At 33.9% G+C, this 57,671-nt stretch carries 48 protein-coding genes and 1 tRNA gene (1 of these 49 running past the window's edge); 21 read left to right on the top strand and 28 right to left on the bottom strand.

The window, feature by feature from the left end:
* The 3 genes from BU804_RS06775 to rsmA form a co-directional block, all read left to right on the top strand.
* Positions 1 to 374: the end of an RsmB/NOP family class I SAM-dependent RNA methyltransferase gene (locus BU804_RS06775; protein WP_075883490.1), read on the top strand. It extends 760 nt beyond the left edge of the window; 374 of the gene's 1,134 nt are visible here — the last part of the coding sequence; its start codon lies off the left edge, out of view; its stop codon occupies positions 372 to 374.
* 65 nt (positions 375 to 439) lie between these two features.
* Positions 440 to 1,513, top strand: a complete 1,074-nt coding sequence (locus BU804_RS06770) for a peptidylprolyl isomerase (RefSeq protein ID WP_075883489.1) — start codon at positions 440 to 442, stop codon at positions 1,511 to 1,513.
* Between the two features lie 8 nt (positions 1,514 to 1,521).
* Entirely contained in the window at positions 1,522 to 2,376 is an 855-nt protein-coding gene (gene rsmA, locus BU804_RS06765; RefSeq protein ID WP_075883488.1) for a 16S rRNA (adenine(1518)-N(6)/adenine(1519)-N(6))-dimethyltransferase RsmA, read from the top strand.
* Positions 2,377 to 3,012: 636 nt separating this feature from the next.
* On the opposite strand, the gene BU804_RS06760 is transcribed toward rsmA, so the two are convergent.
* Complete coding sequence (locus BU804_RS06760) at positions 3,013 to 4,287, bottom strand: D-alanyl-D-alanine carboxypeptidase family protein (protein WP_075883487.1); 1,275 nt, start codon at positions 4,285 to 4,287, stop codon at positions 3,013 to 3,015.
* A gap of 224 nt (positions 4,288 to 4,511) precedes the next feature.
* Between BU804_RS06760 and BU804_RS06755 the strand changes: the two genes are divergently transcribed.
* Entirely contained in the window at positions 4,512 to 4,952 is a 441-nt protein-coding gene (locus tag BU804_RS06755) for a hypothetical protein (protein ID WP_075883486.1), read from the top strand.
* A gap of 28 nt (positions 4,953 to 4,980) precedes the next feature.
* Here BU804_RS06755 and BU804_RS06750 read toward each other — a convergent pair whose 3' ends face one another.
* The 6 genes from BU804_RS06750 to pgtP all read right to left on the bottom strand — a co-directional run bounded on the left by BU804_RS06750 (position 4,981) and on the right by pgtP (position 14,700).
* Positions 4,981 to 5,403: an ATP-binding protein gene (locus BU804_RS06750; RefSeq protein WP_075883485.1), complete on the bottom strand. Its 423-nt coding sequence runs from the start codon at positions 5,401 to 5,403 to the stop codon at positions 4,981 to 4,983.
* Positions 5,404 to 5,418: 15 nt separating this feature from the next.
* Entirely contained in the window at positions 5,419 to 5,976 is a 558-nt protein-coding gene (locus BU804_RS06745) for a hypothetical protein (RefSeq protein WP_075883484.1), read from the bottom strand.
* A 5-nt stretch (positions 5,977 to 5,981) separates the two neighbouring features.
* Positions 5,982 to 7,424 (bottom strand): tetratricopeptide repeat protein, encoded by a 1,443-nt coding sequence (locus BU804_RS06740; RefSeq protein WP_075883483.1) that lies wholly within the window; start codon positions 7,422 to 7,424, stop codon positions 5,982 to 5,984.
* A 98-nt stretch (positions 7,425 to 7,522) separates the two neighbouring features.
* Positions 7,523 to 11,281 (bottom strand): DNA polymerase III subunit alpha, encoded by a 3,759-nt coding sequence (gene dnaE, locus BU804_RS06735; protein ID WP_075883482.1) that lies wholly within the window; start codon positions 11,279 to 11,281, stop codon positions 7,523 to 7,525.
* A gap of 335 nt (positions 11,282 to 11,616) precedes the next feature.
* Positions 11,617 to 12,099: a hypothetical protein gene (locus tag BU804_RS06730; protein ID WP_075883481.1), complete on the bottom strand. Its 483-nt coding sequence runs from the start codon at positions 12,097 to 12,099 to the stop codon at positions 11,617 to 11,619.
* A gap of 1,218 nt (positions 12,100 to 13,317) precedes the next feature.
* Positions 13,318 to 14,700 (bottom strand): MFS transporter, encoded by a 1,383-nt coding sequence (pgtP, locus tag BU804_RS06725; RefSeq protein WP_075883480.1) that lies wholly within the window; start codon positions 14,698 to 14,700, stop codon positions 13,318 to 13,320.
* 858 nt (positions 14,701 to 15,558) lie between these two features.
* Here pgtP and BU804_RS06720 point away from each other — a divergent pair.
* The 6 genes from BU804_RS06720 (at position 15,559) to BU804_RS06700 (ending at position 22,980) form a co-directional block, all read left to right on the top strand.
* Positions 15,559 to 18,030 carry an FHA domain-containing protein gene (locus BU804_RS06720; RefSeq protein ID WP_075883479.1) on the top strand — a complete coding sequence of 824 codons (2,472 nt, stop codon included), beginning with the start codon at positions 15,559 to 15,561 and terminating at the stop codon, positions 18,028 to 18,030.
* Positions 18,031 to 18,288: 258 nt separating this feature from the next.
* Positions 18,289 to 19,563, top strand: a complete 1,275-nt coding sequence (gene hisS / locus BU804_RS06715) for a histidine--tRNA ligase (RefSeq protein WP_075883478.1) — start codon at positions 18,289 to 18,291, stop codon at positions 19,561 to 19,563.
* 19 nt (positions 19,564 to 19,582) lie between these two features.
* Positions 19,583 to 19,735: a hypothetical protein gene (locus tag BU804_RS13370; RefSeq protein WP_158025036.1), complete on the top strand. Its 153-nt coding sequence runs from the start codon at positions 19,583 to 19,585 to the stop codon at positions 19,733 to 19,735.
* The gene (aspS, locus tag BU804_RS06710; RefSeq protein ID WP_079988646.1) at positions 19,732 to 21,531 is read left to right on the top strand and encodes an aspartate--tRNA ligase; all 1,800 of its coding nucleotides are present in this window, start codon (positions 19,732 to 19,734) and stop codon (positions 21,529 to 21,531) included. Before BU804_RS13370 ends, aspS begins: the two co-directional genes overlap by 4 nt.
* Positions 21,532 to 21,580: 49 nt before the next feature.
* Positions 21,581 to 22,453, top strand: a complete 873-nt coding sequence (locus BU804_RS06705; RefSeq protein ID WP_075883477.1) for an FKBP-type peptidyl-prolyl cis-trans isomerase — start codon at positions 21,581 to 21,583, stop codon at positions 22,451 to 22,453.
* 80 nt (positions 22,454 to 22,533) lie between these two features.
* Positions 22,534 to 22,980, top strand: coding sequence for a tRNA (cytidine(34)-2'-O)-methyltransferase (locus BU804_RS06700; RefSeq protein WP_039356681.1), 447 nt, complete (start codon positions 22,534 to 22,536; stop codon positions 22,978 to 22,980).
* A gap of 30 nt (positions 22,981 to 23,010) precedes the next feature.
* Here BU804_RS06700 and BU804_RS06695 read toward each other — a convergent pair whose 3' ends face one another.
* Together BU804_RS06695 and trxA are read right to left on the bottom strand one after the other, a co-directional pair.
* Positions 23,011 to 24,678, bottom strand: coding sequence for a cation:proton antiporter (locus BU804_RS06695; RefSeq protein ID WP_075883476.1), 1,668 nt, complete (start codon positions 24,676 to 24,678; stop codon positions 23,011 to 23,013).
* 464 nt (positions 24,679 to 25,142) lie between these two features.
* Entirely contained in the window at positions 25,143 to 25,463 is a 321-nt protein-coding gene (gene trxA, locus BU804_RS06690; RefSeq protein ID WP_011174929.1) for a thioredoxin, read from the bottom strand.
* Positions 25,464 to 25,787: 324 nt separating this feature from the next.
* On the opposite strand from trxA, the gene trhO reads away from it, so the two are divergent.
* Positions 25,788 to 26,750 carry an oxygen-dependent tRNA uridine(34) hydroxylase TrhO gene (trhO, locus tag BU804_RS06685; RefSeq protein WP_075883475.1) on the top strand — a complete coding sequence of 321 codons (963 nt, stop codon included), beginning with the start codon at positions 25,788 to 25,790 and terminating at the stop codon, positions 26,748 to 26,750.
* A 431-nt stretch (positions 26,751 to 27,181) separates the two neighbouring features.
* Here trhO and BU804_RS06680 read toward each other — a convergent pair whose 3' ends face one another.
* On the bottom strand, positions 27,182 to 28,000 hold the full coding sequence (locus BU804_RS06680) for a hypothetical protein (protein ID WP_075883474.1): 819 nt from the start codon (positions 27,998 to 28,000) through the stop codon (positions 27,182 to 27,184).
* A 99-nt stretch (positions 28,001 to 28,099) separates the two neighbouring features.
* Between BU804_RS06680 and BU804_RS06675 the strand changes: the two genes are divergently transcribed.
* Complete coding sequence (locus BU804_RS06675) at positions 28,100 to 30,835, top strand: DEAD/DEAH box helicase (RefSeq protein ID WP_226996155.1); 2,736 nt, start codon at positions 28,100 to 28,102, stop codon at positions 30,833 to 30,835.
* A gap of 30 nt (positions 30,836 to 30,865) precedes the next feature.
* Here BU804_RS06675 and BU804_RS06670 read toward each other — a convergent pair whose 3' ends face one another.
* Entirely contained in the window at positions 30,866 to 31,057 is a 192-nt protein-coding gene (locus BU804_RS06670) for a hypothetical protein (protein WP_039356673.1), read from the bottom strand.
* 605 nt (positions 31,058 to 31,662) lie between these two features.
* On the bottom strand, positions 31,663 to 31,857 hold the full coding sequence (locus BU804_RS06665; RefSeq protein ID WP_042281110.1) for a hypothetical protein: 195 nt from the start codon (positions 31,855 to 31,857) through the stop codon (positions 31,663 to 31,665).
* A gap of 272 nt (positions 31,858 to 32,129) precedes the next feature.
* Here BU804_RS06665 and BU804_RS06660 point away from each other — a divergent pair, with 272 nt between their 5' ends.
* Together BU804_RS06660 and BU804_RS06655 are read left to right on the top strand one after the other, a co-directional pair.
* A complete protein-coding gene (locus BU804_RS06660; protein ID WP_143298948.1) occupies positions 32,130 to 32,693 on the top strand; it encodes a hypothetical protein in 564 nt (187 codons plus the stop codon).
* Positions 32,681 to 32,956, top strand: a complete 276-nt coding sequence (locus BU804_RS06655) for a 2Fe-2S iron-sulfur cluster-binding protein (RefSeq protein ID WP_011174921.1) — start codon at positions 32,681 to 32,683, stop codon at positions 32,954 to 32,956. The genes BU804_RS06660 and BU804_RS06655 overlap by 13 nt, the downstream gene beginning before the upstream one ends.
* Positions 32,957 to 32,976: 20 nt before the next feature.
* On the opposite strand, the gene BU804_RS06650 is transcribed toward BU804_RS06655, so the two are convergent.
* Positions 32,977 to 33,930 (bottom strand): toxin-antitoxin system YwqK family antitoxin, encoded by a 954-nt coding sequence (locus BU804_RS06650; RefSeq protein WP_075883472.1) that lies wholly within the window; start codon positions 33,928 to 33,930, stop codon positions 32,977 to 32,979.
* A 33-nt stretch (positions 33,931 to 33,963) separates the two neighbouring features.
* The gene (pheT, locus tag BU804_RS06645) at positions 33,964 to 36,363 is read right to left on the bottom strand and encodes a phenylalanine--tRNA ligase subunit beta (RefSeq protein ID WP_075883471.1); all 2,400 of its coding nucleotides are present in this window, start codon (positions 36,361 to 36,363) and stop codon (positions 33,964 to 33,966) included.
* A 759-nt stretch (positions 36,364 to 37,122) separates the two neighbouring features.
* On the opposite strand from pheT, the gene ndk (BU804_RS06640) reads away from it, so the two are divergent.
* From ndk (BU804_RS06640) to ndk (BU804_RS06630), 3 genes are all read left to right on the top strand, one after another.
* The gene (gene ndk, locus BU804_RS06640; RefSeq protein ID WP_011174918.1) at positions 37,123 to 37,554 is read left to right on the top strand and encodes a nucleoside-diphosphate kinase; all 432 of its coding nucleotides are present in this window, start codon (positions 37,123 to 37,125) and stop codon (positions 37,552 to 37,554) included.
* Positions 37,555 to 37,566: 12 nt separating this feature from the next.
* Positions 37,567 to 38,145, top strand: coding sequence for an anthranilate synthase component II (locus tag BU804_RS06635; RefSeq protein WP_075883470.1), 579 nt, complete (start codon positions 37,567 to 37,569; stop codon positions 38,143 to 38,145).
* A 287-nt stretch (positions 38,146 to 38,432) separates the two neighbouring features.
* Entirely contained in the window at positions 38,433 to 38,903 is a 471-nt protein-coding gene (gene ndk, locus BU804_RS06630; RefSeq protein WP_075883519.1) for a nucleoside-diphosphate kinase, read from the top strand.
* Between the two features lie 71 nt (positions 38,904 to 38,974).
* Here the strand turns inward: ndk (BU804_RS06630) and lptB are convergent, their stop codons facing one another.
* Genes lptB through folK form a run of 5 tightly spaced genes read right to left on the bottom strand, consistent with a single transcriptional unit; the run spans position 38,975 to position 43,249 of the window.
* Positions 38,975 to 39,715: an LPS export ABC transporter ATP-binding protein gene (lptB, locus tag BU804_RS06625; RefSeq protein ID WP_011174915.1), complete on the bottom strand. Its 741-nt coding sequence runs from the start codon at positions 39,713 to 39,715 to the stop codon at positions 38,975 to 38,977.
* Complete coding sequence (locus BU804_RS06620) at positions 39,715 to 41,238, bottom strand: hypothetical protein (protein ID WP_075883469.1); 1,524 nt, start codon at positions 41,236 to 41,238, stop codon at positions 39,715 to 39,717. The genes lptB and BU804_RS06620 overlap by 1 nt, the downstream gene beginning before the upstream one ends.
* Positions 41,235 to 41,867: a hypothetical protein gene (locus BU804_RS06615; protein WP_075883468.1), complete on the bottom strand. Its 633-nt coding sequence runs from the start codon at positions 41,865 to 41,867 to the stop codon at positions 41,235 to 41,237. Before BU804_RS06615 ends, BU804_RS06620 begins: the two co-directional genes overlap by 4 nt.
* 9 nt (positions 41,868 to 41,876) lie before the next feature.
* A complete protein-coding gene (gene kdsA / locus BU804_RS06610; RefSeq protein WP_075883467.1) occupies positions 41,877 to 42,704 on the bottom strand; it encodes a 3-deoxy-8-phosphooctulonate synthase in 828 nt (275 codons plus the stop codon).
* A 29-nt stretch (positions 42,705 to 42,733) separates the two neighbouring features.
* Entirely contained in the window at positions 42,734 to 43,249 is a 516-nt protein-coding gene (folK, locus tag BU804_RS06605) for a 2-amino-4-hydroxy-6-hydroxymethyldihydropteridine diphosphokinase (protein WP_075883466.1), read from the bottom strand.
* Between the two features lie 447 nt (positions 43,250 to 43,696).
* Between folK and BU804_RS06600 the strand changes: the two genes are divergently transcribed.
* The 3 genes from BU804_RS06600 to BU804_RS06590 all read left to right on the top strand — a co-directional run bounded on the left by BU804_RS06600 (position 43,697) and on the right by BU804_RS06590 (position 46,990).
* Positions 43,697 to 44,095: a hypothetical protein gene (locus BU804_RS06600; RefSeq protein WP_075883465.1), complete on the top strand. Its 399-nt coding sequence runs from the start codon at positions 43,697 to 43,699 to the stop codon at positions 44,093 to 44,095.
* Positions 44,096 to 44,236: 141 nt separating this feature from the next.
* Positions 44,237 to 44,309, top strand: a tRNA-Arg gene (locus tag BU804_RS06595).
* A 23-nt stretch (positions 44,310 to 44,332) separates the two neighbouring features.
* A complete protein-coding gene (locus BU804_RS06590) occupies positions 44,333 to 46,990 on the top strand; it encodes a hypothetical protein (protein WP_075883464.1) in 2,658 nt (885 codons plus the stop codon).
* 290 nt (positions 46,991 to 47,280) lie between these two features.
* Here BU804_RS06590 and BU804_RS06585 read toward each other — a convergent pair whose 3' ends face one another.
* The 8 genes from BU804_RS06585 to BU804_RS06550 form a co-directional block, all read right to left on the bottom strand.
* Positions 47,281 to 47,529 carry a KH domain-containing protein gene (locus BU804_RS06585; protein WP_011174907.1) on the bottom strand — a complete coding sequence of 83 codons (249 nt, stop codon included), beginning with the start codon at positions 47,527 to 47,529 and terminating at the stop codon, positions 47,281 to 47,283.
* A 223-nt stretch (positions 47,530 to 47,752) separates the two neighbouring features.
* Positions 47,753 to 48,208: a D-aminoacyl-tRNA deacylase gene (gene dtd, locus BU804_RS06580; protein ID WP_039356640.1), complete on the bottom strand. Its 456-nt coding sequence runs from the start codon at positions 48,206 to 48,208 to the stop codon at positions 47,753 to 47,755.
* A gap of 16 nt (positions 48,209 to 48,224) precedes the next feature.
* A complete protein-coding gene (locus BU804_RS06575; RefSeq protein WP_075883463.1) occupies positions 48,225 to 49,181 on the bottom strand; it encodes an RluA family pseudouridine synthase in 957 nt (318 codons plus the stop codon).
* A 15-nt stretch (positions 49,182 to 49,196) separates the two neighbouring features.
* The gene (locus BU804_RS06570) at positions 49,197 to 49,502 is read right to left on the bottom strand and encodes a hypothetical protein (RefSeq protein WP_075883462.1); all 306 of its coding nucleotides are present in this window, start codon (positions 49,500 to 49,502) and stop codon (positions 49,197 to 49,199) included.
* A 257-nt stretch (positions 49,503 to 49,759) separates the two neighbouring features.
* Positions 49,760 to 50,026, bottom strand: a complete 267-nt coding sequence (locus tag BU804_RS06565; protein ID WP_075883461.1) for a hypothetical protein — start codon at positions 50,024 to 50,026, stop codon at positions 49,760 to 49,762.
* Between the two features lie 107 nt (positions 50,027 to 50,133).
* Positions 50,134 to 50,757, bottom strand: coding sequence for a regulatory protein RecX (locus BU804_RS06560; protein WP_075883460.1), 624 nt, complete (start codon positions 50,755 to 50,757; stop codon positions 50,134 to 50,136).
* 113 nt (positions 50,758 to 50,870) lie between these two features.
* Entirely contained in the window at positions 50,871 to 52,772 is a 1,902-nt protein-coding gene (locus BU804_RS06555; RefSeq protein ID WP_075883459.1) for a DNA topoisomerase IV subunit A, read from the bottom strand.
* 80 nt (positions 52,773 to 52,852) lie between these two features.
* On the bottom strand, positions 52,853 to 54,673 hold the full coding sequence (locus BU804_RS06550) for a DNA topoisomerase IV subunit B (protein WP_075883458.1): 1,821 nt from the start codon (positions 54,671 to 54,673) through the stop codon (positions 52,853 to 52,855).
* 222 nt (positions 54,674 to 54,895) lie between these two features.
* Between BU804_RS06550 and pseB the strand changes: the two genes are divergently transcribed.
* Complete coding sequence (gene pseB / locus BU804_RS06545; protein ID WP_011174899.1) at positions 54,896 to 55,924, top strand: UDP-N-acetylglucosamine 4,6-dehydratase (inverting); 1,029 nt, start codon at positions 54,896 to 54,898, stop codon at positions 55,922 to 55,924.
* A gap of 91 nt (positions 55,925 to 56,015) precedes the next feature.
* Here pseB and BU804_RS06540 read toward each other — a convergent pair.
* Positions 56,016 to 57,671, bottom strand: a 1,656-nt coding sequence (locus tag BU804_RS06540; RefSeq protein WP_226996153.1) for a hypothetical protein, incomplete at its 5' end; no start/stop codon positions are given.

Below are 57,671 nucleotides of genomic sequence, written 5' to 3'. Positions count from 1 at the left end.
GTCAAATTCTTTTACCAAATAGCCCTCAATTATCAAAATTAAAAAAAAAGATGAATTGGATTTTAGTAGACGCTCCTTGCACAGGGACGGGTACATTACGCCGTAATCCTGACATGAAATGGAAATTTGATGAAACCGTTCTCCCTCGCTTGATTGGTCAACAAAGAACAATTTTTGAAAAAGCTTTAAGTTTTTTACACCCTGAAGGGCGCATTGTATATGGGACCTGTAGCATGTTAAATGCTGAAAATCAGAACCAATTAGAACATTTTATTAAAACATATTCTCTTGAAATGGAAGGAGAAATATTCCAAACAATCCCAGCTCAGGGGGAAATGGACGGTTTTTTTGGAGTTGTTCTTAAAAGAGCATAACTTTATCATGTAATGGCAGTTTCCATAAATATATACCTTTAACATATAAAATTTTATTTCTTGTTATGAAAAAAACTATCTTTATTGCTTCTCTTTCTTTCTTTTTAACTTTTTACGCGCTAGAAGCAATTAAATCGGACGACTTCCTTTCTTCTTCTCGTACTGAAGAACCTAAAATTTTTATTAACAATCGAATTCTAGCAAGAATTAATGGTAAACCTATTTCTGCCTATGACCTTGTCAAAAAAATGGATGTCACCTTCTATAAACAATTTCCCCAATATCTTTCTTCTACCGAAGCTCGCTACCAATATTATCAATTTAGTTGGAAATATGCTTTAGAAGATTTAATCAATAAAGAACTTATTTTAGCTGATGCCCAAGAAAGTAAAGTTGAGGTAACTAGTGGAGATGTTCGACAAGAAATGGAACTCATGTTTGGCCCTAACATTATTGCGAGTTTAGATAAAATTGGTTTATCTTTTGAGGAAGCTTCAAAAATTGTTCAAGGTGATATTCTTTTAAAGCGTATGATCGGTGCCAGGGTCAATGGTAAAGCTATTCGTCAAGTCACACCCTCCAGGGTCCGTAAAAGCTATGAAGACTTTATTAAAGATCCAGCAAATATCCGATTGACTATCTGGAACTATAAAGTTTTGACAATTAAAGATCGTAATCTCAAAAAATCTGAAGAAATCGCCCAGGCTGCTTATCAACTTCTTAAGAAGGGGTTTTCAATTGAAGAAGTTCCTGCTAAATTAAAAGAAGGGAAATTGCTTGGTCGCAAAGGAAAAGTAACTGTTTCAAAGGTAATCCATAACAATGAAAAAGAACTTTCTAAGTCCTATCAACAAATTTTAAATCCTTTAGATACAGGAATGTATAGCCTACCTTTCGAAAATAAAAGTCGCGTTGAGCATACCACTGTCTATCGAATTTTATTTGTTCAAGAAAAAATTCCTGGTGGTTACCCTTCCTTTAAAGAAATGGAACCTGTTTTAAAGGAACGACTTTTAAATCAAGTGGCTGATGAAGAGACTGACTTATACCTCAAAAAATTACGAGAACATTTTTACGTCAGAGATAAAGACTTAGAAGCAATGGTTCCTGCTGACTATCAACCTTTTGTTTTAAAATAAGCAAATTTATGCCTATTTATAAACCCAGCGAATTACGCCTTTTTTTAAATCAACTTGGAATTTTCCCCAAAAAAGGGCTCTCTCAAAATTTTTTGATTGATGGAAATATCATTCGTAAAATCGTTAGAGCTTCGGACGTACAGCCAGGAAATCTTGTCTTAGAAATTGGCCCAGGGCCAGGCTCATTAACACAAGCTATGCTAGAAGCAGAAGCCCATGTAGTGGCTGTTGAAAAAGACTCTGTACTAGCCCGCGAATTAAAAAGATTTCAAACACCATCAAAGCAACTTGAAATATTTTGTGAAGATATTTTAATGTTCTCAGTTGAAGAAGAGCTTCAAAGTCGATTAAGAGATGATCAGAAAGCAAAAGTGATTGCTAATCTTCCTTATCATTTGACAACTCCAATTCTCGCAGAAATGGTTGTTCGACGAAAACTTTTTTCTTCGTTAACTGTTATGGTACAAGAAGAAGTCGCTAGGCGTATGACAGCTTTACCTGGCCAATCTGATTATAGCTCTTTTACAATCTTTCTGAATTTTTATTCTAAGCCCCGCTATGGTTTTACGGTCAGCCGAAATTGCTTTTACCCTGCCCCAAAAGTTGATTCTGCTATCGTTGTTTTAGAATTAAAAGAGCCCCCTCCTAATATTGATGCACAAGTCTTTTTTAAAATCACTCGTACAGCCTTTGAACAGCGTCGTAAAATGCTTCGTGCCTCACTCAAATCTCTTTTTGACCCAACTAAAATATCAAACGCTTTAGAAATAATTGGGCAAAATCCTCAAGCTAGACCGGAAGTTTTATCTTTAGAAGATTTTATTAAACTATATCACGAACTATATAGCTCTGAAAGGCATTAATGCCATTCAGCATCGATAAACTCAAAATTTTCTTTTTTTAATAATCTCATTCATCATATTTTTGCATTTAAAATAAATAAGGACATTTTTTAACCCGAGAGAATTTTTTCCTCGATTTTATCTGATGCTAGTTTTGCCGCTCTTCTATTTGAATTTAATTTAACTAAGCCATGCTTCAGGATGATCAAGTTATTTTTCAAATTTTATTTCCACTAATCTCATTGCATACTAAAAATATTTTAAACCAATATTTACTTTTAAGTTTTTAAGGCTATTTCTAGAAATTTTATAGGCTAAACCAAAATGACACTTTTTGCTTGACTCTACGCTTTTTTTATAACAAATTAAAAGTTAAATTGTTTAAAAAAATTAATTTATCAATAATTTCAAATTAATAAGTAATTAACTTATTCAAGATTATTTTAATTTATGAATTTTAGGCCAAAATTTTCTATTTTGTATTAACAATTAAACTGCGTCAATTTAGTTAGAATAAGGGGAATTTTTATCATTAAAAAATTTTAATGGTGAAACTTTATAATTGAAATTTATTTTCACCAATGCTTTCTTGCTTTAATGACAATCCATTTTAAAAGACATTTTATGTCCAATTAAGATTTGAGAGTTGAGTATATTTTAGAGTTCTTTTGGACGAGATTTCCAAATGAAAAACAATAACCCTAACATAAATAGGCTAATCAAACTTACCCACAGCCAAGAAAGTTGACCGAAAAAACCCTCGATATTAGCAATCCAGCTATAGGGCCATGCGTAAGAAACATCTCCTAATGCTAAAAGAGAGGCCTTTTTAATTAAGCTACCATTCTTAGCAATGAGATGTAACTCTCCCACTTGTTGATCTTTTTGGATAGGTAAAGATGGAATCATCCAATATAAAAGACATTTAGCTTCGGGATCTTCTGCCAGATAATAGTCTAACTTCACTGGTTCTTTTAAATGCGTTTGTAGCGGGCAAGCAGCTTTAGGAAGATTCTGAGCAAATGATTGTCTTCCTTCTTTCAAAAATGTACGTTGAATTTTAGGTTGATTGAAAGCAGCATCAAACAATTTAATAGCATCTTGAAAAATGGTATTTCTCTCTTGATAACCCAACAAAACCACTATCAAAGTCCTTTCTTCCGATCGAGCGACTCCAATATATGTTTTTTTAGCTTTTGCATGATAACCAGTTTTTCCTCCAATCGCTTTAGAATAATAAAAGCTTCCGGGGCGAATTAACCGATTTGTCTGTAATAAAGTCGTTGCCGCTTGTTTATTCGTTTTTGGTCTTAAATATTTTTTTTGTGCAATCAATTCGCAAAAAACAGGTTGTTTCAAAGCTTCTTTGGTTATTAGAGCTAAATCGTAAGCCGTTGTTTGATGTTGAGGATGATGCAGACCATGAGGATTATAAAAAGTTGTTTTCTCACAGCCAATTTTTTTTAAGTAAACGTTCAACTCTGCCATAAAAACTGGAATTGTAGGGCCTAGGGCATTAGCAATTACGTTTGCGGCATCATTTCCAGAAGGAATTAACATCCCTCCTAAAAGATCGTGCAATGACATCATTTCTCCTTTTTTCAGACCTATGTGACTGCCATCAGGTTCTAGTCGATAAGGAGGATCATAATTAGTTTTCTTCTTAGCTTCTTGCGAAAGTGTTGTCAGCGAGTCTTGCTCAGCGGTCATCATTTGGTTAAGATCTTGCTTTTTACTTAACGCATATAAAGCTGTGGCTACTTTTGTTGTACTGGCTGGAAATTGGCAAGTGTAGGCTTCTTGTTCAAATAGAATTGCTCCACTTTCAGCATTAAGTAAAATAGCCGCTTCCCCAGCAATTTTAAAATCAAGGGGGGCTGATCGTAAGGAAAAAGAAATTATTGTCACAAAAAAAATGTACCAGACTCTCATTTTAAACCCATGTTCAACTTAACGCTTACTTACTAAAATATTACGAATAAAATCCAAGAAATTATAAAAAAAAACAACTAGAAAATTGAAAATCAATTAAAAAATAAATTAAAATTATTATATAAGATTAGTATTTTCAGACCTCTAGAAGTGAATGAATTTACTAATTGAATGAAATTAGCCAATACGTTTTTATTCCATAGAAAGAGATAAGAGAGCTATATATGCACAATTTAGCAATAATTGAAGAATATTATAAAAAATTTAGTAAGAATCTTTCTTATTGGATTCCTGATGGGATTTTTTACGTTAACCTTGATCTCCTTCATCATTTTGATTTATTACATTTTCAGCCCTTGACAAAAAAGAAAGCTCAATTGATCCCTCGTTATTTTCATATCATTGAATCGACAGATAAAATTACCTTAGTTAATGATGATTATATCGTATGGATTGTTCCCGATCAGCTAGATGATTTACCTGTCACTTATACATTAATTGCTTTAAATAAGCCTGAAGAAGATGTTCACTTAGAAGCTACTTTTATAGCGTCCGGAATTTATAACAATTCTAAAATTGTTTTAAAAATATTGGAAAGTTTTTTGGCAGAAATTCAAGACAATGAACAGCAACTATCTCAACTGAAAGACTCTTACAATCTATGATTTTAAATGCATTCTCTAAGTTTTAAACCTATTGTTCAGGATCCATAATGTATTTAATCAAAGAAAGGATATTGCCCTCCTTACCTCTTTGGTATTCTACTTTATCCATAATTTCGACATAAAGATAAATTCCATATCCTCCAATCTTCAAATTCGTTGAGTTGTTTTTCTTATTAGAAAGGCCTTTTTTTACAGGATTAAAAGGGATTCCTTGATCTTTGATTAAAATGCGAATCCCGGGTTTTAATGAAGTTTTGTCACAAATAATTTCTATTTTCCCAATTTGGTCTGGATATCCATAGTGAATAATATTTACAAGAGCTTCTTCAGCGGCAATAACAATTTTATTGAGTGTGTAAGAATTTATATGATGGGATTGCCCATAAGATTGAATAAAACTAAGCATTTCATGAAGTTGGCTAAGATTAGCTAAAAATGTTTTTTGATGCATAGATTTACTGCATATTTACCAACTTTGGGTCACATAATCTACAATTTTTTCGGCTAACTGTCGATTTAATGGATACATAACAGCGTCATGTGCAGCATCATAATCGTTAAGTTGTCCTAAAGAAAATACATTTATCTCATGATAACTAGAATAGAAATCATGATCAAAATCTATACTCGTTTTAATTCGTGTTGGCCCTCTGATGATTCTTCCTGAAGAAGCTTCCGTAATAATCACTTCTGCAACAGCATTTAAGCGAGTTTCAGTAGGAATAACAGTTTTTTTTAACTCTCCTTGCCTTTTTCGGTCATAGCGGAAGCCAATATTTTCATCACGAAATTCAATGAGTTTTATCTTCAAAATTAACTCTCCATGAGATGAGACATAACGAAAGGCACCAGTTTCACTCATTCTTTTAATGACTTCAGCTGTCACTCCCCCTTCCTGATCACCCACTACATAAGGAATGGCTATCGTTTGATATTGATCAGCCAATTCTCCTCTTCCAAATTGATATTGACAGCTTGAAAAAAAACCCAATAAAAAAAAACACATCAGATTGAATTTATTCATCGCAGCTAAGGTCTTTGCATGCGCTGTTGAGGAGTTTTCTTTGTCAAGCTATAATGAAGGATATAAGGAGTTGTCCCAATTTTTTCCTGGACATCTAATTGAGAATCCATTTGCTCATTTGTTTTCCCATTGACTGATTCATGATCGGGAAGAACAGCATCGGATTGCAAATCATAAAAAATAAAATCGTTAAGTTGGGATTCATATGGACGAGCATTAACTATCTCTTCTTGATAACAGTTTTTTGGGAGGACTTCTGCAGTGTCTACAGAGGAGTGATTAATAAGAACTTCTTCAACAAGGTGTTCTTGGTTAACTTTATCTGAAGATAACTGTAGACTTAAAATTTGCGATTGAGTTTCAGGTGAGTATGCATTTTCAAAAAAAGTTTGAGCTTCAGGATTTTCTTCTTGCATAGGCAGACTTTCATTTTCACAAGGCTTTTTCTCTTGGCAAGAATTTTCTATTTTGCCTGATTCTATCAAAATTGGTTGTTCTTCTTCATATTCACACCCAAATGATTTCAAACGTGAGCGACAATAACCTGCTACATATGTATCAGGAAATTCTTCAATCGAGCTACGAAAATAGATAGCAGCTGCATCAGGGTGGCCCATTCTTTCGTAAAATAACCCCATGTCGCACAAACCTTTGGCATACATATCCTTAATTCTTTGAACATACCTTTCTGCAAGTTCAGTTTTTTCTTCACGAGGAAATTCTTCTTTAAATTTCCGCGAATTGAGTTCTGCTAATGCCAAAATATCGGGATTTTGAAATTCATAAATACTTTGTTGGGAGTAAGATTCAGCAATTTTAAGATAACACAGTGGAGTCATTTCATGTTTAGGAAATCGGCGAATTAAAATTTGATATGTTTCAATAGCTTCTCTAAAACTTTCCATTTTTTGCAGCAATTGAGCCTTAGAATATAAAGCATTAACCGTCATATCACTGTTCGGCATTGCGACAATGATTTCATCGTAAATTGCTAAAGCTATTGTTTGCCCAGACATCCATTTAGGAAAATAACGAAATGTTAAAGGCCTTCTTCTTTTTCCGCAGCGAAAATGCTCTGCAATGCAGAATTTATAATGCACAGCATCTTCAAAAAAAGCCGGTTGTTCGACAGAAGTCAAATATATTGAAAATGCATTATTTGCGAAGTCATACTCTTTTCTTTCAAAATAACAGACTCCTAAATAATAATAGGCTTCAGCTGCTTCTGTAGAATTTGGAAAAAAATAAACTACTTTTTCAAATTCATCCATCGCAAAACGCCAATTCTGCTTATTATAATAATGACACCCTTTATTGTAATGTTGGTTTAGGTATCTTTGAGCCTCTTGTTGACTTGAAAAAGGCCTGGATTTCGAAGCTTCTACAAAAGAATGAAATCCTAAACAGATAGTTAATATGAGGAGGAGTAAAAAAGATCGTTGTTTCATAAACTCTCGCTAAATGAATTAACTTTTCAAAAAAATCGATTTGCTATTAAGGGATTTAGTTTATGAGGATACTTCCTTACTGTCAATCTAATACCCACTTATTCGATTTCTAAAACACAAGGAAGTTCACAAATTTTTTGTTTGAATTGTTCACTTAATGTAATTCCCCATTTAGCATCGATATGCAAGGTGGCAAGAGATTTAGTAGAATTATGAAAATCAATTAGAACAGACGTTGTTCCATGATGGTCTTGTATTAATTTTTTAATTTTTAAAATATGACTTAATCGTGCTTGATCAGCATTGAGTTTAATACACACTGTTTTCATCGAAGAGGCCTCTTGATTCTGTTTTACGATAATTTTTTCTGCCTTGGGCTTTTCTGATTGTTTCGTTGCAATATTTTTATTTTGAGCAAACCGAACTGCTTGATGTTTAGCCTTATCATAAGCTCGATCACAAGTTTCAATCATTTCTTCATTCGCTTTGGTTAGATCATCTAACCAGCGACAAGAAAGCTTAACTTCCTCATCTTTTTTTTCAATTTGTAAAACAGCATAAAGTAATTGATTTTCCTGAAGTAAATGGCTTTTTTCTTCAAAAAGATCGGGCCAAATAGGAAGCTCTTGTCTTTCCATCCCATCACTAATTGTCAAAATGGCAAATTTTTTTTGCGATTTTGATGCAATCCTAATTTGAAGTGATTCTACAATAAAAGCTGAGCGAAAAACTGCATCATGGTTTAATTGATCTAAACGCCTCAAGGGTACACAAGAAAGACGCTGGAGAATGTCTTTATATTCATCCATGGGATGACCTGTCAAAAAAAACCCTAATAATGCTTTTTCCTTACGCAAGAGATCTTGACGAGAAGTTTTATTTTTGACTTCGGGAGGTTTTCTGAATTGATTAGTCATTTCATCATCCATCTTTGCAAACAAAGACATAAAACCCATTGCTTGCTCTTTTTGTTCTTTAGATGATGATTCATACATCGGATCAATGCTCATCACTAAAGCATCTCTAGCCCAGCCTGTAAAATCAAAACTCCCTGCTTCAACTAAACTTTCTACAACTTTTTTACCTACTTTCTTGGTATCAATTCTTTTAAAAAATTCATAAAAATTTTTAAAAGGCCCTCTTCTTTGCCTTTCTTGTACAATTGCTTCAACAACCCCAGCCCCCACTCCTTTAATTCCAGTCATAGCAAATCGAATTCCTTGCTTAGTGGCCTGAAAAATTTCTCCTGCTTCGTTAATATCAGGAGGAAGCATGGGAATATTCATGCTTTGACATTCACGAATAAACTTAGCAACTTTTGATAAATCATCCCGATCACAGGTCATCAGAGAAGCCATCCATTCGCCAGGGTAATTGGCTTTTAAATAAGCCGTTACATAAGAAAGATAGCCATAAGCAGCAGCATGAGATTTGTTAAAACCATAAGCAGCAAACTTTTCCATCTTATCAAAAATCAACATAGACGTTTGGTTATCGATTTGATTTTCCAATGCTCCTAAGCAAAATTTTTCTCTTTGCTTAGCCATTTGATCCATATCTTTTTTACCCATGGCTCTTCGCAATACATCCCCTTCTCCAAGAGAAAAATTAGCCAGCTTACTCGCAATTTGCATCACCTGCTCTTGATAAACCATGATACCATAAGTTTCTGCTAAGATATCTTTCATCCATGGATGGTCATTCTCAATAGCTTCTCGTCCATGCTTACGATTGATAAAAGATGGAATCATATCCATCGGCCCCGGACGATAAAGTGCCCCTACCGCAATAATTTCTTCAAAACGATCTAAATGAAGTTGCCTTGCAAGGTCTTGCATGCCTCCGGACTCTAACTGAAAGATCCCTAACGTTTTACCTTGATTTAATAAGTCAAATGTAGGTTTATCGTCTAAAGGGAGGTTAATCCAATCGATCTCTTTTCCAGTGCTCGCTTTCACAGCATTTACACAAATCTGGATAGCAGTCAGTGTCTTCAAGCCTAAAAAATCTACTTTCAACATTCCCACAGCCTCAACAGGCTTCATAGAAAATTGGGTGACAGGAATATCGGAATCTTTAGAATTACAGATAGGAATTAAATTTGTCAGAGGGACTCCGCTAATGATAATTCCCGCTGCATGAATTCCTGTATTCCGTATTGATCCCTCAAGCTTTTTAGCAAGATCGATTAAACGTCCTACTTCTTCATCATTTTCATAGAGTTGGCGCAAATCTTGATCTTTTTCTAAAGCTTTATCTAAAGTGATATTTAAATCTTCCGGGACTAATTTGGCAATTTCATTTACTTTTGACAAGGGAACACTCAAAACTCGTCCCACATCTTTTAAAGCCATTTTGGCTTTCATTGTGCCGAAAGTGATAATCTGTGCAACGTTATCTTTTCCATATTTCTGTAACGTATAGGCAATGACTTCCCCTCGTCTATCCATGCAAATATCAACGTCAATATCAGGATAGGAAATACGTTCAGGATTAATAAAACGCTCAAAAAACAAATGAAAACGTAAAGGTTCGATATCGGTTATCCCAATTAAATACAACACAATCGAACCAGCTCCTGATCCACGCCCAGGCCCCATGGGAATTCCGTTTCTTTTTGCCCAATTAATGAAATCCCAAACAATTAACAAATAATCACTCATTCCCTTAGGAACGATAATACTCATTTCATAATTTAACCGTTCTCGAACAACATCTAACGGATTGCGATCAGGATAAATTTCTTGAACTTTAGCAAGTCTCTCAATTGTATAACGATTCGAAATTCCTTCTTCACAAAGCTTCCAAAGATAATTTTCAACTTCTTTTTTTTGCTCAACTTTTTCAAAAGGCCGGTTTTCTAAAGAAGGTGGTAGATAGACAGGATAATGTTTTGTTTTAAAATCAATCTCAACCAAGCATTGCTCAGCAATTTTTTGAGTATTTATGATGGCTTCTGGAACGTCTTTAAAAAGTTGTTCCATTTGCTGAGAGGATTTAAAGTAATATTCGTGAGAAGGATAAGTTTGCCTTTTAGGATTTGGAATTCGAAATTTCGGTGTACCATATGCATCTTTCTCCCATATTTCACAAGGTTCTCCCGACTGAATATTGAGTAAAATTTCATGTGCACGCCAATCTTCACGATCAATGTAATGTACATCATTTGTCGCGACAAAAGGAATATGATGTTCTCGACTCAATGCAATAAGCGCTTCATTCACTTTTTGTTGTCGATTAAAATAATCTTGATACTGCTGAACAAGCCACGACTCTTGATAAAGGCCATCTTGTTGAATATCTTCTGCTGCCATCTCGTGACGTTGTAAGTCTAAATAAAACCTATCTTTAAAAACCTCTTGGCACCAAAGCAGGTGATCTTGAATTGATTTGACATTTTCTTGTAGAATTTCGTGGGCTAAAAGAGTTCCTAAGCTACCTGACAAACAGATCAATCCTTCACTATGCTTTCTAAGCAAATCATGATCAACTCTTGGATAGTAATAAAATCCTTCAATATAGCCACTGGAGGAAAGTTTAGCCAAGTTCTGATATCCTCGATTATTCTGGGCTAGCAATGTCAAATGATATGCGGCTCGTTGGCCGTAAACCTTTGTTTTCTCTAGGCGAGAGCCAGGTGCCACATAAAGCTCACATCCTATAATCGATTTTACTTTAGCTTCTTTACAGGCTTTATAAAAATCAACAATACCAAATAAATTGCCATGATCAGTCAAAGCAATCGAGGACATCCCCTCTTGAAAAGCTCTTTGAGAAAGATCTGATATAGAAGCGGAAGCATCTAAAATTGAATATTGAGAATGAGTACGAAGATGAACAAAGGGGCTACTAATCATAAGAAGGCTACTTTAATCCAGGATAAAACAATGAACTTCGCTAAACACTATCATAAATAATCAGGCGTTAATAAATTATAAACAGTTATTTAAATTATTCGAATTTGCAGATTGGTTATTTGATATGATAACTAAATTATCGACATTAATAAAGATATTATCGACTATAAATCATAGCAGATTGAATAAATAATCCAAAGAAACGTTGTTTCACTAATGAATAGAAACTCGGCTTATTCAATTGAGATTTACTAAAAATAAACAGCTTAAGAAAAGAAAAATACATTTCATTTCTTAAGCCATAGATCACATTTTGTTATTAATAGGTTTATTTACTAATTACCTTCAACAACTTGACGTCGCTTATAAACAAATGGCCCCTGATTAGTGTTTGTACCTAAATAAGCATTACTAAAATGCCAAATGTTTACCCCAACTGCAACTATCGACAAGCCAACTTGAACTGGATATTGTCTTGCAAATGGATATGAAACTGCTACATTAAAAATTTGTGTTATAATAGTTGCTATATCAAAGCATTTTCCGACGTTATTATAGATACTGTCTGATACTTGGATTCCTACTTCATATTTGCGAGCCAAATGAACAAATCCTTTTGCTATTAAAGGCACGGCTGCTATTCCAAATATTAAGTGCCCAAAACGATCAGAACCTATCTTTGTAACAGTCAGAATAATGGGTGATGCCAAAAGAGCAAAATTTGCTGCTTGAAGAGTTTTTTTCAACAAATCAGAATTCAATCCACTTGTTCGGCAGTCCATTGCCGTCAAAGTTGCCATTGCTTGATTAATAAACATTATAAACCTCTAATTAATTTTTGTTATTTCTTATTCAAATAGATTTAAAATTATAAATAATTCAATTCTTTATAAATTAATTTAAATCTAATTGTTTAAATTAGCATACAATAGAAATAAATAGAACGCTATGATTAAATTTTACCTATGATTGATTAAAATTCTAATCACTTGTCAGAATCTTTACTCATACAACGGGGCTGCATCCATACTAAATAAAGTTCATTTTATTGTAATCCAAATTATTTGATATAGAATTAGGTCCTTTTGAGCACACTTAAGTAAAGCGAAAATTATAAAGGCAACGTCTATTGTACAAGAGTTACCAAATCCAAGCCTTCTTATGTTTTTATAAGTAATTTCTGCTATTTTGCCCCTTGTTTGAGCTTCACAAGCAAAAAGAATAACCGCTTTTGAAATTAAAGGCTGCTGTTATTCTATAGTCGTTGCTAATGCTAGTTGTTGCTACTACGACTTTAAAGAGTTTGGAACTTAATTTGCTACATTAAAAATGCTTGATGATATAAGCAAATCACAATTATCAGATTGTGCAAATCGACAAGATGCTGATGTCATAGTAATCGCCATTACTTGGCTGATCAGCATCATAAAATTTTATACAATAAATATTTTTATTAATTTCTGTAAGAGAATTTAAAATTAAGATGCCTAATCTCGTTGATAAGAGAGATTTTAAATCGAAAAAATTCTCATTAATTTAATGTGTGAGAATCCAAAACAAGCGTTCTTGTCACAAAAAACGATATATCCAAAAATAGTGTATCTACAATGTTTCTTTGATTTGATAAATAGCTTTTAATTTTCAATTCTATTCGACTGGCAGCCACTATTCGAATTAATCATTATCAAAATAAGCAATATCTTACAAAATTACAAAAAATGTTCTCAATCTCATTTCCATCTTTACCATTTTGAATAACTAAAGTTAAAATTTTTGGATAAATTTAATCAGTTTAGTCGATTAATTTAAATACAAAGATTCAAATGAGATAAGAAAATTTCATGCATATATAAATAAAACACTTACAATTCAAAAATAAATTAAACTTATTATATTTAATTTGAATTATAAACCAAAGAGAATGACATACAATAAATAAGTATCTTTTATTGTCAAAAAAAATAAACTGCAAAATGGAATCAACTATTAAAAAAGTTCCAAATTGCAAATTTATTTTACTGTAGTTTTTTATCTTCTTATTTAGAAGCTAACGCAGGCGAACTAACAGGAGAACTCGATTTATTTTTAGGCTTTAAAGTGGTGGCAGAAACTGACCAAAGTGGAATAAGTAGAAATAGTGCAATAATACAACATCCCATTAAAGCCCAATAAAAACCTTGCCATCCCCATTGCTGAGTGATATATCCCAAGGGGTAGCCTGCAAAAGCAGCTCCGATATAAGCAAAAAAACCAACAAATCCAGTTGAAGTTGCCACTGCTTTTTTATGAGACAGTTCTGCAGCCGCTAATCCAATCATCATTTGTGGGCCAAAAATAGAAAAACCTATACAAAACATGAGGACAGAATCAAATAACAAATAGCCAGAGGGTATCATCCAAAAAATGGCAATAAAAGCAAACATTCCTAGTGTAAATAAAACATTAATAGGTCCTCTTTTTGCGCCGAAAAGTTTATCTGATGACCAACCAGCAGCTAGACTTCCAAAAAATCCGCCAACTTCAAACAAAGAAACACATCCATTTGCTCCAATGCTACTATATCCTTTGGATTCAACTAAAAATAAAGCTGTCCAATCATTGATTCCTGTTCGTACGGCATAAACAAAAAAATAAGCGAGCGCTAATATCCAAATATAGGAATTTTTAAGAACAAAATTGACTAATAGTTGTTTTGTTGTTAATTGTTCAGCCTCATTGTCTGCCTCAGCTTTATCCACATAGTCATTACGGTATTTTTCAATAGGAGGTAATCCAAGAGACTGCGGAGTATCTCTTAAACGATTGATTAAGAAAAAACTGATGAGGATGCATAAAATTCCAGGAATATACATGGCATAACGCCAGCCAAAATATTGGAGAGTAATTCCTGCTATCCAGGGGATTAAAAAACCGCCTACATTATGTGAAACATTCCATGTGGACCACCACGAACCTCTTTCTGAATGCGAATACCATTGAGTTAAAAAGCGCGCACAAGGAGGCCAACCAAATCCTTGAAACCATCCATTAAGACCCCAAAATAGGGCAAAAAAGAAAATAGAAGAAGAAAGCCCAAAACAAATATTACAAATACCCGTTAACATTAACCCAATCGCCATCATATAACGAGAGTTAGTACGATCTCCAATGATCCCACTTGCAAATTTACTTACTCCATACGTAATTGAAAGAATACTTCCTAAAATTCCTAACTGGCTTTTATCAAAGCCCAAATCTTGAATAAGACCAGGCATCGCAAAAGTAAAACTTTTTCGAGTAAAATAGTAGAAAGCATATCCTATGAACATCGAATAAAGAATGCGAATACGCCAATATTTATATTGATCTTTGACAAGCTCTTGGTCTTTTAATTCAGGAATATGGGGAGCTGGTTGCAGCAAATTGAGCAATTTATTCACAAGGTCTCCTTAAAGTTCATCCTAAGGCTATAGCAAACCGAATTTAATTAACGTTTGAACAGGCTGCAATTGCCGCATTCAGCTTAGGTTCAGGTTGGTTTTCAATATTCTGATATCTATAAATCTATTATTGCTTTACTACATCCGACTCAATATTCGAAAGCTTTTTTTATTCATTCAAGGCTATTTTTTAATATTTTCCCTGCAAAATCACTTTACAAGCATCCAAATTTACACAAATTTTTTCTTAAAAAAATCAACATCGATTAAGTAAGAACTTTAACTTTAAAGGTAGATCTGTGTCTAAAAAACGTTAAATTTTTACAATAACATCTATTTTTGCCATGAGCTTTCTAAAAGTCAAGAAATAAGACTATTTATGAATATAAAATGAAAAATTCATATTATATAAAGTTTTTAAAATTATTAAATAGTAAATAAATATTTAAATTAATTAAGAATTTAATTCTGAATTTATTTTCCATTAAAATAACTAAATTATAAATAGGGGGAGAATTCCTGAAGAGGTTAAGACTTTCTCAGGAAAATTTCATTCAATTTTATTAATTAATTTAGTAATAAAAACTTCTTTAGCTAGAAAATGTTTAGAATGTAAATAGACAGACCAAATCATTAGAAGATAGACTCTAATTAATCATTGCTATAGAATGATTGCCTCTATCACGTACTTTACTTTACCCAGAATATATCAAAAAAAGAATAATCGACTTTAATCGCCGACTAAGAATAGGATAGAGAATAAAAACCTATTTTTTAACAGCTAAATTCTCATTGACGCTTCTTTTTAAATATGTTAAAAATTTTTAAAAATATAATTAGCAAGGTATTTAGCTTCTTATGATTCGGCTTACAATAAACGCCTCATCGGATTCAGAAATACATCTATTTGATCAATCCACAATTCTGATCGGGGCAGATGCGAAACAAGCAGACCTCGTTTTGCCAGGAAATTCCATCCAACCCATTCACCTAAAAATTATTAACCAAAATGGTTTTTTAATTTTGATTAATCAAGCTAAAGACCCTTTTGTTTCTATTAATGGACATCCTTTTGGAAAAAAATTATTAAATTCGGGAGATGTCATTTCTGTTCATCAAAATCAACTCTTATTTGAAAATCTCGCTCATACAAGCCTTGAAAACTCGAATGATACACCTTTATTTTCTAATCATGCTCTTGATCAAAAAACGTCCGGAGAAGACCCGGATCAGTCAGGCAAAATTGCATCTTCGTACTCACTAAACATGTCTCTGCCTTTTGAAAACGAAATCGAAGCGTTAAGCGATAATGAATGGAATCAAACAAATTTAGATCAATACTTAAACCTCTCCACTGATAGTACACATTCAATTAGTCCAATTTCTTCGAACAATTCTAAGAATAAAGAACCAGGTGAAAAGAAGAGTCAAAGCCTCAAAGATGATTATCTACGAGATTTAGATGATGAAAATCAAACTAAAAAAGATACCGTATTTAATTACACCCTTACTGAATCTGGACATTTGATAAGAGCTTGGAAATGGTTTATTTTGTTCATCTTATTAATTTTGACCATCACTGGATTTGTAGGAACCATTATTTACTTTAGATTCAGCGATAAGGCCGAAATTCAAGAAACAATTGCTTCTCAAGGAGTCGCAGATGTGGCAATGGCATTAACATACGCGAAACTATACAGACTTAAACCCCATAATCAAAATTGGGCAGATCTCGATTTCTTAAAAAACAATTTTCAAGCTATTCTAGCTGATACGCCCTCATATGGCAATCAGATCGATGCTCAAGGTCAGTTTATCTGCTGTCCTTACACATTAAGAATTTATACAAATAGCGATTTATCTCATTTCCTGTTAATTGCTCAGCCTGCACCAAGTATTTATTATTGGTTAATTCCAAAATCAACCATCGTTGTTGATTCCAATGCAATGGAATTGCGCACATTAAAAGATCTACGCACTTTAAATCGTCTGCTCGCTAATCCAGAACCTTTAGAAGGGACCAATGGTAAAGATATTTCCGCTTTGATTAAACAAGGAACTCTCACTCGACTAGCTACTCTTTCAACCGATCCTAATCAACAAGATTTTTCTCCACCAAAAAATTTAGGATGGATCAAACCTGGAGCAGAAAATTTTATCTATAATTCCCCCCGGTATTTTCGTTTAGGCCATCCTTTAATACAAAAAGCAATCAATCTTGCAACCGCAAAAGGAACTAGCCAAGAAGTTTCTGCATTAAAACAAGATGTGGAAAATTTTTCTAAACTTCCTCATGCAGTGCTTTACTCAGAGCAAGGAAAAAAAACAGCTTTACAAACAAAACAAGGGATTGCCACCTTTGCTCCATCCAATAAAATTCTTTTGGGATATCTTTTATTTAATAAACAGGGAAAAATTCAACAAGCTCATTTACTTAAAGATGAAGAAGAAATCAAAGATCATATTTTTTTGAAAGAAAAAGAACAGATTGCATTGATTGGATCAGAAATAAATGAAAAAAATATTAAAGAAGAAAACGAACCACTTCATATGGACCATACCACCCACGTCGATTTTAACCATCCTATCTATATCCAACTACAAGCTTTAACGCTGGCGAGAGAAAATGAACTTACCCCTCTTTCTACCGCTTTAAACCATTTAATCAATCGAGAATTACACCATCCTAGTGGACATTTTCAAACCGATTTTCAAACTCTTTCTCATTCTTATTTGATGACTGACGCCAAACATCGACAATTACTTAAAGAAGCACTTGAAATGCTTTATCAGCAATATGAAGATATGCCGATTAATCAATTTATTGTTTTTGTTAAACAGCTTCATTTAGAGCATTTAATTATAAAAAATGATAAATCTATCGGCTTTGTTGATGAAAATTGTATTCAAAATTTAGAAACAATGTTAACGCAAATAGAAAAAGCTAAATCATTAATAGAATTGGATAATCTAATTCATATTTGCAATTCATGGTTAAATTTTGATTACATCAAAGATCCTGAAGAATTGATCAAATATCAAAACCTGGTCAGAAATAGCGTGTTAAGTCAATTAGAAAAACATCTTTTATCTCAAACAAAGTATGTTAATGTTAAAGAGCAAGATAAAGAAATTTTAAAAAAGATTTTAAGTCACAAGCGTCTGATTAAATCAGAAGAAAAAGATTTTTTTTTAGAAGAATTTGAAGCATTGTTAACAAATAAATCTACTTTTCAAGAAGAAAATGCGGAAGCTTCAGTTTCTACTTCTACAGAAGAAAAAATAGAAATACAGCCAGACCGAACTGTTTCTGGCAATATCGAACTTTAATTTTTAATTAAATTCTAAAGCTTATGACAACATGCAAAATTGATCGATAGAAATCCAAAGTTTGGACATTGCTGAAAAATTAACTTGTCTATTATTTTATCTCATTTAAATTTTAATACCATCATCATACAAGCTAGTTTCAAACGCGAGCTTTTGTTAATCCTAGCGTTACGTTAGTTATTTTTCACCATTGCACTTTTTATAATTTTCCAAGTATCCTATTTTTTTCTTATTTTACGTTTGACTAAAAGGGCATTCATGAAATTTTCAATTCCCCCAGGAGTTTTCGATATCATTCCAACAAACACCCAAGAAATTTGGAAAAGTTCTTATTTATGGGATTTTGTTGAACGAACCATTAGAAAAACAGTACGAGATTATGGTTATCAAGAAATTCGGACTCCTTTATTTGAACGAACAGAACTTTTTCAAAGAAGTGTGGGAGAAACATCTGATATTGTTTCTAAAGAAATGTATACATTTGAAGATAAAGGTGGGCGTTCTATGTCGCTTCGCCCAGAAGGAACAGCGCCTGTCATGCGTTCTTTCATTGAAAATCAATTGCATACAATCGCTCCGTTGCAAAAACTTTTTTATATTGCTCCTATGTTTCGCTACGAAAGAGCTCAAGCCGGGCGATATCGACAACATCATCAATTTGGAGCCGAGGCTATTGGTAATAGTTCGCCCGAGCAAGATGCTGAATTGATCGATTTACTTTATACGCTTTATAAACGCTTAGGACTTCAAAACTTGAGTTTGAATATTAACTCTATTGGAACTATTTCTTGCAGACATACATTTAGACAAGCTTTAAAAGATTATTTAAAGCCTCATTTAAATAATCTTTCCTCTGATAGCCAAAATCGCTTTGAAACTAATCCCTTGAGAATTTTAGATTCAAAAAATGCTCAAGACAAACAAATTGTTGCTGACGCTCCCTCAATTCTAGATTTTCTCGACGAAGATTCTAAAATTCATTTCGAACAGCTTAAGAAACTTCTTAAACAATTAAAAATTCCTTATCAAGTTAATCCTCTTCTCGTCCGAGGATTAGATTACTATAATAAAACTGTTTTTGAAGTAATTGTGGGGGAACTGGGAGCTCAAAATAGTATTGGTGGAGGTGGAAGATATGATGGTCTTCTGCGAGAATTAGGTGGTCCTGACCTTCCGTCCATTGGCTTTGGAACCGGGATTGAACGTATCATTCAAACAATGATTAACCAAGGCATTCCCCTCCCATCTCCTTCTCACCCCAGTTTATTTTTAATTCCAATGGGTGATGAAGCTAAACATCTTTGCTTTACTCTAACACATGAACTTAGACAACAAGGTATCCCGACTCAAATGGATTTCAGCGGAAAAAAGTTAGGAAAAGTTCTACAATATGCTGATCAAATTGAATCTACCTATGTCGTTGTGATTGGAGAAAATGAACTCCAAACACAAGAGATTGAACTTAAAGAATTGGCAAGTGGAAAAAAATACAAATTAACCATTGATGAATTAGCTCCTACATTAAAAAATTGATCTTCATGGACAATTTTATTTGAAGTCGTGGAAAGAATTATCTATTCCTTTTGAAACGGAAAAACAAACGCAATTTTTCGTTGAAAAGCTACATAAGTCTCTTCACGGAGCACAGAAGTTAAAAAAACAAGCCATGAATAATGCCAAAAAAAACGAAAAAACTAGTGGATGAATCTTATGATGTTTGATTACCGTAGGTCCCATACGTGTGGACAATTACGTAAAGAAAAAGTGAATTCTCAAGTGACCTTATCTGGATGGGTTAATCGCCGACGAGATCACGGAGGTCTTATTTTTATTGATTTAAGAGATCGTTTTGGCTTAACCCAGCTCGTTTTCGATCCAATTAAAAGTCCAACTGCCCATTTAGCGGCTGAGAAATTACGCTCCGAATGGGTTATTTCCGTTAAAGGAACTGTGATTCCTAGACAAGAAGGAATGACAAATCCCAAGCTTCCCACTGGAGAAATCGAGATTATGGTCCATGAAATGGACATTCTCTCAAAATCGAAAACACCCCCATTTTCGGTTTCTGATGACCTTATTGAGGTTAACGAAGAGCTAAGATTAAAATATCGTTATCTAGATATTCGACGAGGAGATGTAGCAAAGAAATTAATTACTCGCCATCAAGCTATGCTTGCAGTTAGAAATTATTTAAATAACCAAGGATTCTTAGAAATTTCTACTCCAATTTTAGGTAAATCTACACCTGAAGGAGCACGCGATTATCTTGTTCCTTCACGTATCTATCCAGGAAATTTTTACGCACTACCGCAATCTCCACAAATTTTTAAACAATTGTTGATGATTTCTGGAATGGATCGTTATTTCCAAATAGCGCAATGTTTTAGAGATGAAGATTTGCGAGCTGATAGACAACCAGAATTCACGCAAATCGATATGGAAATGAGCTTTGGTACGCCTGAAGATCTAATGAATATTGTAGAAGATTTGATAAAAACAGTTTTTAAAACCTGTTCTAACATCGATGTACCAACACCATTTAAACGCTTGTCGCATGCAATTTGTATGGATGAATATGGATGTGATCGTCCCGATCTTCGCTTTGGTATGAAACTGCACAATTTAAATCATCTTGCTGCTCAAACAACATTTTCGGTCTTTTTAGATCAAATCAGAGAAAATGGGCTTGTGAAAGGATTTTGTATCAAAGGTGGGGCCGATTTTTCACGAAAAACAATCGATGAATATACTGAGTTTGTAGGACGTCTAGGAGTAAAAGGATTGGCTTGGATTAAAAGACAAGAAAATGGTCTTAATTCAAGTATTGTCAAATTCTTTCCTGAGTCTATTCATCAACAGCTAATTGAAGAAATGGAAATGGAAGTAGGAGATATCATTTTTATGATTGCTAATACTCCTTCTAAAACAAATCAAGCACTTGATCATTTAAGGCGTAAAATCGCAAGAGATCGCAATCTTGTCAATCCGCATCATTATGAATTTTTATGGGTAACCGATTTCCCTCTATTTAGTTGGAATGAAGAAGAAAAAAGACTTCAGAGCGAGCATCATCCATTCACTTCTCCACATTTAGAAGATCTTCATTTAATGGAAACTAACCCCTTAAAAATGCGTTCCTCAGGTTATGACATTGTTCTCAATGGTTACGAAATTGGGGGAGGTTCGCAACGTATTCACAATAGTGATCTCCAACAAAAGATTTTTGAACGGTTAAAATTTTCTCCAGAAGAACTCGAAACAAAATTTGGATTTTTCTTAGAAGCCCTTAATTATGGTACCCCCCCTCATTTGGGAATTGCTTTAGGATTGGATCGTATGATCATGATTTTAACCCAAACAGAGAATATTCGTGATGTTATTGCATTTCCTAAAACCCAGAAAGCAAGTGATCTAATGATAGAATGTCCTTCCCCGGTAGCTAATGAACAACTTAAAGAATTAGAAATACGTGTACCCGACTCTCAATTTTCTTGGACTTAATTCGTGAGATTGCCTACAGTAATATTCTTTCAAATGGAGGTCTATTTATATGTTCAAACAGACAAAATTATTAGCTCTAGCTAGCTTTGGAATGTTTATCGGATGTGGTGTCTTGCATGCTAATGATGCCAATATAGCAACAAATCAGACTAATAAAAGTGTTCAAGCTTCGACTGAAACACCAAAATCTGATCAAATTGACATGCAAAAACTTTCTGAAGCTTTCGGCCATTTTATCGGCCGAAATTTACAAGCTCCTGGCTTGCAATTTGACTTAGAAGCTATTATCAAAGGGATTCGTGAAGGTGCAGCTGGAAAACCTGCCCCTCTTTCAGAAAAAGAATATGAAGAAATGATGGCAGCTGTTCAAGAAAGAGCATTTAAAGAAATGTCAACAAAGAACTTAAAAAATGCCAATGAGTTTATGATAAAAAATAGCCAAAGTACAGATGTCACTGAGATCGTTCCGGGCAAACTGCAGTATTCAGTAGAAAAAGAAGGAACAGGGCCAGTCGTTGAACCTCACTCTTCTCCAAAAATTCATTATACAGGAAAATACCAAGATGGAACTGTGTTTGGAACTTCTGAAGAAATGGATGGTCCTATTACCATTCCTCTTGATCAAACAATTCCTGGCTTTAGCAAAGGAATTGTAGGAATGAAAGAAGGAGAAAAAAGACGTCTTTACGTTCATCCTGATCTCGGATACGGAACGACCGGGCAACTCCCTCCAAACGAACTTTTAATTTTTGACATTGAAGTGATAAAAGCCAACTCAGACGATGCGAAAACTAAAACAAGTAAATCTGCTGATGATGCGGATGAAGAGGATTTTTTTATCGATGAGGAAGAATATGATCTTGAGCCCGCTCAAAAAAATGCAAAGACACCAGAAGTTTCAAATACTTCTGCTAAAAATTAATAAATTGCATTAACTCCGATCTCATTGAAAATTTGCAAGCTCAAAGTCTTGCAAATTTTCATTAAATTTCCTTTTCCTCTATGAAAATAATTTTATTTCAACCTCAAATTCCCCAAAATGCTGGTAATATTGTAAGAACTTGTGCCGTTACTGGAACAGATTTAATCATGGTTCACCCTTTGGGATTCAGTACGCATGATCGATGGCTAAAGCGAGCAGGTCTAGATTATTGGGAAGGTGTCAGCGTCTCATTTATTGAAAATTTGGAAAATTACCTAGAAAATCAACAAGCTTCTTTTTACTTTTTCTCTAGCAAAGCGACAACTCTTTATACTGAAGTTTCTTACGCTGCAGATTCTTTTCTGATATTTGGTTCAGAAACTAGCGGTCTCCCTTCCATTTTTCAAGAGAAATGGGGAAATCGATTTGTTAAAATCCCTATGAAGCCAAAAGTACGTTGTTTAAATCTTGCTACTTCTGCCGGGATCGCCTTGTATGAAGCGTGGCGTCAACAAGGATTTATGTAACAATAATATTAAGCCTTTATAAATTTAGTTTTAAGCTTCAAGTTCTTCTTTTACAATCTGGTCGACCATTTTGATAAACGCTTGCTTTGTTTCTTCTTCGCTACATACTGATTGAATATTTAAGTTCTGTAACTTTTGTTGGTCTGTTAAATAATTAGCTCGAGCCAAAATTTTCATTTCTGAATTGAGAGGTTGTGCGACTTGAATAATTTTTAAAGTTGTATTCAAACTCGGAACAGTAATCAGTAGCAAATCAGCATCTTTAATATGAGCATCTTCTAAAATGGTAGGAAGTGTAGCATCTCCAAAAACAGCTCGTTGATGGCTATCACTTAAGAATGCAATTGTATCTACATTTTGGTCAATCACAGTCACATCAAAATTTTGCTGTTCTAAAGTCTGCGCAATAGCTCGACCTAAAGGCCCAAATCCAATAACAATTGCGTGAAGAGAATGAAAAACTGGAGGAATATCATTGGGAACTAAAGGATTATAGGTATTTTGCACAGATTCGATAGAATTCTGTAAAAAGTTAATACCTTTAAATAAGAGAGGATTGATAGAGATAGAGATAAGAGCACAAGCAACAATAATATCATAGCCTTCATCAGGTAAAAGATGAAATTTAATTGCTTCTTCACCCAAGATAAAAGAAAATTCTCCAATTTGAGCAAGTGCCAAGGCAACTGTCAAAGCAACTTTGACAGGATAACGCATGACCACCACAAGTAAAAATGCTGCAAGTGGTTTAATAACAACAACAATCGCTAAAATTCCTATAAAAAGGGTAAAATTCTCCATAATCGCCATGGGATTAAAAATCATCCCTACAGTTAAAAAGAAAATAACTGCAAATGCATCCTTCATCGGAAGAGCGTTGGCTGCTGCTTGATGTTTTACGTGGGTTTGCCCAATCACCATCCCCGCGATAAATGCACCCAATGCAATCGATGTTCCAAAAACTAGTGCTGAAGCAACTGCTATCATGAATGTTAATGCTAACAAAGCGAGTGTAAAAAGCTCATGGGATCTAAGCCTAGCAATATGCATAAGAATAAAAGTCACAATTTTTTTTCCAAATGTGAACATAATCAGAGCTAAAAGGAGAAATTTAAAAACTGTCCAACCTAAAGTCTCTAATAATTCAATTAAAGGAAGATTTCCTTCTTTAGCAAAGGTAGAAATAACAGGTAATAAAATCAAAACTATAACAGTCAAAATATCTTCAACAATTAACCAACCTATGGAAACATGACCTTCTAACGTATCTAAAAGATGATTATCAGATAAAACTCTGACAAGAACAACTGTACTAGCCACACCAATAGCCAAACCAACAATAATTCCCACTTCAATAGGCCAACCAATTGCATAAACGATCCAAGCCCCACATGCCGCAGCGACTAAAGTTTGTCCTATAGCACCCGGTATTGCAATATTTTTTACGTTGACTAAATCTTCCCATTTTAGATGTAAACCCACTCCAAAGAGCATTAAAACAACGCCAATTTCAGCTAGTTGTTCAGAGACATTGATATCTGCAACAAAGCCCGGAGAATAAGGACCTATAATATATCCAGCAAGTAAGTAGCCCAAAATCGGTGAGAGCTTTAAACGGTGAGTAATATAACCCAAAATTCCTGCTAAAGAAAAACCAAAGGCTAAAATGAGTACAATCTTCAGATTATGAGAGTCCATGCTGTTAACCTTCCATTATTGCTTTCTCGAAACTTAACACGTCTAGCATTTATCAGAAATAGGGGATATTAAATCATAATTTTTTTTTGATTTAAGTTAAAATTGAAATGTAAAAACTCTTTCAATAGGAATGACTTAGATTTAAATGCATTAAATTCACATTCTATCCTAACAAGGGACAAAAATGACCTTTTGAGAGTTTTAGTCGTTTTAATTCTATATTTCCAAACTTTTGAACTAGTTATGACTGAAAAATTTAATAAAAAAAATAGTAAGGCTTGTTTGTTCTAAGAAAAGAGGAAATAGTCTAAAAGGATAAATTATTATTGAATTCGAATTTGCATTCGTCTCTAACTTGAGAAAAAAATTACCATAACAAAAAAAATTTTACTTAACTTAAATAGTTAAGAGAAAAAAAAGAACTTGACTCAAGAAAATTTCTCTTGAGTCAAGTATGGTAAATATTAAGTAAAAGATTGAACGAGGTTTAAGAGATAATCTAAATCTTTTACCCCAACCACTCTTTTCACTTCTTTTCCATCTTTAAAAACGATCAACGTCGGTACAGAAGTAATTTGCAAATCTGCCGTTGTGCTTTGCGCTTGATCAATATCAAGTTTAGCAACTTTTGCTTTCCCCTGTAGCGTAGTAGATAATTGTTCAACGATTGGAGCTATCATTCTGCAAGGCCCACACCAAGTGGCATAAAAATCAACCAAAGTGACACCTTGAGAAATTGTTTGTTGAAAATTATCATCATTTAAATGAACAAGCTTGTCTGACATAAATACTCCTTATTAAAATAAACAAAATTTAGTCTATACCAGAGGGTATAAAGATTGTCATTCTTTAAAAACAGTGACACTTGAAATAAACGGCTAAATGCGTTATAATTATTGCTTATAGTTTGAATTTGTCCTGATAAACGCAAGGTTTTCTAGCTATTTATTAATCTTTCTTGTGCTTCTAGAAAAGGCTATTCATTTTCGCTAAATAGATGAGCGAAAATCAACAAGATCTCGGTTTACAATAAATTTGCAACTGCAGTTGTGATGCAAATTTCAAACAATTAATCAAATATTCTACAATGTTTTTAAAGAGTGAATTGCATGGCTCAAGAACCTTCTTTTTTCGTTTTAGCTTATTATCATTTTACTGCAATTGCAGATCCGCATCAAGAAGTAAAGGCCCACAAAGAATTTTTTAAAGACCGAAATATTACTTCTCGAATTTATTTATCCGAACAAGGCATTAACGGTCAAATGAGTGGAAAACGAGAGGATGCGGAAGCTTATATGAATTGGCTTCATGCAAATCCTCTTTTTGAAACAATGCCATTTAAAATTCATTCTTATCACGAAAATGTATTTCCAAGACAAACCGTTAAGTATCGCAAACAACTTGTCGCTCTCGATGAAGATGTAGATATGAATCAAACAGGTCAACATATCTCCCCTCTCGAATGGAAAGAATTATTAGAAAAAGAAAAACGTCCGCTTCTTTTAGATGTGCGAAATGAATATGAATGGCAGGTAGGTCGGTTTGATGGAGCCGAATGTCCTCCTTGTGACACATTCCGTGAATTCAAAGAATACGCAGAAAATCTTAAAACGCAAGTCAACCCTGAACAAACTCCTATTATGATGTATTGTACAGGGGGCATTCGATGTGAATTATATTCCTCTTTGCTCAAAAAAGAAGGATTTAAAGAGGTTTATCAATTAGAGGGAGGAATCATTAACTATGGCTTGAAACAAGGAAGTGAACACTGGCTCGGAAAATTATTTGTTTTTGATGATCGTTTAACCATTCCGATTAGTCAAGAACCAGCCCCTGTCATTGGATCTTGCCATCATTGCCAAACGTCCAATGAAACTTATTACAACTGCGCAAATATGGACTGTAACCACCTGTACTTGTGTTGCCAAACTTGCGTAGAGAAATTTTTAGGTTGTTGCTGTACGGATTGCCAAAATGCTCCCCGCGTCAGGCCTTATCATCATCAAGATGTTCACAAGCCATTTCGAAAACGGCATCACTATTTTAAAGATGATTTGACAAGTAAACAATAAAGTTTATGGCCTAACAGTCATTCATGATTTTCTGTATAAGCTGAAAATTTTCAGGCAAATTCATCCTCCTTATTCCAAAACACACTAAAAATTTGTTTGCTTAACTAATCAAACCATTTTCAAGAGTAAAAATGACAATGATAAAAAATCTTTCAAAATTAAGTTTTATCAGCGCTCTCTTATCTCTGTTTGTTTCAACGTTAGTAAGCGCTTATTTGTCTTCTTCTTTCTCTGCATATCTCTCACACAACTGCTTTTGCTTTGTCCCAACTATTTTTATGTTTCCCTTTACTTTGAAAGCAATGAAGTCCAAACTGGTGTCAATGTCCGCACTATCTGACAAAAGGAACAGGATATAAATAACTTTTATTCGCTGAAAAAAAATTTCATAATAGGTGTCAAAAAAATTCAATTTTTTATTTTCAAAACATCTAGGTAGGCATTGAGAGATTACGGTGTTTGAGAAGTGATAAAATTTTCTTTTGTGTTTCATCTAAGATAACAGTCAAACCTGGTTTGACCCCTCTTTCAGATAATTCAAAAGCTTTCATGGTATTGCAAATGCGGCCGTCCAATCGGATGCCGAGTCCTTTAAGGTTAACCATGTTTCCCCAGTCTCCAAACATTTCTAAAGTCATTTCACAAGCCGTAATGATAAATATGACAGGTTTATCTGGATTTTGATGAACAATTTCAAAGATTTTTCCTCCAATATAATGAATTGTTGGAATGAATAAAGGAATGGTTTGTTTTGAAGTGATGGCATTGACTGATTTACCAATAAAGCATTGTTGGCAAACAGAATGAGAGGCATCTCGCATACAATCGGGAGTAAAGCGACCAGACGGACATTCAAAAGGTTTATGACAATAAGAAAATCCTAAAACAAAAATAGCCGACGGATTTTCTAAAAGAGTTTGAAATTGGTCAACAGAATCTACTCCATAGAGAAAAAAATCCCCTTCTCTTTTATAAGGTTTTGTCTGCCAACAAGATTTCAAAAAAGCCCATCCATATTTAAAAGGATGCTTCAAAAATCCTTTCAGAATAGTTCTTTCATGATCTTTTGTTAGCATCCATTTTAAACTTTTCCACTTTAAATACTTAGCTGTTTCTTCAGTCATACCAACCATGTCAGGTAAAACTGTCAATTTTTTTATGGGCTTTTTTTCAGCTGCTAGTTGAGCTTTTTGGTCCCATTCTTTCTCAGCTTCATCCCAATGCTTTTGCCACATGGTTAATTTTGTCATAAATGTTCCTTTAAAAGATCGTCCGAAGGTTGAAAATTTGAAAAGAAAACAGTATCTTTGTTTATTTTTCTAACACTATAACAAATCAAGGCTTTATTCATGAATGAAATTGGTTACACATTAGACATTGAAGAGATGAATAAAACCGGATTTTTGACTCTTAAATTAACAGAAGTGATAAAAGAAGGTTATCATCATCGCCTGCATTATCCCTTAACCAAAAATTTAGCCAAATGGAAAGCGTCTATTCAACAAGATCGCGAAAAAGAAATTTTTACATCCCTTTTTAAAGAAGAGGTTAACTATCAAACCAAACTCATAGGACGTTCCCCTTCTCTAGAAACTACGACCTCTCCTTTTTTCCATATTTCTTCAAATCAAGCGGTCAATTACTTAAATCTTCTAGGGTCTTTGCAAAAAATTTATTTAAACAATAAGCAACTGGTTGTCGATTTTGTTGGGAAAGTTGAATTTTATTATGAAGTATTTCCTTTAAATACCAGCCAAATAGAAATAAAAGGCCATTTGAAATGGCGTGATCAAGATATTGACATCGCCAGTTGTGATTGTATCGGACCTGGTAAACCTGTCTGGTTTGTACGAGGGATTTCTTTAAAAGGAATTACAACCTTTATCTCATGGAAAGAGCTTCAACATGCTTATCAAACACGGCCTTGGATCTTGGAAGGTTCACAAAAAGCTGCTTTTTTAGAAGAGTTTGAAGAAAATGATTCTGATTCTCCGCAATTGATGATAAAAGGTCATTCCATTGAAAATCTCTATAAACAAACTGAACCTCTCCCTTTTCTCATTTTAAAAGATCGCTCCGGTGGCTTTGCAGATCTTTGGTTAAATTATGGAAATGGGTTAAAAATTGCTTTTCATGACTTAAAAAAAACTCCTTTTAAACGTCAAGAAGAAGCCGAAAAAAATTTTGAAAAAGATCTATTAGAAACGAATTTCATCAAGAAAAATGTAGGGACCTCTCACTATTATTGCCCTCTTGATAAGGTTGCCAAAAGTCTCACTTTCTTATTAGAAATTGGTTGGGTGATTTTAGATTGGAAAGAAAACCGTGTCATTAAACAAGATCATATTAATTTAAAATTGGAAGATGCCCCTCAAATGATAAAAATTAAAGGCTCCGTTCGCTACGAAACTCATGAAGCCGACGTCAGTTCCGTATTAGGAGCTTTTAATCGACGAGAACGATTTATACAACTAAATCCAGGCACAGTCGGCCTTCTTCCAGAGTTACATTCTGTACAAGAATTAAAAGAACTTGCGGAAGAAGGAGAAATCATTGGACAAGAAGTACATATCAAAAAAAGTCATATTGGTGCTCTTTCTTCGTTATTTGATCGACCAGAACTTCCTTCTACACTATCCATTTTTAAACAAAAGTGGGAAAATTTTAAAGGAGTAGAAACTGCTTTACCTACCCCTTCTTTTGAAGGACATTTAAGGCCTTATCAACAAGAGGGATTAAACTGGCTTTCTTTTTTATTTAACTATGGATTCCATGGAATTTTAGCAGACGAAATGGGACTTGGAAAAACAGTCCAAGTACTGGCCTTTATTTCTCGGTTCTCTTCCGAATCTAAACATTTGATTGTTGTTCCTACATCCTTACTTTTTAATTGGAAAAATGAAATTTGTCGCTTTTTACCTTCATGTTCATGCTATATTCACCAAGGTTCTCAGCGTGCAAATTCTATAGAGATTTTGCAAAACTATTCGATTATCTTGACTTCTTATACTACGTTAAGATTAGATCTTTCTCTCTTACAAAAATTAGATCTAAGTACACTCATTTTAGATGAGGCTCAACAAATTAAAAATGCTCATACGCAAACATTTCAAGCAGCTTGTTCATTATCCTCTCACTTTAGGTTGTGTATCACCGGCACGCCTATTGAAAATCATCTTGGAGAACTTTGGTCTCATTTTCATTTTCTAATTCCTGATCTTTTTGGTGCAGAAGAAAGTTTTAATGCAGATATTCAAGCAGCAAGTGCTGATCGACGTTATCTCGATCGTATTAAGAAAAAAGTGGCCCCTTTTATTCTCAGAAGACAGAAACAAGAAGTGGCTAAAGACCTGCCTGCCCGTATTGATCAAATTGTTTGGATCGAAATGAGTGAGTCTCAAAGGCAGCATTATGAACAGTTTTTAGCTAATTTTAAGGGAAATTTATTTAAGAAAATTGAAGCTGAAGGGATTACTAAACATCGATTAGAAGTTCTAGAAGCTATTCTCCGTCTCCGTCAGATTTGTTGCCACCCCCTTCTTGTTTCGTCGATAATAGAGGAAAAAGAAGATTTAATAACTAGCGCCAAATTTGATCTTTTAATTCAAGATTTACAAACAATCAGAGAGAAAGGACGAAAAGTTCTTGTTTATAGTCAATTCACTTCGATGTTAAAATTAATGACACGCTATGCTAATCAGCAAGGTTGGACGTACGCTTATTTAGATGGAAGTACTCAAAATAGAGAAAAAGTCGTAACTGAATTTCAAGAAAACCTGGAACAATCTATTTTCTTTATCAGTTTAAAAGCTGGGGGTGTTGGATTAAATTTAACTGCTGCAGACTATGTAATACTTTACGATCCGTGGTGGAATGAAGCCGTCGAAGAACAAGCTATTAATCGAGCCCACCGCATTGGACGCCAGGAGCAAGTGATCGCCAAGCGTTTCGTTGTTATTGAGAGCATTGAAGAAAAAATGATGAAGCTGAAAGCCGCTAAAAGAACGCTGGTTGATGACATTTTTGATATCGAAGCGGCTCCCACTCAATTAACCATTGAAGATTTGCGCTATTTAATTAGTTAATTTTGGATGATAATTTTCTACACCCTCTTATTAACCATTAAAATCCGCATTATTTTCTTGCTCTGATTCATAAAGCTCGCGAGCTGTAACTTTGACTGTTTCAAGACCACCTGCGAAGCCAACTAATCTCATTAGATGATCTACATAACCTAATTCAGTTAGTAAATGATCATTAAGAGATTCCAAATAAGCTACTTTTTTAAGAAGATCTGTCTTTTTCATATTCACCTCCAAGGTGTACATGACTATTTATGCATGTGGTATGCCATCTTCGACTGATTCATCAAAAAAACCAAACCCCGAGCTTAGGGTTATTATATATTATAAAAGCTCAGGGCTACTATGACCTATTATGAATCTATTAAACTATAATGGCATTGATAAAACTTTATTACACACACAATATATTAATTATTGATTAAGAGGCTGCTAAATTTTTATTAATCTACTTAATATTTTACTTTTTTATCAGAATCATAAACCCTGGTATCAGTTATTATTAGTAGTGAGTCTTACTGACTTGCCAGGGTGCTATTATTAGTTTATTAGTCATATTAATAATTTAGCATTGATGAAAGGCCTATAAAACCGTAATTATATTAACAATTGATAAAGATCTAATCAAAATCAGGTAAAACTTACGAAATTTTACTTTAATCTACTTATTTTTAGAAATTAAGATTATTTTTAAAAATCTATTCGTGCTGAAAAAATTTAATTTTTTTAAATAAATTTTAAAAGTTTTCTTTTTTATTTTTTTCCCATTCTTACGGGTTTCAAATACTAAAACCCCTTCTAGTAATACCTAAACATAAAAAAGGAAATGTTTAAATTTCATGCCCTTTTTCATTTTCAGCTTCAGCATTTTGTAATAATTCCAAAGCAACTTCTTTAGCAGATGCGAGACCGTGAGGAAATCCAACAGATTTGAGTAAGCTATCAACGTAAACTAACTCTGTTTCTAATTGGTCATGAACAAATTCAAGGTAAGCTATTTTTTTTTCTAACTGTGCCTTATTCATGGGATTCCTCCTTTTTCTGGAATACCAAATCAATGCAAATCCTATGCCAAATAAAATTGTAGAGCTACTTCATGATTTATTGAATTGAGTTTGTTCGCGATTTAACAAGAAGTTATTTTGAAGAAAGCGACAAATTAAAATAGAGGTAGGGTGGAAAATCGAAGCATGAACTTTGTTTAAACTAACCTCAAATTCCACAATTTGAATTGCATTTAAAAGAGTTACTCCCTTAAGTTACCCTTCATCTTACAGATAAAGCGTTGGTGATCAGCTTGCATAAAAATTATCAAAATTATTATTGGAAAGAAGGAAGACCAAAAAGTCTAAACTTTTTGAATGAAGTAAGCTCTTACAGCTATAAAATAGTTACTGAGTCTTATGGAAAATGGTATTTCATAGAAAAATACAATTTCAGTGCCTTTGAAAAGATCATTTTTGACTCCCTACTGTTGCTAGATTTTCGCTATCTAAACCCTATTCATCAAAATGCTTGGCAAAGGAAACGACTTAACAAAGGATCCACACAAATTCAGTGTTTATTACGTAATCAAAAAGGCCGCGCTATTTTTTTCAAAGCCCATTGTTTTCATAACCAAAACTGTACATTTTGTGAAATTCGCTCTATTCATGGCCTTCTCTTAGCTTTTCAAAAATTGTATTATCAAAACAAACAAAATGCCTTTAATAGATTTGTTCTATTCAATCTAGAAAATCGTCTTGTCATGATAAAACCATATCAAACAACCCAGAAACGGAAAAGTTTACTTCTCTTTATCAGAAGAGTAGGATATGCAAACACCTTTGCTTGTAATCGGTTAAAATTATGCCATCTTTAATCAGTCTACGAAATAAAAAAATATATCATATTAAACAAGGATTAGAGTTATTAAAAGCTTATCAATTGAATTGTTCTCTTCCTTTCCGTTTTGGTTGTACCAAAGGGCTATGTGCTGTTTGCGCCATTAAAGTAGTTAAAGGAATGGAAAATCTTTCGAAAAAGACTCAAGAAGAAACAGCCACTTTAACAACTAAACGGTTGGACGCCAACTATCGTTTAGCTTGTCAATGTGCAATTTTTGGAGAGGTTGTCATTGATTAATGACAACCTTAAGGAATCTGCTATTGATTGGATAACATATCATAAGTAGGTTTATTAACTGGACGGTCTTTAAAATACCAATCTGTTTGAGTCGTTGTTCCTACATAATTATAACAAGGACCATGTTTTCTTCCGTTAACCCAGGTTCTTTTTTGAACAACTTGATTCCCATTGCGATATCGATATTCAATACCATGTGGACGCCCTTCTACATAAGGAAGATCTGCATATTTTTCTCCATTTTCAAAAACAATGGTATTTCCATGTTGGCAATTATTTTTCCATTGTTCAATCGAAATTGGTTCCCCAGACATGGTATAAGTCTTTCTTTCTCCTTGAATGACACCATTCACATAAGGAGTATAAGCTGCAGGGGTTCCGTTAGGATGATAGGTTGTTCGCATTGTCATTTGCCCATCTTGGATTTGGTCCACTGAGTGAAGAAGTCCATAGCTATCCCGCACTATTCGCTTACCAAACCCATCTTGCACAGAAGATTCTATTTGGTTGGCTAAGTTATAATAATCGGCCTTAACTAATCCTTGCTCGTTAAACTCCTCTTTGGACTGAGGCGCTCCTCCTTCATACCAAGAAATGACAGAATATTGATCGGCAGATCGATAATCTATTTGTTGTTTTGGCATTCCATTCGCATAATAGTAAGTTTCTTGAATTAAATTCCCTTGATCATAAACTTCTTTTTTTTCAACGCATTCACGATGAGGGAATGTATAAGTTACTTCTCCATGCAATATCCCTGATTCATAGGTTTTTGAAACGACCACACCATCACGGCGTGTAGATAAGACTTGACCATGTTGTCCACGAGAAGACCAGTCTTCAGCCGGCAATTCTACTCCGTAGCGATGAACATATGTTTCATAAACGACATCTTCAGGATGACGATGAGTTTGACAAGAGGTAGAAACTAATAGACATAACAAAGTAGAAGATAAGAAAAATGAACTCTTCATATAATGCTCCAATTGAATGAGAATTTTCTCAAATTATTGTTTAAGATCATTAGCAAACTTTTGAGAAACTGCTGTTTTTAATCGTTGATGCTCATTTTCTACAACTTCTTGTGCAATTGTTTTAGAAAAATCCCGATAAACAAATCGCAGAGTCATATTTTGATGACCAACTGTCAGTTTTTCGCTTCGGTAAATATCTAATAACAATACATTTTCTAATAGATCAGATTTTTGCTCATGAATGGCTTTGATAATTTCAGCAAAAGACACAGACGTCTTGATTGTGAAAGTCCAATCGCGTTCAGAACCAGGATAAATAGCTAAAGGTTTGACTTTTTCAAGTTTAGTTGCCACTTGCATTAAGTCATGTAAATTAAACTCTCCAAATAAGATACGCTGAGAAACATCTAAACGCCTTTGAATACTAGGATGAACTTCTCCAAAAGAACCTACCTCAAGTTCATCTACAAACAAAGAAGCCTGCCGCCCAGAATGAAAAGTTTTAAGATCTAAATTTTTAAATTGCGGTTTTTCAATTCCTAGTTCTTTCAAAAGGTTTTCTATGATTCCTTTCAAATCATAAAAATCATACTCTCGTTTTTTCTCTTCAAAATGATAGGGTTGAGAAAAGCCTGATAAAAGAATTCCAACAACAGATTGTTCTTGATATTGATCGCCGTCTTTAAAATGGATCCGCCCAATTTCGAAGCCATTGATTTGATGGTTTTGATGATCCAAATTGTATTTGACAACTTGTAAAAGTCCGGGTAATAAAGATGGTCTCAAAATTGATTGTTCTATTGACGTAGGATTTAGAACTTTGACAATTGCTTCTGCAGGCATAGAAAGTTTTTGCACGACATTGACCAAAGTTGGCCCAATCAAATCACATGTAATAAATTCCTGTAGCCCTTCTGCAATCAAACATGATTGAATTTCTTTTTCGAATAAATAAATCGGTGCATCAGGTAATTTGGACGTTTGATAACGACCACCGTTTCTTGGAATGTGATCGTAGCCATAGATACGAGCAACTTCTTCAATGAGGTCAATTTCTTCTTTAACATCAGTTCGGTAAGTAGGCACGCATACCATAAAACTATTTTGTCCATCCCACTGATAATGGAATCCTAAACTTTGAAAAATAGCTTCAACTTCTCCTCGGCTAAGTGTTGTCCCCAATATCTGGTTTATTCGAGATAGTCTGCATCGAATTGTCAATTCTAGAAAGTCTTTCGTTTGCTCATCTATAATAGAATCTTCAATTATTCCTCCAGCCACCATTTGAATTAACATGGCTGCACGATTAAGAACCGAAATCAGTTGGTTTGGGTCAGTGCCCCTTTCAAATCGCTTAGAAGCATCTGTTTGCAATCCTAATTGTTTGCTTGTTTTTCGCACAAAAATAGAATCAAAAAAAGCAGATTCTAAAATAATATTGGTTGTTTTCTCGTTCACTTCGCTATTGCGCCCTCCCATCACGCCAGCAATAGCTATGGGCTTTTCTGAATCAGCAATCACTAAGTGAGAATCTTTTAAAATTCGCTCTTTCCCATCCAAAGTCTCAAAAATTTCTCCTTCTTGAGCCATTCTAACAACAATTTTTTTTCCTTTGACAAGATCGTAATCAAAGGCATGCAAAGGATGGCCCATTTCTAACAATACATAATTAGTTACATCAACAATATTATTTACACTGCGAAGACCACTCTTTTCGATTTTTGCTTTTAACCAATCTGGAGAAGCACCTACTTCCACATTTTTAATCACCCGGCAAGTGTATCTTGAACAAGCTTCTTTCGCTTCAATATCAAGTGTAAGACTGTTATTAATAAGATTTCCCTCTTCTTTAAAAACCAAATGAGGATAACGAAGAGGATGGCCTGTCGCTGCAGATAACTCCCGAGCTACACCAACAATACTTGCACAATGCCCCAAATTAGGCGTTAAAGAAATTTCAAAAATGGTATCCGAATAAAGCGTATCTAATGCTGTTCCTGCTTGTAGATGCTCTGGAAGTTCCATAATTCCATCATCTTCATTTGATATCTGTAGTTCTTTGGCCGAGCAAAGCATGCCGTTTGATTCAATTCCTCTTAACTTTCCTTTTTTTATTTTAAACTCTTTCCCTTCATCAATCAGAGAAGCTCCAACAGGTGCAAATGCTGTTTTTAATCCTTTTCGACAATTAGAAGCTCCACAAACCACTTGATGAATTTCTTTTCCATCACTTACCAAAGCAATAAGGAGTTTATCAGCATTAGGATGTTTTTCTACTTCCAAAACATCTCCCACAATAACTCCCGAAAATCCCTTTCCTATCTCTTCATAGCCATCTACTTCTAGACCAGCCATTGTCAAAATTTTAGCTATTTCAACAGGTTCAAGATTCAAATCAATATATTCTTTAAGCCAAGATAAAGGTATACGCATAATGACCAAACATAGATTTAGATTTTAAGGATTAAATGCTTTTCATTCTGAATAGATTCTTCTAATTGAGAAGCTCGAGGAGATATTAAAAACATTTTATCATAAAATTGAATTGGTTATTACGATAAAATATTATTTATGAGTGTCTTAAAAGTAAGTCTATTCGAGTGATTCCTCAAGGTAACATACCATACTCTATAGATTGGAAAAAGAAAAAAGATAGAGATTAGGAGTTCTTTTGAATCACTACTTAATTGTACACTTTCGCTAAATCCACGTGCTAGTGATAATATCAAATACTAGAAAGAAATAAAAAATCTTAGATCGGCCGTCAAATTTTAAGAAAAATGGCTATTATTAAAGGGGGATAAAAAATTCTATTTGATTCTATCAACAAAAGTTGATTGGTAATAATGCTTCTTTGGAATTAAAAAAATCTGATTAAAATCTTTTAGATTTGGTTAGATTAAATATCAATGTTATTATCTAAAATTTTAATTTGGTTTAAACAATCATCAATCAAAACAATATATATGCTTATTATTTATCTAAGGCATATACGTTTTGATGTATCCCTACTATTGCTATCAGCCACATTATTCAAATGATTTTTCAAATTATTAAATCCAAAATTTAGATTTTTACTATTCTCGCACGTGATTTTTTTGTAAGCTTTAGATATAGTTATTGGCATTCAAATAAAGAAGGTCAAAACATAGAGTTGACTATGAATTACACAAAATCATTTAAGGAGATCTCATGACGTTGGAACGTACTCTTTCTATCATCAAGCCTGACGCAGTAGGTAACAATCACATTGGCGAAATCATTGCTCGCTTTGAAAAAGCTGGTTTACGTATTGTTGCTGCGAAAATGAAACAATTAGATAGAAAAGATGCTGAAGGATTTTATGCTGTTCATAAAGGGCGCCCTTTCTTCGAAGATTTAGTTGGTTTTATGACAACGGGGCCTGTGATGATCATGGTCCTTGAAGGTGAAAATGCCATCAATAAAAACCGTGAAATTATGGGAGCAACAGATCCTAAAAAAGCTGCTCCTGGCACAATTCGTGCAGATTTTGCACAAACAATCGATGAAAATGCTGTTCACGGTTCTGATGCTGCGGAAACAGCAAAAACAGAAATTGAATACTTTTTTAAATCTCAAGACGTTTGCGCAAGAAAACGTTAAATAAGTATTGATGTGCTCCTTTTTATCGATAATTTTGATTCTTTTACTTATAATTTGGTCCAATACTTCCAAATGCTTGGATCTGATGTCAAAGTATTAAGAAATCAAGGTTTATCTCTTTCTGACTGCCTCACTCTGCGCCCCACTCACTTAGTGATTGGGCCAGGGCCAGGCACACCTTCAGAAGCCGGCATTTCTCAGCATTTAATTCGAAAAATGGCAGGCTACTTACCTATTTTAGGCATCTGTCTAGGACACCAAGTATTGGCAGAAGCTTACGGTGGAAAAGTCGTCAAAGCCGCTTATCCTATGCATGGTAAAAGTAGTTTCATCTACCATGACTCGCAAGGGATTTTTAGACACATCCCTCAATCTTTTAAAGCTACACGTTATCATTCCTTAATCGTTAAACATGACAATTTGCCACATTGTTTAGATATCTCAGCAATAACGAAAGAGGGGGAAATCATGGGTCTTCGACATCATTTTTATGATATTGAAAGCGTTCAATTTCACCCAGAATCTATCATGACAGAACATGGATTTTCTCTTTTAAGAAATTTTCTTGACAAGCCATTATTGACGTTATAACCTCGAATTAAACGATTTTTAAATTTCTAATGGGGATTCAAATGAATATTTACCGCTTAATAACTTTATTTATTTTTACTTTTGCCTTACCTGGTCTATCAGCAGAGACCACAAATCCGCAATATACTCTAGCTGAAGATAATCAACATAAAAATCAAGACGATGAAGATGATGAAGATTGGTATGATGACGATGAAGATGACGATAATCAATATCAAGCTCATTCTCCAACACCTAAAGAAGAGTCTCAAATAAGTGCTTCACAAACTTCTCAAGTATATCCTAAGATTACTGAAACTACTCACCCAACTTTAACTCAACAAAAACCAACGTTTGCTTCGGAACAAACACTTTCTATTATCAAACCTGATGCGGTTCAAAATAACTATATTGGAGAAATTATTTCTCGTTTCGAACAAGCCGGATTAAAAATTGCTGCCATTAAAATGACTACGTTGACAAAAGATCAAGCAAGTAAATTCTACGCTATTCATAAGGATCGACCTTTTTACAATGATTTAGTTAATTTTATGTCCTCCGGTCCTGTTGTAGTGATGGTGCTCGAAGGCAACCAAGCAATCGCCAAAAATAGAGAACTCATGGGCGCTACAGATCCTAAAAAAGCTGAAAAAGGAACCCTGCGTGCTGATTTTGCAGAGTCTGTGTCACGCAATGCTGTACATGGATCAGATAGCTCAGAAACTGCCGAAGAAGAAGTTTTATTTTTCTTTAAACCAGATGAAATAACTCACCGTTAATTTTTAGCTCTGTAAATAAAAAATACTTGAGGTTTTACAAATTTGTCATTTTTAATACTCAAGTATTTTGACTACATCCTAAAGTCTGACCCTAAATAAGTTTTTTTGGCAACTTCATTTTGGATGAGATCATCTACGACACCCTCTAAAATAACTTTTCCTTCTTGAACTAAATAACTTTTATGCACAACAGAAAAAATTTCCCGCGCATTATGATCAGTGATTAGAATACTAATTCCTTTTTGAGAAAGAATTTGAACTAAATGTTTAACTTCTTGAATAGATAAAGGGTCGATATTTGCAAATGGTTCATCTAACATTAATAAAGAAGGATTCGTCACTAAAGCTCTTGTAATCTCCACTCGACGTCTTTCTCCTCCTGATAAAGTAGCAGCATTTTTTTTTGCTAAATGTTCAAGATGTAGTTCACCCAAAAGCTCTTCTAATTTATTTTTTCTTTCTTGCTTTGACAAAGGTAAACTTTCTAAAATGCATAAAATATTTTGCTCTACAGTAAGACTTCGAAAGACAGAGGGTTCTTGAGCCAAATACCCCATACCCATTCTTGCACGTTGATGCATAGGATAATGAGTAACATCAACTTCTTGAAAATAAACCTTTCCGTGATCAGGACGAATCAACCCAACTGTCATGTAAAAGGCTGTTGTTTTACCTGCTCCATTGGGTCCTAATAATCCAACAATTTCCCCTCGAAGAACTTGGAATGAAAGTTCATTAACAACTCTTTTTCCATTGTATTTTTTAACAATATTCCGAACGTCTAAACAAATGGAATAAGCATTAAGGCTCATCATTCCTCCTGTTTTGTATGATCATCTAAGCTAAAACGCTGTTTAAATTGACTTAGCTCTTTTTCAATAAAAGTAAAACGCACATCTCCAATGCCTTGAAATGATTTTTTGTGATTTTTCTTATTATTTCGAATTCTCAAGGCAGGGGCACTTATTTGAACATTATTCACTTTATCAAAAAAAAGAACACGATGCCCATTTTTTCCAAAAAGAGTCATTTCATGTGAATCTGGAAAATATTCTACCTGATCTGCCATCGCATACTGAAGAATAGAACCTGTTCCCTGAGATAAACCATCGTAGCGATTCATTAGTTTAATATTACCCGTTAAAATTATTTTTGATGGGTCTAGCCGTTGATTTTTCCATTCGTAGGAAATATAAACTTGATCTGCATATATATCTCCAAAAGAATTTTCAAAATAGACTTGTTCGCCTATGACTAAATTCCCTTCTTTATCTTTTAAACCTTCTATTGTTGTCACAAAATTTTCGTGATCAATAACTAATTTTCCTGGACTTATAATTTTATACGAAAGCTCTTTTTGCGAATCATAGTCATATATCAAAGTCGTCTGTTTGGGAGAAATCATCGAACGAAGGGTTTTTTGCCCATTTAAAATTTGCTGTTCAATAATTAATTCTTGTTTCGTATCAAGTTGAAAAACTTGATTTTGATAAACTTTTACATTTCCTTTTAAAATCAAACGTTGCGAAGATTGATCCCACACCAATTCATCAGCACTAAAATCAAGCTTCTGTCTCAATGAGTTTTTTCCTTGATGGTGAAGACTTCCTTTCGGTTTATTTAAAAACAATTTTTTTTGAATTGTCACCATCTTGATTTTTTCTGCTTGAATATGATCGCCACTTCTATTGGTCAATAAGCAATAAGGTTGCTGCTCTTTTGCAAATAAGGTAAGAATTCCTTCAGACCTATTTGTTTGTAAACATTCAAAAAAAGCCCGATCAGCTAACAAAATATAATCATCTAAATAGTGAGCACGAACGTGATGCTTAGCTTCTAGACCTTTAACAACAGTTTTTAAAACTTGATTTTCTGATATGGGGATCCTAGCTAAAGCAACTTCCATTTCCAAGCTTTTAATAATAAGAGAGCCTCTTTCATGATCTTTCACCCCATGATTTTTATAAATAACGTCAGGATAGATTGTGTTGCCTTTAAAATGTCCCTTTAATTGAGAATAATCAATTTCTGCTTCCTGGCAAACAATCTCTCCTCCACCCTGAAATTCAATTAACACATTGTCACGAATATGAAAGAATGAAAATTCTTTCTTAAGATCTGATTGAGAAGGAGATATAGACAAACGCTGAGCAGAAATTTTTCCAAGCCCGTACTGAATCGTGACTTGTCCTATTAAATGGATATCTTTTCCATTATATTTAGCCTCGCCTGAATGAATAACAATTTGCTCGTCAAAGCTTTGATGGATTTGACTTATCATAGGGAAATGAAAGATCAAAATAGAATATAGAGCTGTACACAAAAAAATTCTCACAATAGTTCGCCCCAATCCTGAAAGGCTGCTTGCAAATCTTGGGCAGTAAATGAACGATCATTCTGAGAAAAAGAAAGTTGAATTCTTTTAGCACTTCCTTTCATCCAAGGATGAAACGCTTGTAAATCGTTAATCCATTGATGACCCCTAATTTTGTAACGTGCTAATTGCACATCATCAGCTGTCAATTGTTCTGTTTGATAGTGATAAGTCGCTTTTTTAGCTCTTAAATAACGTAATAATTGACTAGGATGGCAAGAAAGATCTGTATTTGAACAAGCATCCAATTGTTCTTGACATTGGCAAGTTACATCCGTAAAAAATTCAACAAGTTCTATTGCATTTTCAATTTGAGATAATTTAAGTTCAGATTTTTCACTCATTAAACGCCACTGTAAACGCGCTTGGTCTTTCATAAAAAGTATTTGCTTTGTCACTTGTGTACGATTTTGTTGTGTTTCAAAGGCCTTATTGTGCTTTTCATTTTTTTTGAAAGATCTATCACTATACTCCATTAACTTTCGATAATTGCGAACATCATCCGCAGAAGGAGCGCTATAAAACCAAATTCCCCCAAAAATCAAATTTATTAGAATGCCTATTAGAGCAATTTTTCTTTTTTTAAACATTGCTTCAACCTACTTACCTTGCTTCTGAATAAGTTCATAGAGCTCTTTAAATTGAGGCAGTAATTGATCTAGATCTTTGAAATCCATTACAGAAGCAGCATCACTTTTAGCCTCAGAAGGATTTGGATGAGATTCAATAAATAAACAATTGGCTCCCGCAGCCAATGCTGCTTTTGCTAGAATCGGAATAAATTCTCGGTCCCCACCAGACTTAGAACCTAAGCCTCCAGGTTTTTGCACTGAATGCGTAGCATCAAAGCACACAGGATAACCCAATTCTTGCATAATTGGAATCCCTCGCATATCACTGATAAGATTATTATAACCAAAAGTTGTTCCGCGATCGACTAAGATAATATTAGAATTTCCACCGGATTCCATTTTTTTGATGACATTTTCCATATCCCAAGGAGCTAAAAATTGCCCTTTTTTAATACTAACAATCGCTCCTGTTTGGGCTGCAGCTAAAATAAGATCTGTTTGTCTACACAAAAAAGCTGGAATTTGAATTATTTCACAAACTGAACCAGCAGTAGTTGCTTCTTGGGGGGAATGAACATCTGTAACGACTGCTAAACCGAACTCTTTTTGTATACGTTCTAAAATACGAAGACCTTCTTCTAGACCGGGTCCTCTAAAAGAATCATACGCAGATCGATTAGCCTTATCGTAGCTAGATTTAAAAATTAAAGAAACGTTATATTTTTCAAACATATTTTTTAGCGTTTCTGCAGCTTTTAAGCAATGCGTTTCGCTTTCGATTACACAAGGACCAGACATGATAACGAGAGGTTCTTTAGGACCTATCGCAAAATCTTTAACAACAATTCGACGCATATTCAACCTTTAATAGAGATAAAAAATCTTTAAGTATTAGAATCGTTTAATGGAATTACCCAATCTGAAGAATCAAATGTGAGATTTTGTATCATTACTCTCAAATCATAATTTTTCGATTGTTTACCTTCACGAATAGAAATTGTTGGAGTTAAATCTAGCAGAGGAATCAAAACAAATAATCTTTCTTGCCAATGTAGATGAGGAATTTGCAATGCTTCATCGGAATAAATGATATCTCCATAAAAAAGAATATCGATATCAATGAGGCGAGAAGCCCACTTCGGTTTAGGTGTTTTACCTAATTTCTTTTCAAGCAATTCAATTTTTTTTAGTAAAAACTTCGGATCAAATGAAGTGTGCAATCGGCAAACTAAATTAGTGAAATTGTTTTGATTTTTATCTCCAACGGGTGAGGTTTTATATAATTTCGAAATTTCAAAGGCTTCTTCTGAAAATAGAGCAAGTTCATTAAGAGCTTTTTCTATAGCTTTTAAAGTTTCCTCTTGATTGCCCCCAATTCCTAAATAAACGATTTGCAACAATAGTCCCTGCTTTTCTAAGTTTCAAATTATTCTCTAGCTGATATCCCTCAACTAAAATCTCCTGATTAAACTTAGGTCAATCAATTCACTTAATATTGTTTTTGTGAAAAACACAATTTTAGAGAGACATCAAATAAAAAAAAACCTTTTTAACAAAAAAGTGTTTCGAAGTGATAAATTTTAAATCAATAAATCTTTAAACAAGTATCATTCATTTTAGTTGTTTAATTATTTTTACATTTATATAGTTCATTCTAATTACAATATAAAATTTTGTTTTTGAATTTTTTGAATTTAAATTTTATACTATTTACTAAAGTTGATTTTAACTATGAAAGTTTAGGGAATAGCCGGCGAATGAAAAGCTGTGCTAGTACAAAACCAAACACCCTGGCAATTCAAAGAGAAAACCAAATCAAGCTTAACCATTAAGAATTGGAGTTTTTTATGCTAAAAGCACTGCCACAAGTCTCTACATTACCTATTAGTCTAACTATTGACACGTTAACTGGTTTTGTTTACGGTAAATTATTCCATATCAATGCAGAATTGACAGCCACCATCTTTGGAGTTTATTGCTTAGCCGACAAATTGTTATTTCACTCGATAAATACTTTAATGCGTAATCAAGATAATTTGCGTTCTCATCACATATACATTTTTACTCATTCACTGTGTTTTTCCACTTTAACACTTGTCCTTTCCCGATTAAATCTTATTGGGAAAAAAGGAAATTTCCTCATGGGTTCAATTGGTTTACTTCACATAGGAAAACACTGTTGGCAGATTTATAAAAATTCAGCCGAACTTCAAAGGCAAATTCAAAGACTTCAACAATCTCATTAAATTTTAAATGCAATCAAATCGTCAACAATTTACAAAAAGAAATTACTGAGCAGTCGAAAATTCTTGAAAATAACAAGCCTTCAAGTTAACATTTTAGGTTTTATTGCAATTGGCTAGAATAAGCCTTCGATAAACCTTTCTGGACTGATAGCTCAGTGGATAGAGCACCCGCCTTCTAAGCGGGTGGTCGTAGGTTCGAATCCTACTCGGTCCGATTTGACTCAAAAGAAAATTACAATGACTAAATCATTAGAAAGTCTCCCATCTACCGACTCAGCCTTCCCAAGCTCATCTTGTTTTTCTTTATGTCATATCTCACAGGCGCAAACTTTTCCTGATATTCAAACTTTGATTGACTCCTTTCGCTCAACTGAGTTTCTCAATTTGAGCTTTAGGCACCGCTTCAGAATGATCAACAAAATCCTTTGTGATTTGATTAATCAAGCGCCTATGCAATCTTTCCTTCTTAGTGCTATTTTAGATTTTATGGAGCGTGTTAATCGAGAAAAAATTCTCAGTGAATCATTAACAATGAATACCTTCGAATTTTGGCTCAACAACTTCTCTGAGTTAAGCGATGAAGAAAACTATGCAATTCGTGCTAAGATCGTTGGAAAATGGGTTCCTAGGAGCGATTATCAAGCCTTTTTTCCCATAGGAATGGATAAAAGCTATAATGGAACACATTTCATAGCTGCTCATTTATCCCCTGACGTAGATACCATGATAGCCTCTTTTTGGGGTTGGGTTGATGCTTTTGCCTCTAGAGTTACTAGAGGGCTCCATCAATGGTGCTTACCTGGAGGTCCTCCCGATTCCCCTATTTCATCAATTGTTAGTGAAATGTTTGGAGAAGGTTTATTTAATTGTCTGGCTCGTACCGCTCAAACAATCACTTTGACAGCCATAGATCTCGTATCCCAAAAAGACTTTATTAAAGAAGCAAAAGAAACTTTAACGGGTTATATTGATCATGAAACTAAGGAAAAAGCAATTATCTTAATTGATGAAAACGGACATTATTTAGGTGATTGGCAAAGCTCTGATGTAGAAACTGTTCGCCAAATTATTATTCTATTTAAATTTTGTTTGAGATGGTTTAAAAATAATCTACACGCTAAACTCATTTCCCTTTTTGCTAAAACAAACCTTTCGGTTATCGATTTTCCGCTATTTAATTCTTCAGTTTTTGATGTGAAAATTAAAGATTGTGAACCTGTCCAGGAATTTAACGAAAAACAAAAAAACGATTTGCATGATTTTTTTTACAAAATTTTACATGTCAAAAAAGGGCTTAGCGGAACTTTTGATGATTTAATTCAAGCACTTAATTTTTTATCTGTCTCAGAATTCTTGCATTTTCAGCATAGTATCCAATCTCTTCCAAAAAGCTCTATTTTCGATGAACAAGGCAAGCTTAAAGAAGATCGCCCTAAAATTTTCCTTAAATTAGAACAAATTATTAATCAGCTTGATGCTGCTATTCAAAATGTATGCAATTATGTTGAGCGTCTTGATATCAGCTTAGGTATCAAGCATAAAGTATTAGGATCTTCTCTCCTTTATGTTAATCTAAGAAGCGACATCGATGAAATACGTCACAAAATGCAGAGCCATGACTTTATCACTGTCGTTATTCCCGAAAAAGATGGGTCTTTGTTTCCCGTTGGTGTTATTAGAGCAACAGATTTACGAATGACCGGCCTTGGAACTATTACTTTAAGAGATTTTTGTAATTTGGAAGAAGTCAAAATGGCTTCCTATCTAGAAGTAATCAGTGTTGTTGATCACCACAAAAGCTCGCTAAAAACTTTATCTGTTCCTACAGCATTAATTGGAGATACTCAGTCTTGTAACGTTTTGATTGCTGAACAAGCCTTTCTTATTAATGATCGCTATAGTTTAGGTGGAATGACAGCGCAAGCCATTGATAACCAGATTCAAAAACTTGCTCTTTCAACAGGTAATTCTAGCCAAATTCGTATTCTGCAACGCCTTCTGCAACGTCGGTTAGTCACTTACCAAACCAATCAATTTTTTGTTCATCCTCAACGGGAATTTCAAGAATATTTATGCTATCTTCACGCAATTTTAGATGATACAGATCTTTTGACAAAAGTTTCAAACCGAGATTTGTTTTGCATTGCCCAACTTCTCAACCGTCTAAAATCTTTATCCATGGGCTATGAAACAGAGATTATTCATTTTGATGACATTCCCCTTGATAAAAAATTCACAAAAATAGCCGCGCAACGAATTCTCCAACAACAAGATATGTATCAATTTTATAAGAAGATTTATGACCTCAGAGAATCTTCTGTTCAAAAAAACTTACAGCTCTGTGTGGAAGGGTACTATTCTAACATCTTTTTAGATGCTAAAGAACAAAATGGTTGTGCACGGGTTGGACAAACAAAAATGTTTGCGTTTAATTTTCCTTTCTTCCTTGAACATGCTCAAAGTATCCGCTCAACTTGGTTGAATAAATCTAGGGAAATTAATCGGGATAAACCAAATATTGATTTACATCTGCATATGATCAGTACTATTGCGAGTTCCGAAGAAGTTTATCGCAATCAAATCGGCCCGTATTCTCATCAAGATGAACTTTGGTTTTGGATTCCAAATACGCTTCAAGCAAGTGATCATTTAAATTTTTTTCTAACAGGCTTTCAAACAGTTGTTAAAAGCTTTGTAGAAAACATGTCAGTAGAATTCTTAGGACCTAATGCTCAAAATTATCAAATCATTTTTTCCTCTCATTTCCCTCATATTCCTCAGAAAATTGTGAACGAATCTCAGACAGGAATGTCATTAGCGATTCTAAGATTTAAAGCGGGAGCACTAAATTCTCGAAAATCGATGGTTACACCCTTTTTACCTCGTTTAACCTAATTCTTCTTTTAATCAAAAATTAAAATGTTATTTCCTAATTTCAAAACAGATTTTTAGTCGTTTATAGGGCGCTAAAATAAAATTAGTGACAGATTAGGAATAACGTACCAAGATGAAAACTCTCTAGGAAAAACTAATCATCTTCAAATTTAGTTTAGATTATGTAAAAATTGAGCGAGATAAGTGAATACTATTTGTCAGAAATATAGCTGTAATTAATACAGTAAGACTATTTCTGACAAATAGCATAAGAAATAAGTTTGCTTATTTCTTACATGCTTAAATAGAAATTATTCAGGTCTAGAATTTTCTTCTAAGATTTCCAAATTAACGCGAATACCATTGCGACTTGCAACAGACATCAATAGAGTACGGATCGCATTAATGGTCTTACCTTTTTTCCCTATAATCTTTCCAATATCAGACTTTTCGACTGATAATTCGATAATCAGTGTTTGTGTACCGCCGATTTCATTAATCTTTACCTTATCTGGATGATCGACCAAATTCTTAACTATATATGCTACAAATTCTTTCATAATTCGATCCTTTGCAAATATGAAACGTTGATAACATTCGACGTCGTATGCAATAAAACATAATTGTCTCTTAATTTGACAATAGCGAATTATTCTATAATTTTCTAGAAAAAACCATCAAAAGTTTTTTTTTATTTTACTTTCTCTATATAAAATATTTTATAAGCATTTATTCACTTGTTAAACAAGTGAAATGGTAGATAAAAAGCAAAAAATTTTTAAATCATGCTTTCCGCCGATTCAATGAATCTAGGATAAAAGTAACAGGACCATCGTTTGTTAATGAAACTTGCATCTGAGCCCCAAACTGTCCTGTTTTGACATGGGGAGCTTCTTTTTTTAATTCATCAATAAATTGTTTGTAAAGAGAAAGAGCTATTGGAGGAGAAGCAGCTTGGATAAAGTCGGGTCTTCGACCATTTAAACAATTTCCGTATAAAGTAAATTGACTGACCACTAATATTTCTCCTTCACATTCTTTTACATTTCTATTCATCTTTCCATTTTCATCGTTAAAAATGCGTAAATGAACTAGCTTATCCACAGACCATAAAATCTGCTCTAAGTTATCTTGATGGTGAATTCCTAGCAATAACATTAAACCAGGGCCAATTGCACTAAACAGGTTATCATCAATATAAACTTGCGCTTGTAACACACGTTGAATAACTAACTTCACCTCATATCTATCTCTCCTATTCAACATCTCGAATATATGGAGATTTAGGGTCTATTTTTTTAATCAATCGAACCATTTCCGGAGGAGGTGGAGTACAAAATTCTAGATTTTCTAGCGAAATGGGGTGTTGAAAACGCAATACCGCTGCATGAAGAAGTTGATGTGGAACAGAGTAATATTGATTTAAAGAAATTTGACCATACAAGGGGTCTCCTAGAATAGGAGACCCTCTATACTTCATATGCACACGAATTTGATGGGTGCGACCCGTGGCAATCTCAATTTGCACAAAGCTCAACTTATCACTCCATCCAAGTGTTTTGCAAAAACTAATGGCAGGTTTACCAGTCGGAATAACAGCCATTTGTTTACGATGTATAGGATGCCTACCAATAGGTGCTTGTATTTCTCCATCTGCTGGTCGTCCAATACAAATAGCTAGGTAAGCTTTATAGACTTTTCTAGAGGCAAATAATTCAATGAGTTTTTGCTGCGTCTCAAGCGTTTTAGCTGCCACTAATAGTCCTGAAGTGCCTTTATCTAACCGATGAACAATGCCAGGACGTATAGTGTCTGGTAAAAGCGGTAACTTCTGACAATAATAAAGTAGAGCGTTCACAAAAGTACCTGACCAATTACCAGGTGCTGGATGAACGACCATTCCGGCTGGTTTGTTAATGACAAGAAGATGTTCATCCTCGTAAAGAATAGATAAAGGAATATTTTCTGGCATTAAGTTTGATTCAGGAGATGCGACGAATTGCACTTCAACTTCATCCCCTTCTTGCAATAATGTCCTTTTTTTGACAGCAATCCCATTGACTAATATCAAATGCTTATCAATCAAAAATTGGAAATAGGTACGAGAGTATTTAGCATTAAAACGTCTAGCTAAAACTTTATCTAAGCGTTCTCCCACCTCATCTTCAGATATGATTAAGAGATCAACTTCTTCTCCATAAGAATTTGCCATAAAAATACTTTTTCTTTAAGAAGAACATTCGGTCTGATGAATTGCTAAAACTACTAAGGACTGCTCATGATAGGAATAATCGCTCACTAATCGCTTAAGTAAACTGAAAATATGATTTTGTATAAATTCTAATTTTTCCAATTCAACCGAATGCCCGACATTTTTGCCTAAATAAATCTTTTCTTGATAAGTGATTTGTTGCAAATATTCCCCTTCAATTTCTTGAATGAATAAGTTGCGAACTGGTTCTGAAATCTGGAGCAATTGATAAAAGTAAGCTTCTGAAATAGGAAATGCTAAAAATAATTGGTAATCAAACATAAGCTTATTCTAAAGAAGAATTGACTTTAGCTAAAGTTAAAATTCATTTTTATCCGCTACGATTTAGCCACTATGTAGGTCAAAAAGGAATTTATTTGAAATTGAAAATATTTGCATATTCAATGTGATTGATTGTCAAAAATTATTTTAACTAAAAAGTAAATCGCTATTATGTGAACTTATAACCCTCACTAGCGATTCAACAAAGCAATGTAGAATAGTTTGATTCTATCATGATAGAGTATAAAATAAGAAAACTATCCCCCTTTTGCACGTTCGGTTGCCTCTCGCCACATCTCTTTCAATTTTTCTTGGTGTGCTTTCATTTTATTACAAATCTCAGTTGCTATTGACAACATCATTTTATCATAAACTTCAGGAGCCATTTCTTTGAAGGCAGCCAAACTTTTGACTTCCGAACTAGACTTTAATGTTCCATTTGGAGAATTTGTTGCTGCTGGATCTTGCACATTTACGCTTGCTGAATCAACAGCTCCAACTGAACTAACATTTTCTTGAGACATACAGACCTACTTTGATAATTGGCCAGAAATCCCTGGTCTTTACTTTTATAATATCAAAATAATTTATATTACACAATATGGCAAATAAATTAATTAAAAAAATAAAACTAATCCACAATAAATTCGCGTATCGTTGTTTCTATTAAATCAAATGAATATCCTTTACGCATCAAAGCTGTCACAACTTTTTGTTTTATCACAAAATCCCTTAAATTTTGATGCTGATAGCGAGTTCGAAGTAATGTGAGAATTCCATTTTTTTCTTGATCTGATTGATTCCATTCTTGTTTAATTTGTTCTAAACTCTCTCTCGTTAACCCTTTTGTTTGAAGTTTAACAAGAATGGATCGGAAACTATGTTTTTTTTGATGACTACGCATAAATGAAGAAATCCAATCCTCATCATTCAAATACCCTGCTATTTTACATTCTTGAATTACTTTTTGTATGGTTACAGGTTGAACAAGTTTATCTTTAAGTAATTTTTGTAGCTGTTCTGAGTGATAAGATTGATTAGATAGACGCCAAATAACGTAATTTCTAGTTCGTTTGTATTCCCATTGATCAAATATTCCTTTCCAATCAGAGAGCTGTAAACAAGTAGGTAAAATGGGTTTTTTCCCGAAAATAGATGAATGGATATCTCGCTCTTGCTCTTCATTAATATAAAGGGTAAAAAGTTCTTTACGCCATTCATGAGGTTTAACTTCAATCTTTAAAGGCAATTGCAAAACTAAATACCTCGTTTTTTAATTTTCTTTCTCGTATTTATCCAAGCACAATAAACTAAAGGGCCGTAACTCCTTCAAAGAGCTTTATAAAGATCAAAACACATTGCAATGGCTTATTTGGCAATAATAACTTTTTTGACTTCCCGGTTTGATATGCGAATACCTTTGGCTGTCACCCCTTTTACCGCTATATTATCGATTTGAAATTGCATTTTTGAAATAGTTTGACGAGGTTTTGGAATAAATTGTAATTCTAAAGAAACTCCAGGTTGTGTAGAAATAAATTCCAAAGTTGTTCCTTCTTCCAAATAGCGGTAATATTTATCTAAAATGAATTTTTCGACAATAAAACGTTTTGCATAAACATAGTGAGTTTCGGGATCTCGATAAACGACGTTAATAATTGTCTTTTTATCTGCTATACCTACATAAACAACTTTATTCCCCTTATGATGGACATATTGTTTTTCAGGAATATTGATGATTTGATAAGTTCCGTCCTTGAATATCACAAGTAATTTATCAAAATTTGTACACTCAATTGTATAGTTGCTAGTGACTTTAGTCCCTATAAATCCAGTTGTAGGATCAAAACAGACAGTAATTTGCCTTGTTTCCATCGCACGAGTATCGACTTGCTGGATTTCTTGAATTTCTGTTTTGCGCTTATGTTCGCTTGCAAATTTTTTAATCAAACTATTGAGATAACGAATGGCAACTTTAATGATATTTTTCAGGTCTTTTTCAACACGCGTCAATTGCTCCTGGTGAGATAAAATCTCCTCTTGACTTTTCGCTAAGTCAAATCGCGTAATACGACGAATGGGAATGCTGAGTAAACGTTCTCTATCTTGTTCTGTAGGAATTCTTAAAAGTTGAGAATGAAAAGGGATTAAACTTGCAGCAATCGTCACATGAACTTCTTCGTAAGAAGTTAAATCTTCAATTCGCTTATAAAGCCGATTTTCAATAAATATTTGCTCCAAAGTTTTTTCGAAGATTTTTTCGTTTAAATGATCGCGTTCTAATTCTAGTTCTCTTTGTAAATATTCTTGAAGTTTTTCTGTATGCAACCGTAAGATAGAATCGACATCTGTTTCCCAGGGATAATTGTCTTTGATCACCACAATTTGTGAATGTAGGGTAACTTGGCATTCAGTATATGCATATAAAGCTTCTAATAAATCTTGAGCATATTGCCCACGTGGAAGCTTAATTTCAATTTCAACTTTTTCTGCTGTATAATCATTGATGGCATCAATTTTAATTTTACCTTTTTTAGCAGCTTCATCAATTGATCGAATTAGAGATTCTGTTGTGGTTCCATAACAAATTTCAGTAATAACCAAAGACTTAGCATCCCTTACCTCAATTTTTGCTCGCAAACGAACTTTTCCTTTTCCTTTATTGTAGTCAGAAGCATCCATAATGCCGCCTGTTGGAAAATCAGGGAGAATAGAAAAAGGTTTGCCTTCTAATATGGCAATTTCTGCTTCTAAAAGTTCTAAAAAATTGTGAGGGAAAATATGAGTAGACATACCTACAGCAATTCCATCAGCACCTTGTAATAGAACAACGGGGATTTTGGCTGGAAGACAAGTAGGTTCTTGATGCCTGCCATCATATGAGGAAATTGTAGAGGTCAAATCAGCATTAAATAAAGTTTCTTTTGCTAAAGGTGTTAAACGAGTCTCAATATAACGAGCTGCTGCGGCAGGATCTCCTGTAAATAAATTACCAAAATTTCCTTGCTGATCTAACAAATAGCCTTTATTAGCAATATTAATAAGTGCCTCGGTAATTGGCGCATCTCCATGAGGATGTAGAGACATTGTCTGACCTGCTACATTTGCTACTTTATGAAGCTTGCCATCATGCATGAGCCAAAGAGTATAGAGAATACGTCGTTGTACGGGCTTTAGCCCATCAATAACATTAGGAATTGCCCTATCCAAAATGACATAAGAGGCATATTTAATATAATGACGTTGCATCAATTGCTTAATATCTTCCATGCGCTATTCCTAATAACTTGATATCTTGATCAAAGAGTTCATCTCATGCTTAATTTATATATTTTTTAAAAATTCGCTTGCTATACAGGAGCTATTTCATCTTCGTTAATAAGGTTTTGCATGATAAATTGTTTCCGCTCTGGGGTATTTTTCCCCATATAAAACTGCAAAGTAGATTTAATATCAGAAAAAGAATGGATTGTAACAGGGATTAAGCGAATATCCTTCCCTATAAATTGCTTAAATTCTGAGGGGGAAATTTCTCCAAGACCTTTAAAACGAGTAATTTCTACTTGTTTTTTTAATTTAACAACCGCTTTATTTTTTTCTTCTTCATTATAGCAATAAATTGTTTGCACTTTATTACGTACTTTAAATAAAGGAGTTTCTAAAATATATAAGTGCCCGTTTAAAACAAGTCCTTCAAAATAGGTTAAAAAGAAAGTTATCATTAGATTACGAATATGCATTCCGTCGACATCTGCATCTGTTGCCAAAATGACTTTATTATAACGAAGTTTTTCAATCTCATCTTCAATATTCAGAGCATTCATTAAATTGAACATTTCTTCATTTTTATAGAGTTGATCGAGCTTCATGCCAAATACATTTAAAGGTTTACCTCTTAAAGAATAAACTGCCTGTATTAATGGATCTCGAGAAGCCACAACCGAAGCACTAGCCGAATCCCCTTCTGTTAGAAAAATCATTGTGTTTTCACTATGTACCGATCGATCTTGATAATGATACTTTGAATCTCTCAATTTGGGAATTTTGAACGAAATTTTCTTTTGCTTTTCCTTTGCTTCTTTTTTAACAGAAGCCAGTTCTTTGCGGAGCTTCTCATTAAAAACAATTCGTTCAACTAAGCGATTCGCAACATCGGGGTGTTTATGCAACAAATTTACAACAGCTTCTTTAACTTCTTGGACAATAGGAGCGCGTAATTCGTTATTACCTAGCTTATTTTTAGTCTGCGATTCAAAGATTGGATCTTTCACTTTTACAAGTATGGTTCCCACAATTCCTTCTCGTACATCTACTCCTTGAAAATTTTTCTTAGTAAACTCATTTACTCCCTTTAAAATCCCTTCTCGAAATGCTGAAAGATGAGTTCCTCCATCAGACGTATATTGACCATTGACAAATGAAAAATAACTTTCTCCATAACTGTGGGTGTGTAAAAAAGCCAATTCTAAAAATTTACCACGATAATGAATAGGCTCATATAATCTATCTTCTGTGACTTCCGCATTTAAAAGGTCTAGCAATCCATATTTAGATTGAATCTCTTCCCCATTAAATTGAAGAATTAGACCCGTATTTAAATAGGCATAATGCCAAATACGTTTTAAAATATATTCTCTTTGAAAACGATATTTTTTGAAAATTTCTGGATCAGGAATAAATTCCACATAGGTGCCATTTTCTTCCTTTGTCTTTCCTTTCTTCTCTTGTTTCAACAATCCTTGAGAAAAATGTGCTTCAACAAATTCTCCATCTCGATAACTTTTAACAACAAAATGACTAGAAAGGGCATTAACGGCTTTAGTTCCCACTCCATTAAGCCCTACAGAGAACTGGAAAACATCGTCATTATATTTAGCACCCGTATTAATCTGGCTGACACATTCTACTACTTTGCCAAGTGGAATTCCTCTTCCAAAGTCTCGAACAGAGACGCGACTGAGATTTTCATCTAACTCAATAATGATTTTTTTTCCGTGCTTCATAATAAATTCGTCGACGCTATTATCAACAACTTCTTTAAGCATAATATAAATTCCGTCGTCAGGATTAGCTCCATCACCTAACCGACCAATATACATGCCAGAGCGCAAGCGGATGTGAGCTAGCGCATCTAACGTTTTGACTGTACTTTCATCATAGTTTTTTGCCATATATAATCATCTTTTAGTTTGTGAACAAAAAATTTAGACGATTCAACAATTGAAAATCTAGTTTTTTAGCAATTAATTTTAAGGGTTGCCAAATTTATAACGTGAGTTTATAGAGAGGTTTGTTAATTTTGGCTTAGAAGTCTTTGAGCTTTCACATTGCCCAAAAACTCATTTTTCAGGTTTACTTAGCCATTACAAAATAATACCGTAGGATATAGCTTTATGCATTCAGTATTTACAGATCAAACAATTTTAATCACGGGTGGATCAGGTAGTTTTGGTCGAGCTTTAACTAAGAAAATTTTAAAAGAAAACAGTTGCCGCAAAGTCATTATCTTTAGTCGAGATGAATGGAAACAGTGGGAGATGCGACGAAGTGACCCTCTTTTTGACCATCCTAAAATTCGCTATTTTTTAGGAGATGTTCGTGATTCTCAAAGGCTTGCACGTGCTTTTAGAGATGTTACAATGATTGTCCATGCAGCGGCACTAAAACAGGTTCCTGCTGCTGAATATAATCCTTCAGAATTTATTAAAACTAATGTCATAGGAGCCATGAATGTCATTGACGCAGCGATCAATTGTGGCATTCAAAAAGTAATTGCTCTTTCCACAGATAAAGCTGTTAATCCAATCAATTTATACGGAGCAACTAAACTCTGTTCAGATAAACTATTTCTAGCTGGTAATTCTTATGTTGGTGCACAAGGTTATCCCATTTTTTCAGTGGTTCGGTATGGTAATGTCGCCGCCAGTCGAGGTAGTATTCTTCCTTTTTGGCAAAAGTTAATCGAACAAGGAGCCAAATCCTTACCTATAACAGATGAGCGAATGACTCGTTTCTGGATCACCTTGGAACAATCAGTCGACTTTGTCACTAACTGCTTTTATAAAATGAGAGGAGGGGAAATTTTTGTTCCTAAAATTCCAAGCGTTAAAATTGTCGATTTAGCTGAAGCTTTAGCTCCTGGCTTAACCAAAGAAATTTGCGGTATTCGGCCAGGAGAAAAGCTCCATGAATTAATGGTCAGTTCTGATGATGTCCGCCATACAGTAGAATTTGAACGTTATTATTTAATCGCACCGGAACCCATTTCTGAAACAGATGAACGCATTCCTTCTAATCATAAAAGTTGCCCCATCAGGGGAAAACCAGTTCACCCTGATTTCATTTATGCATCACATACAAATTCTGAATGGCTAACAGTTGAACAAATCCAACAATTCATTAAAAGCTCTCCACTTATATAAAAGCGAAAATTTTTTAGCTCTAAACCATTTTAAGTAGAGAGTTTCATTGAATCATAATAAATGAAAAGAAATTTCAAAATTAAAGTTTTGTCTAATCAAAATTCAACCTTCGGGCAATACCCCCTGAAATCGGCCCGCCACCGCCACCATTGCAATTAAATCCTCCTTGACTAACCAAAGTTTTTAAAATTTTGATGGCGGTTTTTTCTGCCTCACCAATGGTTGAAACAATTGCATATTCATCTAATTCGTCAAGTTTCATTTCACTCAAATCATGTAATATAGGTAAAAATCCAAAACTAAACCCCTCGGGATTCTGTCCCATGGCTGGATGTAGTGCTCCATCTTTCTCTTCCGGATCATATTGATCGCTAAAAGGAAAAAAGGTTTGAGCTTGATAACCATGTTGTCTAATACGGGTATGTGGATTATTCCCTGTCGTGTAGCCAATATAACGTTTTTCAGTTCCTATTTCTTTAATGGAATATAAAATCCCTTGAACTTTATCAGCGATTGAAAGCATCTTTTTATAAGTTTCTTGATCAATTTCAGGTCTAATAGAAGTGTCAATTACTCTAAAAAGAAACCTTTTTTCTGGAGTTAAAAGAAGGGGATTTTTTGGAATTGCATAAATTGCTGATTCTTCTTCTGAATGAGTTAAGCCACCCCCTCCTCCGTTTCGCTGATTATAGAGAGGTTTTTTGCTTTTAATAAAACCTGCCTCAAACGTATCTAAATTTTCCCCTTCTTTTAAAATATATAAAATAGCCACTTCAAAATGAGTAGGATTGTTTTGAACTGCAGTAATAAATTTCTTTTTACTTTGATTGGATGGTTTAACACTTTTATTAAATTTAGTTTTGTAATGATTCATCCGAGAAGAAAAAGAAGTTCCTGTTTTCCCTATTAAAGCAATTTCATCAGTTGTATGATTTCTAAATATGTAAATCAATTTTTTGATTTTTTTAGCATTTGCATTAATCGAAAAATTTATCTTATTATTTCCATCGATTTTAATAGGAAACCATTCTTTTGGTTTTTGCTGCTCAAAAAAATCGCTATCTAAACTTACAGGTTCAAATTCTTGTAAGGCTGCAGAAATTGAATAATCAATAGTTGATTCATTACCTTCTAACGAATAATCAATTGAAGCTTCATCAAATTTAGATTCTACGAACATCCTTTCAGTCGATTCTGATTCCTCACTTTCAAAAAATCTAATCGGTGAATAATCAACAGCTGATTCATTAACTTCTGGCGAATAATCAATTGAAGTTTCATCAAATTTAAATTCAGTGAACATCCTTTCAGTCGATTCTGATTCCTTACTTTCAGAAACTCTAATCGGTGAATAATTAACAGTTAATTCATTAACTTCTGACGAATAATCAATTGAAGTTTCATCAAATTTAAATTCAGTGAACATCTTTTCAGACGATTCTGATTCCTTACTTCCAGAAAATTTAATCGGTGAATAATTAACAGTTAATTGACTGTCTAGAAAACAAATATTTAAAACTTGGCTATTCTTTCCATCAAATTTGTTATCGACATGTTCCTTTGTCGTATCTTCGCACAAATGGGGAATGTTTGCCATTTTTGATAAACTTGTAAGATTCAAAGAAGATTTTCTTTTAGTTACAAGTTTTTTTTTTCTTTTAGATAGAAAATCTGTCGGAATACTTCTTTCATTAAAGACCCTTCTTTTAAATATTTGTGTTTTAGATGAAATATCTTTTTCTCTTAC

Source organism: Candidatus Protochlamydia sp. W-9, assembly GCF_001950615.1.
Lineage (GTDB): Bacteria > Chlamydiota > Chlamydiia > Chlamydiales > Parachlamydiaceae > Protochlamydia > Protochlamydia amoebophila.
This window is presented reverse-complemented; position numbering and strand designations above follow the sequence as displayed.

Excerpts from the sequence above, each read along its gene's own strand:
- BU804_RS06770 (WP_075883489.1), top strand. The coding sequence starts at position 440 with ATGAAAAAAACTATCTTTATTGCTTCTCTTTCTTTCTTTTTAACTTTT.
- rsmA (WP_075883488.1), top strand. The coding sequence starts at position 1,522 with ATGCCTATTTATAAACCCAGCGAATTACGCCTTTTTTTAAATCAACTT.
- BU804_RS06760 (WP_075883487.1), bottom strand. The coding sequence starts at position 4,287 with ATGAGAGTCTGGTACATTTTTTTTGTGACAATAATTTCTTTTTCCTTA.
- BU804_RS06755 (WP_075883486.1), top strand. The coding sequence starts at position 4,512 with ATGCACAATTTAGCAATAATTGAAGAATATTATAAAAAATTTAGTAAG.
- BU804_RS06750 (WP_075883485.1), bottom strand. The coding sequence starts at position 5,403 with ATGCATCAAAAAACATTTTTAGCTAATCTTAGCCAACTTCATGAAATG.
- BU804_RS06745 (WP_075883484.1), bottom strand. The coding sequence starts at position 5,976 with ATGAATAAATTCAATCTGATGTGTTTTTTTTTATTGGGTTTTTTTTCA.
- BU804_RS06740 (WP_075883483.1), bottom strand. The coding sequence starts at position 7,424 with ATGAAACAACGATCTTTTTTACTCCTCCTCATATTAACTATCTGTTTA.
- dnaE (WP_075883482.1), bottom strand. The coding sequence starts at position 11,281 with ATGATTAGTAGCCCCTTTGTTCATCTTCGTACTCATTCTCAATATTCA.
- BU804_RS06730 (WP_075883481.1), bottom strand. The coding sequence starts at position 12,099 with ATGTTTATTAATCAAGCAATGGCAACTTTGACGGCAATGGACTGCCGA.
- BU804_RS06720 (WP_075883479.1), top strand. The coding sequence starts at position 15,559 with ATGATTCGGCTTACAATAAACGCCTCATCGGATTCAGAAATACATCTA.
- hisS (WP_075883478.1), top strand. The coding sequence starts at position 18,289 with ATGAAATTTTCAATTCCCCCAGGAGTTTTCGATATCATTCCAACAAAC.
- aspS (WP_079988646.1), top strand. The coding sequence starts at position 19,732 with ATGAATCTTATGATGTTTGATTACCGTAGGTCCCATACGTGTGGACAA.
- BU804_RS06705 (WP_075883477.1), top strand. The coding sequence starts at position 21,581 with ATGTTCAAACAGACAAAATTATTAGCTCTAGCTAGCTTTGGAATGTTT.
- BU804_RS06700 (WP_039356681.1), top strand. The coding sequence starts at position 22,534 with ATGAAAATAATTTTATTTCAACCTCAAATTCCCCAAAATGCTGGTAAT.
- BU804_RS06695 (WP_075883476.1), bottom strand. The coding sequence starts at position 24,678 with ATGGACTCTCATAATCTGAAGATTGTACTCATTTTAGCCTTTGGTTTT.
- trxA (WP_011174929.1), bottom strand. The coding sequence starts at position 25,463 with ATGTCAGACAAGCTTGTTCATTTAAATGATGATAATTTTCAACAAACA.
- trhO (WP_075883475.1), top strand. The coding sequence starts at position 25,788 with ATGGCTCAAGAACCTTCTTTTTTCGTTTTAGCTTATTATCATTTTACT.
- BU804_RS06680 (WP_075883474.1), bottom strand. The coding sequence starts at position 28,000 with ATGACAAAATTAACCATGTGGCAAAAGCATTGGGATGAAGCTGAGAAA.
- BU804_RS06675 (WP_226996155.1), top strand. The coding sequence starts at position 28,100 with ATGAATGAAATTGGTTACACATTAGACATTGAAGAGATGAATAAAACC.
- BU804_RS06670 (WP_039356673.1), bottom strand. The coding sequence starts at position 31,057 with ATGAAAAAGACAGATCTTCTTAAAAAAGTAGCTTATTTGGAATCTCTT.
- BU804_RS06665 (WP_042281110.1), bottom strand. The coding sequence starts at position 31,857 with ATGAATAAGGCACAGTTAGAAAAAAAAATAGCTTACCTTGAATTTGTT.
- BU804_RS06655 (WP_011174921.1), top strand. The coding sequence starts at position 32,681 with ATGCCATCTTTAATCAGTCTACGAAATAAAAAAATATATCATATTAAA.
- BU804_RS06650 (WP_075883472.1), bottom strand. The coding sequence starts at position 33,930 with ATGAAGAGTTCATTTTTCTTATCTTCTACTTTGTTATGTCTATTAGTT.
- pheT (WP_075883471.1), bottom strand. The coding sequence starts at position 36,363 with ATGCGTATACCTTTATCTTGGCTTAAAGAATATATTGATTTGAATCTT.
- ndk (WP_011174918.1), top strand. The coding sequence starts at position 37,123 with ATGACGTTGGAACGTACTCTTTCTATCATCAAGCCTGACGCAGTAGGT.
- lptB (WP_011174915.1), bottom strand. The coding sequence starts at position 39,715 with ATGAGCCTTAATGCTTATTCCATTTGTTTAGACGTTCGGAATATTGTT.
- BU804_RS06615 (WP_075883468.1), bottom strand. The coding sequence starts at position 41,867 with ATGTTTAAAAAAAGAAAAATTGCTCTAATAGGCATTCTAATAAATTTG.
- kdsA (WP_075883467.1), bottom strand. The coding sequence starts at position 42,704 with ATGCGTCGAATTGTTGTTAAAGATTTTGCGATAGGTCCTAAAGAACCT.
- BU804_RS06600 (WP_075883465.1), top strand. The coding sequence starts at position 43,697 with ATGCTAAAAGCACTGCCACAAGTCTCTACATTACCTATTAGTCTAACT.
- BU804_RS06590 (WP_075883464.1), top strand. The coding sequence starts at position 44,333 with ATGACTAAATCATTAGAAAGTCTCCCATCTACCGACTCAGCCTTCCCA.
- BU804_RS06585 (WP_011174907.1), bottom strand. The coding sequence starts at position 47,529 with ATGAAAGAATTTGTAGCATATATAGTTAAGAATTTGGTCGATCATCCA.
- BU804_RS06575 (WP_075883463.1), bottom strand. The coding sequence starts at position 49,181 with ATGGCAAATTCTTATGGAGAAGAAGTTGATCTCTTAATCATATCTGAA.
- BU804_RS06570 (WP_075883462.1), bottom strand. The coding sequence starts at position 49,502 with ATGTTTGATTACCAATTATTTTTAGCATTTCCTATTTCAGAAGCTTAC.
- BU804_RS06565 (WP_075883461.1), bottom strand. The coding sequence starts at position 50,026 with ATGTCTCAAGAAAATGTTAGTTCAGTTGGAGCTGTTGATTCAGCAAGC.
- BU804_RS06555 (WP_075883459.1), bottom strand. The coding sequence starts at position 52,772 with ATGGAAGATATTAAGCAATTGATGCAACGTCATTATATTAAATATGCC.
- BU804_RS06550 (WP_075883458.1), bottom strand. The coding sequence starts at position 54,673 with ATGGCAAAAAACTATGATGAAAGTACAGTCAAAACGTTAGATGCGCTA.
- pseB (WP_011174899.1), top strand. The coding sequence starts at position 54,896 with ATGCATTCAGTATTTACAGATCAAACAATTTTAATCACGGGTGGATCA.